The sequence below is a fragment of the Curtobacterium sp. 260 genome, from assembly GCF_030803485.1.
GTDB lineage: Bacteria > Actinomycetota > Actinomycetes > Actinomycetales > Microbacteriaceae > Curtobacterium.
Map to the genome: position 1 here is coordinate 57672 of NZ_JAURUY010000008.1, position 56539 is coordinate 114210.

At 71.5% G+C, this 56539-nt stretch carries 52 protein-coding genes (2 of these 52 only partly in view); 21 read left to right on the forward strand and 31 right to left on the reverse strand.

The window, feature by feature from the left end:
* Both J2X59_RS10860 and J2X59_RS10865 read left to right on the forward strand, forming a co-directional pair.
* A protein-coding gene (locus tag J2X59_RS10860) for an Ig-like domain-containing protein (RefSeq protein ID WP_326496677.1) crosses the window boundary here: on the forward strand, positions 1-49 show its 3' portion. Its footprint begins 2513 nt before the window's first position; the window shows 49 of its 2562 coding nt (coding positions 2514-2562); the start codon falls outside the window, past its left edge; the stop codon is at positions 47-49.
* A gap of 111 nt (positions 50-160) precedes the next feature.
* On the forward strand, positions 161-562 hold the full coding sequence (locus tag J2X59_RS10865) for a DUF3060 domain-containing protein (RefSeq protein WP_326496678.1): 402 nt from the start codon (positions 161-163) through the stop codon (positions 560-562).
* 310 nt (positions 563-872) lie between these two features.
* Here the strand turns inward: J2X59_RS10865 and J2X59_RS10870 are convergent, their stop codons facing one another.
* Genes J2X59_RS10870 through J2X59_RS10885 form a run of 4 tightly spaced genes read right to left on the reverse strand, consistent with a single transcriptional unit; the run spans position 873 to position 6020 of the window.
* Complete coding sequence (locus J2X59_RS10870; protein ID WP_326496679.1) at positions 873-2231, reverse strand: polysaccharide biosynthesis tyrosine autokinase; 1359 nt, start codon at positions 2229-2231, stop codon at positions 873-875.
* Positions 2232-2267: 36 nt separating this feature from the next.
* Complete coding sequence (locus tag J2X59_RS10875; RefSeq protein ID WP_326496718.1) at positions 2268-3191, reverse strand: glycosyltransferase family 4 protein; 924 nt, start codon at positions 3189-3191, stop codon at positions 2268-2270.
* Positions 3103-4683, reverse strand: coding sequence for a hypothetical protein (locus tag J2X59_RS10880; RefSeq protein ID WP_326496680.1), 1581 nt, complete (start codon positions 4681-4683; stop codon positions 3103-3105). Before J2X59_RS10880 ends, J2X59_RS10875 begins: the two co-directional genes overlap by 89 nt.
* A 41-nt stretch (positions 4684-4724) precedes the next feature.
* Positions 4725-6020, reverse strand: a complete 1296-nt coding sequence (locus tag J2X59_RS10885; RefSeq protein ID WP_326496681.1) for a hypothetical protein — start codon at positions 6018-6020, stop codon at positions 4725-4727.
* A gap of 22 nt (positions 6021-6042) precedes the next feature.
* On the opposite strand from J2X59_RS10885, the gene J2X59_RS10890 reads away from it, so the two are divergent.
* Together J2X59_RS10890 and J2X59_RS10895 are read left to right on the forward strand one after the other, a co-directional pair.
* On the forward strand, positions 6043-6861 hold the full coding sequence (locus tag J2X59_RS10890) for a glycosyltransferase (RefSeq protein ID WP_326496682.1): 819 nt from the start codon (positions 6043-6045) through the stop codon (positions 6859-6861).
* Between the two features lie 30 nt (positions 6862-6891).
* Complete coding sequence (locus J2X59_RS10895) at positions 6892-8079, forward strand: glycosyltransferase (RefSeq protein ID WP_326496683.1); 1188 nt, start codon at positions 6892-6894, stop codon at positions 8077-8079.
* Between the two features lie 91 nt (positions 8080-8170).
* Here the strand turns inward: J2X59_RS10895 and J2X59_RS10900 are convergent, their stop codons facing one another.
* Genes J2X59_RS10900 through J2X59_RS10910 form a run of 3 tightly spaced genes read right to left on the reverse strand, consistent with a single transcriptional unit; the run spans position 8171 to position 12092 of the window.
* A complete protein-coding gene (locus tag J2X59_RS10900; RefSeq protein WP_326496684.1) occupies positions 8171-8914 on the reverse strand; it encodes a sugar transferase in 744 nt (247 codons plus the stop codon).
* A 45-nt stretch (positions 8915-8959) separates the two neighbouring features.
* Positions 8960-10033 carry a UDP-glucose 4-epimerase GalE gene (galE, locus tag J2X59_RS10905; RefSeq protein ID WP_326496685.1) on the reverse strand — a complete coding sequence of 358 codons (1074 nt, stop codon included), beginning with the start codon at positions 10031-10033 and terminating at the stop codon, positions 8960-8962.
* A gap of 13 nt (positions 10034-10046) precedes the next feature.
* Positions 10047-12092 (reverse strand): acyltransferase family protein, encoded by a 2046-nt coding sequence (locus J2X59_RS10910; protein WP_326496686.1) that lies wholly within the window; start codon positions 12090-12092, stop codon positions 10047-10049.
* A gap of 52 nt (positions 12093-12144) precedes the next feature.
* On the opposite strand from J2X59_RS10910, the gene J2X59_RS10915 reads away from it, so the two are divergent.
* On the forward strand, positions 12145-13071 hold the full coding sequence (locus tag J2X59_RS10915; protein WP_326496687.1) for a hypothetical protein: 927 nt from the start codon (positions 12145-12147) through the stop codon (positions 13069-13071).
* A 76-nt stretch (positions 13072-13147) separates the two neighbouring features.
* Here the strand turns inward: J2X59_RS10915 and J2X59_RS10920 are convergent, their stop codons facing one another.
* From J2X59_RS10920 to J2X59_RS10950, 7 genes are all read right to left on the reverse strand, one after another.
* Entirely contained in the window at positions 13148-14344 is a 1197-nt protein-coding gene (locus J2X59_RS10920) for a glycoside hydrolase family 1 protein (RefSeq protein ID WP_400340618.1), read from the reverse strand.
* Positions 14345-14352: 8 nt separating this feature from the next.
* Entirely contained in the window at positions 14353-15240 is an 888-nt protein-coding gene (locus J2X59_RS10925; protein ID WP_326496688.1) for an alpha/beta fold hydrolase, read from the reverse strand.
* Entirely contained in the window at positions 15237-17000 is a 1764-nt protein-coding gene (locus J2X59_RS10930; RefSeq protein WP_326496689.1) for an ABC transporter ATP-binding protein, read from the reverse strand. Before J2X59_RS10930 ends, J2X59_RS10925 begins: the two co-directional genes overlap by 4 nt.
* Positions 16997-17956: an ABC transporter permease gene (locus tag J2X59_RS10935; RefSeq protein ID WP_326496690.1), complete on the reverse strand. Its 960-nt coding sequence runs from the start codon at positions 17954-17956 to the stop codon at positions 16997-16999. The genes J2X59_RS10930 and J2X59_RS10935 overlap by 4 nt, the downstream gene beginning before the upstream one ends.
* On the reverse strand, positions 17953-18933 hold the full coding sequence (locus tag J2X59_RS10940) for an ABC transporter permease (protein WP_066651916.1): 981 nt from the start codon (positions 18931-18933) through the stop codon (positions 17953-17955). The genes J2X59_RS10935 and J2X59_RS10940 overlap by 4 nt, the downstream gene beginning before the upstream one ends.
* The gene (locus J2X59_RS10945) at positions 18930-20711 is read right to left on the reverse strand and encodes an ABC transporter substrate-binding protein (RefSeq protein ID WP_326496691.1); all 1782 of its coding nucleotides are present in this window, start codon (positions 20709-20711) and stop codon (positions 18930-18932) included. Before J2X59_RS10945 ends, J2X59_RS10940 begins: the two co-directional genes overlap by 4 nt.
* A 105-nt stretch (positions 20712-20816) precedes the next feature.
* Positions 20817-21920 (reverse strand): LacI family DNA-binding transcriptional regulator, encoded by a 1104-nt coding sequence (locus J2X59_RS10950; protein ID WP_326496692.1) that lies wholly within the window; start codon positions 21918-21920, stop codon positions 20817-20819.
* A gap of 206 nt (positions 21921-22126) precedes the next feature.
* Here J2X59_RS10950 and J2X59_RS10955 point away from each other — a divergent pair, with 206 nt between their 5' ends.
* Positions 22127-22282, forward strand: coding sequence for a hypothetical protein (locus J2X59_RS10955; protein WP_326496693.1), 156 nt, complete (start codon positions 22127-22129; stop codon positions 22280-22282).
* 170 nt (positions 22283-22452) lie between these two features.
* Here J2X59_RS10955 and J2X59_RS10960 read toward each other — a convergent pair whose 3' ends face one another.
* Positions 22453-23193 (reverse strand): GntR family transcriptional regulator, encoded by a 741-nt coding sequence (locus tag J2X59_RS10960; RefSeq protein ID WP_326496694.1) that lies wholly within the window; start codon positions 23191-23193, stop codon positions 22453-22455.
* Positions 23194-23327: 134 nt separating this feature from the next.
* Here J2X59_RS10960 and J2X59_RS10965 point away from each other — a divergent pair, with 134 nt between their 5' ends.
* Positions 23328-24491: an MFS transporter gene (locus tag J2X59_RS10965; RefSeq protein WP_326496720.1), complete on the forward strand. Its 1164-nt coding sequence runs from the start codon at positions 23328-23330 to the stop codon at positions 24489-24491.
* Positions 24492-24617: 126 nt separating this feature from the next.
* Here the strand turns inward: J2X59_RS10965 and J2X59_RS10970 are convergent, their stop codons facing one another.
* Positions 24618-25784 carry a baeRF2 domain-containing protein gene (locus tag J2X59_RS10970; RefSeq protein WP_326496695.1) on the reverse strand — a complete coding sequence of 389 codons (1167 nt, stop codon included), beginning with the start codon at positions 25782-25784 and terminating at the stop codon, positions 24618-24620.
* Positions 25784-26059: a hypothetical protein gene (locus J2X59_RS10975; protein ID WP_251154157.1), complete on the reverse strand. Its 276-nt coding sequence runs from the start codon at positions 26057-26059 to the stop codon at positions 25784-25786. Before J2X59_RS10975 ends, J2X59_RS10970 begins: the two co-directional genes overlap by 1 nt.
* 363 nt (positions 26060-26422) lie before the next feature.
* On the opposite strand from J2X59_RS10975, the gene J2X59_RS10980 reads away from it, so the two are divergent.
* From J2X59_RS10980 to J2X59_RS10995, 4 genes are read left to right on the forward strand one after another with little or no spacing between them, the layout of a single operon-like run.
* Positions 26423-27787: an ABC transporter substrate-binding protein gene (locus J2X59_RS10980; RefSeq protein ID WP_326496696.1), complete on the forward strand. Its 1365-nt coding sequence runs from the start codon at positions 26423-26425 to the stop codon at positions 27785-27787.
* Positions 27784-28887: a carbohydrate ABC transporter permease gene (locus J2X59_RS10985; protein ID WP_326496697.1), complete on the forward strand. Its 1104-nt coding sequence runs from the start codon at positions 27784-27786 to the stop codon at positions 28885-28887. The genes J2X59_RS10980 and J2X59_RS10985 overlap by 4 nt, the downstream gene beginning before the upstream one ends.
* 23 nt (positions 28888-28910) lie before the next feature.
* Entirely contained in the window at positions 28911-29819 is a 909-nt protein-coding gene (locus tag J2X59_RS10990; protein WP_442781429.1) for a carbohydrate ABC transporter permease, read from the forward strand.
* 2 nt (positions 29820-29821) lie between these two features.
* Complete coding sequence (locus J2X59_RS10995) at positions 29822-32878, forward strand: glycoside hydrolase family 2 TIM barrel-domain containing protein (RefSeq protein WP_442781430.1); 3057 nt, start codon at positions 29822-29824, stop codon at positions 32876-32878.
* Between the two features lie 231 nt (positions 32879-33109).
* On the opposite strand, the gene J2X59_RS11000 is transcribed toward J2X59_RS10995, so the two are convergent.
* Positions 33110-33535: a DUF3151 domain-containing protein gene (locus J2X59_RS11000; protein ID WP_326496699.1), complete on the reverse strand. Its 426-nt coding sequence runs from the start codon at positions 33533-33535 to the stop codon at positions 33110-33112.
* Positions 33536-33846: 311 nt separating this feature from the next.
* Here J2X59_RS11000 and J2X59_RS11005 point away from each other — a divergent pair, with 311 nt between their 5' ends.
* A complete protein-coding gene (locus tag J2X59_RS11005) occupies positions 33847-35421 on the forward strand; it encodes an ABC-F family ATP-binding cassette domain-containing protein (RefSeq protein WP_326496700.1) in 1575 nt (524 codons plus the stop codon).
* A gap of 26 nt (positions 35422-35447) precedes the next feature.
* Here J2X59_RS11005 and J2X59_RS11010 read toward each other — a convergent pair whose 3' ends face one another.
* The 3 genes from J2X59_RS11010 to J2X59_RS11020 all read right to left on the reverse strand — a co-directional run bounded on the left by J2X59_RS11010 (position 35448) and on the right by J2X59_RS11020 (position 37826).
* Positions 35448-36146, reverse strand: coding sequence for an SDR family oxidoreductase (locus J2X59_RS11010; protein ID WP_326496701.1), 699 nt, complete (start codon positions 36144-36146; stop codon positions 35448-35450).
* A 93-nt stretch (positions 36147-36239) separates the two neighbouring features.
* On the reverse strand, positions 36240-37301 hold the full coding sequence (locus J2X59_RS11015; protein WP_066651884.1) for a YihY/virulence factor BrkB family protein: 1062 nt from the start codon (positions 37299-37301) through the stop codon (positions 36240-36242).
* A 3-nt stretch (positions 37302-37304) separates the two neighbouring features.
* The gene (locus J2X59_RS11020; RefSeq protein WP_326496702.1) at positions 37305-37826 is read right to left on the reverse strand and encodes a hypothetical protein; all 522 of its coding nucleotides are present in this window, start codon (positions 37824-37826) and stop codon (positions 37305-37307) included.
* Between the two features lie 63 nt (positions 37827-37889).
* On the opposite strand from J2X59_RS11020, the gene J2X59_RS11025 reads away from it, so the two are divergent.
* Positions 37890-38630 (forward strand): MBL fold metallo-hydrolase, encoded by a 741-nt coding sequence (locus J2X59_RS11025; protein WP_326496703.1) that lies wholly within the window; start codon positions 37890-37892, stop codon positions 38628-38630.
* Positions 38631-38901: 271 nt separating this feature from the next.
* On the opposite strand, the gene J2X59_RS11030 is transcribed toward J2X59_RS11025, so the two are convergent.
* The 7 genes from J2X59_RS11030 to J2X59_RS11060 form a co-directional block, all read right to left on the reverse strand.
* Positions 38902-39945 (reverse strand): Gfo/Idh/MocA family protein, encoded by a 1044-nt coding sequence (locus J2X59_RS11030; protein WP_326496704.1) that lies wholly within the window; start codon positions 39943-39945, stop codon positions 38902-38904.
* 114 nt (positions 39946-40059) lie between these two features.
* Complete coding sequence (locus J2X59_RS11035; RefSeq protein WP_144411207.1) at positions 40060-40986, reverse strand: prenyltransferase; 927 nt, start codon at positions 40984-40986, stop codon at positions 40060-40062.
* Positions 40983-41453, reverse strand: a complete 471-nt coding sequence (locus tag J2X59_RS11040; protein ID WP_326496705.1) for a lycopene cyclase domain-containing protein — start codon at positions 41451-41453, stop codon at positions 40983-40985. Before J2X59_RS11040 ends, J2X59_RS11035 begins: the two co-directional genes overlap by 4 nt.
* On the reverse strand, positions 41450-41812 hold the full coding sequence (locus tag J2X59_RS11045) for a lycopene cyclase domain-containing protein (RefSeq protein ID WP_209684182.1): 363 nt from the start codon (positions 41810-41812) through the stop codon (positions 41450-41452). Before J2X59_RS11045 ends, J2X59_RS11040 begins: the two co-directional genes overlap by 4 nt.
* The gene (gene crtI / locus J2X59_RS11050; protein ID WP_326496706.1) at positions 41812-43476 is read right to left on the reverse strand and encodes a phytoene desaturase family protein; all 1665 of its coding nucleotides are present in this window, start codon (positions 43474-43476) and stop codon (positions 41812-41814) included. Before crtI ends, J2X59_RS11045 begins: the two co-directional genes overlap by 1 nt.
* Positions 43473-44390 (reverse strand): phytoene/squalene synthase family protein, encoded by a 918-nt coding sequence (locus J2X59_RS11055; protein WP_066651869.1) that lies wholly within the window; start codon positions 44388-44390, stop codon positions 43473-43475. Before J2X59_RS11055 ends, crtI begins: the two co-directional genes overlap by 4 nt.
* Positions 44387-45445, reverse strand: a complete 1059-nt coding sequence (locus J2X59_RS11060; RefSeq protein WP_066651867.1) for a polyprenyl synthetase family protein — start codon at positions 45443-45445, stop codon at positions 44387-44389. The genes J2X59_RS11055 and J2X59_RS11060 overlap by 4 nt, the downstream gene beginning before the upstream one ends.
* Positions 45446-45466: 21 nt before the next feature.
* Here J2X59_RS11060 and idi point away from each other — a divergent pair, with 21 nt between their 5' ends.
* The 6 genes from idi to J2X59_RS11090 all read left to right on the forward strand — a co-directional run bounded on the left by idi (position 45467) and on the right by J2X59_RS11090 (position 52897).
* Positions 45467-46009, forward strand: a complete 543-nt coding sequence (gene idi / locus J2X59_RS11065) for an isopentenyl-diphosphate Delta-isomerase (protein WP_066651866.1) — start codon at positions 45467-45469, stop codon at positions 46007-46009.
* 257 nt (positions 46010-46266) lie between these two features.
* Positions 46267-47352 (forward strand): magnesium and cobalt transport protein CorA, encoded by a 1086-nt coding sequence (locus J2X59_RS11070; RefSeq protein ID WP_326496707.1) that lies wholly within the window; start codon positions 46267-46269, stop codon positions 47350-47352.
* A gap of 104 nt (positions 47353-47456) precedes the next feature.
* On the forward strand, positions 47457-48476 hold the full coding sequence (locus J2X59_RS11075; RefSeq protein WP_066651865.1) for a LacI family DNA-binding transcriptional regulator: 1020 nt from the start codon (positions 47457-47459) through the stop codon (positions 48474-48476).
* A gap of 407 nt (positions 48477-48883) precedes the next feature.
* Positions 48884-50407 carry a multiple monosaccharide ABC transporter ATP-binding protein gene (gene mmsA / locus J2X59_RS11080; RefSeq protein WP_209676583.1) on the forward strand — a complete coding sequence of 508 codons (1524 nt, stop codon included), beginning with the start codon at positions 48884-48886 and terminating at the stop codon, positions 50405-50407.
* Positions 50404-51696 carry a multiple monosaccharide ABC transporter permease gene (gene mmsB / locus J2X59_RS11085; protein WP_326496708.1) on the forward strand — a complete coding sequence of 431 codons (1293 nt, stop codon included), beginning with the start codon at positions 50404-50406 and terminating at the stop codon, positions 51694-51696. Before mmsA ends, mmsB begins: the two co-directional genes overlap by 4 nt.
* Before the next feature lie 85 nt (positions 51697-51781).
* Positions 51782-52897: a substrate-binding domain-containing protein gene (locus J2X59_RS11090; RefSeq protein WP_066651861.1), complete on the forward strand. Its 1116-nt coding sequence runs from the start codon at positions 51782-51784 to the stop codon at positions 52895-52897.
* Between the two features lie 269 nt (positions 52898-53166).
* Here J2X59_RS11090 and J2X59_RS11095 read toward each other — a convergent pair whose 3' ends face one another.
* The 3 genes from J2X59_RS11095 to dcd all read right to left on the reverse strand — a co-directional run bounded on the left by J2X59_RS11095 (position 53167) and on the right by dcd (position 54283).
* Entirely contained in the window at positions 53167-53304 is a 138-nt protein-coding gene (locus J2X59_RS11095) for a hypothetical protein (protein WP_326496709.1), read from the reverse strand.
* A gap of 20 nt (positions 53305-53324) precedes the next feature.
* Positions 53325-53579 (reverse strand): helix-turn-helix domain-containing protein, encoded by a 255-nt coding sequence (locus J2X59_RS11100; RefSeq protein WP_326496710.1) that lies wholly within the window; start codon positions 53577-53579, stop codon positions 53325-53327.
* A gap of 116 nt (positions 53580-53695) precedes the next feature.
* Complete coding sequence (gene dcd / locus J2X59_RS11105) at positions 53696-54283, reverse strand: dCTP deaminase (protein WP_326496711.1); 588 nt, start codon at positions 54281-54283, stop codon at positions 53696-53698.
* Between the two features lie 102 nt (positions 54284-54385).
* Between dcd and J2X59_RS11110 the strand changes: the two genes are divergently transcribed.
* Complete coding sequence (locus J2X59_RS11110; RefSeq protein ID WP_326496712.1) at positions 54386-55501, forward strand: GNAT family N-acetyltransferase; 1116 nt, start codon at positions 54386-54388, stop codon at positions 55499-55501.
* Positions 55502-55587: 86 nt separating this feature from the next.
* A protein-coding gene (locus J2X59_RS11115) for a cytochrome c oxidase assembly protein (protein WP_326496713.1) crosses the window boundary here: on the forward strand, positions 55588-56539 show its 5' end (the start). Its footprint extends 1094 nt past the window's final position; the window shows 952 of its 2046 coding nt (coding positions 1-952); it begins with the start codon at positions 55588-55590; its stop codon lies beyond the right edge, outside the window.

Below are 56539 nucleotides of genomic sequence, written 5' to 3' on the forward strand. Positions count from 1 at the left end.
CGGCGAGACCACCTCGCTCCCGCCGTTCACGATCACTCCAGCCGAGTGACATCCCCCAGCACTCTGTGAGTGCTGGGCCGGGCGGGCGGAGTACACGAGCACTCCGCCCGCCCCTGCGGCACCACCTCGACCAGGAACCAACTCGACACAGAAGGACCCCATGCGCACTCGGATGATCGTCAGCGCCCTCGCCGCCTCGGCACTCGTCTCACTCAACGCTTGCACGGCGAACACCCCCAGGCCGTCCCCGACTCCGACCGCCAGCGCCAGCGCCCCGGCGGCCGCCGAGTGTGTCGACGGCGTCGCGGCACTCCAGGCCGACGACCAGCAGAGCAAGCACGACGGCTGCGACGTGTTCGACGTCCTGGGGAACGGCAACACGCTCACCGTCGGTGACGTGAAGCAGCTCACCGTAGAAGGGGACCACAACACCATCACGGTGCACACCGTCGACACCGTCACGAGCAGCGGCACCGACAACACGATCTACTACGACGGTGACGAACCGGACTTCAACGAGCTCGGATCCGGCTCGAAGGTCCTTCCCTCCTCCGCTCGCTGAACCCGACTCACCCGCCGCACACCACGAGAGGGCGCCCGCTGACCGCGGGCGCCCTCTCGTGTTCCCAGTACCCAGCGGCGACGTCCGGCGCCCGCCGATGCGGACGGCGCTGCCGCCGATGCCCAGCCCGCCCGCGTCGACGACGCGAGCAGCGGTACCGACGCACCCGGTTCCTCCAGGCCGGACCGTCCACGGAACGCGCACCCTGTCCCGGTGCTGCGAGCAGCAGCACCAGCGCGCCGTCCAGGCTCGAACACGACGAGGGCGGGGAACCCCTGGTTCCCCGCCCTCGTCCGTCAGCGCGACGAGGTCAGCGCGGCGACCGGTAGGAGTAGTTCAGGGCGTACGGGTCGCGGGACGAGGCACGGGCCATCGTGATCACCGTCCCGAGCGGCTCGGACCCGGCATCCCGCAGCGCAGCGGCGGCCTGCGCGAAGTGCTTCCGGCTCGTCCTGCGCGTCGCTGCGGCCAGGAGCGCACCGCCCGCGATCCGTCCGAGGATCGCTGCGTCCGCCACCGGCAGGAGCGGCGGTGCGTCGATGACGACCACGTCGAAGCGCGCCTCGAGGTCGGCGAGGATCGCCGTCATGCCCGTGCTGCTGAGCATCTCCGCCGGGTTCGGGGGGACCTGTCCGGAGGGCAGGACCACCAGGCCACCTCGGCCCCACGGCTGCAGCGCGTCCTGGAGCTCGGCGCGGCCGATGAGGACGTCCGTCAGACCGACCGCGCCCTCGACGCCCATCAGCTCGGCGACCCTGGGTCGACGGAGATCGCCGTCGACAAGCACGACACGCTGGTCGTCCTCGGCGAGCGCGAGCGCCATGTTGACCGCGACGGTGCTCTTCCCCTCGGCCGGCAACGAGGACGTGACGACGAAGCTCTTCGAGTCGCGCCCGAGTTCGAGGAAGCGCAGGTTCGTGCGGAGTCGTCGGAACGCCTCGGAGCGTGGCGCGAGCGGGTCGCTGTGGACGGCGAGCGGCCGGTCACGGAAGTCGCGGTGGTACGGCACCTCGCCCAGCACCGGGGTGCTCCCGGCCTCCTCGACGTCGGCCCGCCCCTCGAGACGGGTGTCGAGGGCGACGCGCACCGCCGCAGCGGCGAGGCCGGCCAGGAGGCCCAGCGCGAGTCCGCCGACGAGGTTCGACACGATGCGTGGTGTCGCGGGCGCCTCCGGGACGAGCGCAGGTTGCACGGTCTCGATGCGGAACGGGCTCGTCCCGTCCGCGCTCGGCGTCTCGAGCGTCCCGGTGACGACGTCGGCGAGGCTTGCACCGATGGCGTTCGCGATGGCGCTCGCCCTGGTCGGTGAGCCGTCGGTGACCGTGATGTCGATGATGACGCTGTCGATCGGGGTCTGCGTCGCCACCTTCTCGGCGAGCTCGTTCGACGTCATCCGGAGCCCGAGTTCGTCGATGACCGGTTGGAGGACGCGAGCCCCGGTGGCCACCGCCGCGAAGGACTGCACCTTCTGCTCAGCGGCCGTGCCGCCCTGGGCGAGCTCGCTCGAGTTGGTGGAGCCGCCGACCGAGACGTACAGGCTCGTGGTCGCCTTGTACTCCGGCACGGCGGTGACGTTGACGACTGCGGCGCCGAGCAGGCCGAGGACGGCGCCGCCGAGGATGAGGAGCCACCCCTTGCGGAGGGCGCGGAGCAGGATCGAGAGGTCCATGGCGTTCCGTTCTGGTTCGGGTCGAGGTGGTGGAGGTCAGAGGAGGGATCGGTACAGCTGCACGTGCTCACGGACGGCGCGGTCGATCCCCAGGCGGTCCCGGACCGCCGCGGCGTTCTGCTCGAAGGCCGCCGCTGCTCCGGCGTAGTGGTCGACACGGTGCAGCGCGAGGTCGAACCACCGTTCGACGTCGTCCGGGTGCGGACGCTCCCACCCGGTCGGGACCTGCTCGTCAGCGCCGCTGACGTCGAAGAGCAGGACGGGCAGTGCCGTCAGCGCAGCCTCGCTCGTCACGGTCGAGAGGGCCTCGCGGTGTGACGGCAGGACCAGGAAGTGCGCCCTCGCCATCTCCGGACCGATCTCGTCGCGCGTGCGCGTTCCGAGGTACTCCACGGCGTCGGCGACCCCGAGACGACAGGCCTCGGCCTCGAGCTCGGGCCGCAGGGTCTCACGGTGGGACACGATCCGGAGCCGAGCGTGGCGGCCTGCTGCGCGCATCCGTCGGACGAGCTCGAGTGCCAGGTGCACCCGCTTGAAGGCGACCAGTTGCCCCACGTACAGCAGCTCCCACGGCTCGCCGGGAGCCGGGGCCCGGTGCGGCGCCGGAGCGAAGCGCTCGACGGCCAGTGCGCTCCTGATGACGGCGACCTTCTCGTCGCGCACGTGCCTCCCGAGCCGACGACGTTCGTCCGCGGTGAAGACGACGACGCGGTCGGCGCGGCGCTCGACGGCGTTCCGGACGAGGCGGTGGTGCCACGGCTTCCACCCGCTCGTGTGGTGCGTGAAGACGATGCGCTGCCGCGACGGCGCCAGCGCACGGAGGCACGCGTTCGTGAGGTGGTTCAGGTGGACGACGTCGTAGCCGCGCCAGTCACCGCGGAAGTGCGGTGGTGCGGTCGTCACGTCGACGCCGACCGCCGCCAGGCCGTCGGCCAACAGGCTGTCGGGGGTCTCGGCCATGTGCGTGGCGCGGTACTCCGCGGTCTGGCCGAAGATGCCGGAGAGCATGAGGATCTTCACGCTGTGGCCTTTCGTGGTTCGGTGAGGCACGTACCTCAGGAGGGGTGCCGACGAGCCCGAGGGCCATCGGCACGAGGACGAAGTAGATGACGTTCTGCTCGATGACCCCGAACGAGGTGACGCCGGCCTGGGCGCTCCAGAGCACCAGCAGCGCGCTCCCGTAAGCGGAGAGAACCGTGCTCGCCCGGAGACGGAGGGTGTCGCTCAGGCTCAGCAGGAGTGCCGCGGACGCACCGGCGAGCACCACCCCGACGAGGCCGAAGCAGAGGTAGCCCTCGAACCAGGTCGGTAGGAGCTGGTCCTTGCCGAGGAAGCTGTGGTAGACGACGTGGTTGTAGACGGCGGTGCTCGACTCGGTCCTCGCGACGTCCGGGGCGCCGGGGACGGGCGACAGCAGGGACAGGCCGAAGGTCCGGAGCCCGAACGGGTTCGACGCCTCGATCCACGGTAGCGCCGCCGCGAGCTGCATCGGGGTCCCGAAGTACGGGATCACGGACTGCAGCGCCGGGACGATCCCGATCGTCGGCGCATCGAGCGCCGTCCGACTGACCCAGAGCGTCGCCCGGAGCGTCCCGATACCGACGAAGAACGTGCCGAGCGCGGCCACCGCGGTGATCATCGGCACGATCTGCAGACGGCGCTCGGAGCGGTCGAGGAACACGAACACCGCTGCGAAGACCGCGTACGCCACCGTTGCACGGTTCAGGCCGTAGGACGCGAGCCCGAAGACGAGGACCAGCCCGAGCGGCAGGAGCAGCCAGGACCAGCGTCGGCCCTCCGAACGACGTCGACGGAGTTCGAGGACGAGGCCGACGAACAGCAGCGGGCGGAGCACCATGCCGATGAGCACGATCCCGCTGCTCCCGATCTGGTCGTTGCCCTGGAGCTGCTCGATCGCTCCGGACAGGAACCCGAGAACAGCGCCGGGGGTCGGGAACCGGATGACCATCCCGACGCTGCCGGCGACGATCAGGACCCACGTCGGGATGCGCGACGGTCGGAGTCGAGCGACCTGCCGTCCGACGCCACCGCGCGTCCGGCCACCGACCAGTCCGACGACGAGCCTGACGACGATCGCGCTCGCGAAGAAGGTGGACCCCAGGATCAGTACCGTCCGTGAGTCCTCCACGTTCCCGAGCCGGTAGTGGAACGCCGAGCCGTTCCCCACGTACTGGATGATCACCGGCGCGACGCACCCGCGGGCGGCCTCCCAGGCACTGAAGAGCGTCAGGCCGTCGAAGCGGACGCCGAGTGCGAGCAGCCGCGAGACCTCGAGGGCGAGGACGACGAGGACCGCGTGCACGGCGACGGGGACCGTGAAGGCGCGAGCGTCACCGTGCCCGGACACGAGGACGCCGAGGCTGAGCAGGACGGGGACCACCGCCGCCGCGCGCACGAGGTGGTGGACCGCTGCGCGACTGTCGTCGATCACTCGGGTCGTGCTCGTCGCCCGGGCCACCGTGCTCCTCGCGGTCACCGCGCGACCACCGATCCGCGCGCCGGGAGAGCGCCGAGGCCGCGGAGTCCCGCGAGCCGCACGGCGATGCCGGCGACGTGCCCCAGGCCGGACACGAGGACGACAGTGCTCAACCCGGCGCCGAGGGCAACGGACACCGCCACCGACGCGGTGGTCACACCGCACGCGACGAGGTCCGCGAAGAACCAGGTACGCCAGGCCCGGCGGGCGACGCAGACCTGGCCGACGCAGATCAGGACCGCCCGGACCGAGGTCACCAGCAGGACCGCGACCGTCACCGGCACGACTCCCGGGTACCGGTCGACCAGCTCGGGGAAGCCGAGCGCGAGGACCAGGAGCGACACCACCGAGCCGACCGCGCAGAGCACTCCCACGACCACGACGAACGACCGGGGGGTCCACCTTCCGGGGGCGTCCGTCCCCTCGACGAAGTGGCGCACGACGACCTTCCCGAGGTACACCGGTGCGACCGTGATGACGGACGCGAAACGCATCGCGACGCCGTACACGCCCATCGCGACAGGACCGCCCACCGAGCCGACCGCGGCGATGACCACCCAGACCGCGACCTGCCCGAGCACGTTCGCTGCGATCCCGACCGCAGCGCCCTCGCGTGCCCTCGGGTGCAGACCGACGGGCGTCCGGGGCCGACGGGTGGCGCCGACCAGGACCACGACGGCGATCACGACGTCGGGGACGACCAGTCCCGCGGCGGCCGCACCGCCGTCGGACAGCACCCCGACGAGGACGGCCGTTGCGGCGCCGCCGACCCCGCGGAGCGCGTCGAGCGCAGCGGCGACGCCGGGACGACCGGAGCCCGCGAGGACCCCGACGAGGACCTCCGCCACCGGGACGGCACCACCGAGCGCTCCGGCGACGACCGCCGGTACGAGCTCGCCGGGCGTCGCCGGGCGGGTGAGGACGACGAAACCGACGAGCACGACGAGGAAGGACGCGCACGCGTTGACGATGAGCACGCCCGCTCGCAGGCGGACCATGGCGCCGACGACCGCGAAGAGCCGCGGACCGCGAACACCCCGCTCGGCCGCAGCCGTGTTGGCGGTGATGCCGACGGTGCTCCCGACGACGCTCGCTGCTCCGACGACGAGCGTCTGCAGCACGGCGAACGCGCCGTACTGCTCCGGCCGGACGAGGGTGGCGAACCAGGCGAGCGCCAGGAACTGCACGCCCCGACCGGCGATGCCCGGGGCCGCTGCAGCGAGCAGCACGAACACCCGGAACCCGTTCCCCGGTGCGCGTCGGCCCGGGGACGGCTTCAGGATCGGGTGCATTGTCCTAGTATACAATATGCCTATGTCGAATGCTGCTCGACGCAGCGGGCTGCCGCTCGTCACCGTCGCCGTCCCCACGGTCCGTCTCGACGCACACCTCGACGCGGCCGTCGCATCCGTCCTCACACAGACCATCGAGGATCTCGAGGTGGTCGTGGCGCTGGACGGCGTACCGCTCGAGGGCGATCGTCCGTCCTGGATGGCCGACCCACGGGTCCGGGTCCTCAAGACCCCCTCCCGACAGGGCACGGCCGCGACCCTGAACACCGTCCTCGGCGCGACGCACACGCCGTTCTTCGCCAGGCTGGACGCGGACGACATCGCCGAACCACACCGCCTCGAGCGGCAGATCGCAGCGCTCGACGAGCACCCCGAGTGGGCCGGCGTCGGCTCGGCCGCCACGGTGATCGACCAGGACGGACGACCTCGGGGACACATCGACGTCCCGACGGAGGACACCGCTCGGCAGCTCCTCCGGCGGAACGTGTTCGTGCACTCGGCGATGGTGCTCCGGCGACCGCCGCTGGAACGGGTGGGCGGCTACGACCCGGGCTGCGTGCGGATGCAGGACTACGACCTGTGGCTGCGCCTCAGTGCGACGTGCACCCTCGGGAACGTCGGTGAGCGCCTGGTGCAGTACCGGGTGCACGACGGCATGCACAGCCGGAGGACCCGTGCCTTCTCGGCATCGGCACGGAGAGTGATCGCCTCGCGCCGCCGGCTCGCACGCAGCCTGGGTACACCCGTCGTCCTGCAGTCCGCACACGACCTCTGCTGGACCGCTGGACAAGCACTGCGGAACGCGGGGCTCCGGCGTCCGCGCTACCTCGTCACCACGTGACCGACCCCCACCACACCACCGGAGGCCCTGATGACCACACCCCGTTCCGGCACACTCGTCGTGAAGACGGTCGACGCGACCCTCGACGTCGTGATGCGAGACCAGCTGCGCCACCTCACCACGACCTCGCTGGCACCCGTCACGGTCGCTGCCGGCGACACCGGGCGACTCGATCGCGTCGCCGCGCGGGAGAGGGTGCCGGCTCACGCCCTCGCACTCGCCCGCGATCCGTCCCCCGCACGAGACCTCCGCGCGCTGCTCGAGCTCGTCGGGCTCATGCGTCGACTGCGCCCGGAGACCGTCGTGTACGGCACGCCGAAGGCCACGTTGCTCGCGGGCGTCGCCGCCCGGCTGACGGGGGTGCCGACCCGCGTGCAGGTCCTCCACGGCCTCCGCCTCGAGACTGCGACGGGGCTCGCACGGCGACTCCTCGTCGAGTCGGAACGACTGTCCGTGCTCATGTCGACACACACCCTCGCGGTGGGTCACGGACTCCGTCGCCGGTGCGGGGAGCTCGGCCTGCCGATCGACCGCATCGACGTCGTGGGAGCCGGTTCGGTGGTGGGGACCGACGTCGCTCGTGCGACGGCGATCGCCGACGACCCCGCGCTCCGAGCCTCAGTGCGTGGACGATGGGGGGTGGACGACGACGAGTTCGTGATCGGCTTCGTGGGTCGCGTCACGAGGGACAAGGGCGTCGAGACCCTCGTCCGTGCCGTCGCGGACGTCCGGGACGACGGGGTACCGGCCCGCCTCGTGCTCGTCGGACTCGACGAGGGCACCGAACTCCTCGACGAGGACGTCCAGGAGCTGCTGTGCGGTGACTGGGTGACGATGACCGGCAACGTGGACGACCCGGCCGAGGAGTACAGCGGGTTCGACGTCTTCTGCCTCCCCTCGCACCGCGAAGGGCTGCCGACCGTCGTCCTGGAGGCGTGGGCGACGCGCCTCCCCGTCGTGGTGAGCGACTGCACGGGCCTCGCCGACCTCGTGGCGCACGGCGCGACAGGGCTCGTCGTCCCCGTCGGTGACCGACGAGCGACGGGACGAGCACTCCGGGCGGTGGCGACCGACCCGACGCTCCGACGGACGATCGCCCACGGCGGACACCGCCGCGCCACTGAGGACTTCGACCGTCGCGTGGTCTGGGACGCCTTCACCCGGTACGTCGAGCGCGCCCGATCAGAACGCCGCCGGAGCCGGAGCAGCCGAGCATGACGCACGACGAAGGGGCGGTTCGACCGATGTCGAACCGCCCCTTCGTCGGCGGGATGCGAGCGGGCCGGGCAGCCCGGTCCGCTCTGTCACCTCACACGGAACTGCCGACCCCGACCTCGGCAAGGTGGCGTTCGGTCTCCCCGGCCCGGCCGTCGTGCGGGTCGGCCGCAGCACCGCCCCCCGCCCGCTCGGTCTCCCCGAGCACCGGCGCCTGTACCCCGGCCGCGGCGTCCGTCGCGCCGAGAGCGCAGGGCTCGGCACCGGAGGCGCCGCGTCGGGAGAGGACCTCCGGCACGGTGCGGAGCAGGACCACGAAGTCGAGGCCGAGCGAGCGACGTCGGACGTACTCGAGGTCGTACTCGAAGCGTCGGACGTACTCGAGGTCGTTCCGGCCGTTGACCTGCGCGAGCCCGGTGACCCCCGGCCGGACTGCGTGCCGGAGGCCGTGGCCGTCCCGGGCATGGTGCTCGATGAACATCGCGAGCATCGGTCGTGGGCCGACGATGCTCATCTCACCGCGGAGCACGTTGAGCAGGTTCGGGAGTTCGTCCAGGCTCGTCGCACGCAGGAACGCTCCGAGCGGCGTGACGCGGAGATGATCACTCGCGGTACCGGTGCCGTCGATGTCCGGCAGCATCGTCCGGAACTTGAGCATCGAGAAGGTCGTCCCGTGCAGCCCGGTCCGGCGCTGTCGGAAGAACACCGGCCGCCCCTGCACGAGGAGCAGTGCGATCGTCACGAGCAGCCACACGGGCGCAGAGAGGACGAGCAGGACCAGCGCCGCGATGACGTCGAGGACACGCTTGGTCCGGTCGTACGGATGGTTCGAGGACATCGGATTCCTTCCGGGATGAGGAGCGGGCACGGCGTCGGAACCGGCTCAACCAGCCGATCCGGCGGGGACGGCGACGGCGGGGACGGTCGGGCCGGCGGGGGCAGTCGGGACGGGCGAGTCGGCGGGATCGGCGGGATCGGCGGGGAGTGAGGCGGACCACGCGCTCCTGACCGCGTCGGCCACGCTGCGACGGGCCCGCCAGCCGAGGAGCCGGACGGCACGCGACGGGTCGGCCACGACGGTCACGGGGTCACCGGCGCGTGGCGGGAGGGCGTCGACGACCGCCGGGCGTGCCGCGCACGCCGAGACCGCCTGCACGATCTCCAGCACGGACGTGCCGCGCCCCGTTCCGAGGTTGACCGCGGTGTGTCCGGCATCCGCTCCGTGGAGGTGGTCGAGCGCGGCGACGTGGGCGTCGGCAAGGTCGGCGACGTGGATGTAGTCGCGGACGCAGGAGCCGTCCGCCGTCGGGTGGTCGGTCCCGAACACGGGCACCGGTCGTCCTGAACGGACCGCGCGGATGACGATCGGCACGAGGTTCGTCTCGGCTCGGTCGCGCAGCTCTGGCCACCCCGTACCCGCGACGTTGAAGTAGCGCAGGCTGATCCCCCGCAGGCCCCACGCACGGGCGGCGTTGGTCAGCATCCACTCCCCGACGAGCTTGGACTGCCCGTAGGGGTTGACCGGCACACAGGGGTGTTCCTCACGCACCTGCCCACCGGCGACGTCGCCGTACACCGCAGCCGACGACGAGAAGACCAGATCGCGGACGTCGCAGTCCTCCATCGCAGCCAGGAGGTTGGTCAGGCCGCCGATGTTGCGATCGAAGTACCAGGTGGGGCGATCGACGGACTCCCCCACCTGCTTCATCGCCGCGAGGTGCACGACACCGCCGACACCGTGAGCACGGATCGTGTCGCCGAGGCGGGCTCGTGCACGGACGGACGCGAGGTCGAGGTGCACGAAGGGGACACCGCCGATCCGGTGCAGCTCACCGGTGGAGAGGTCGTCGATCACGACGACGTCCCTGCCTGCTTCGACGAGGAGTCGGACCACGTGTGACCCGATGTAGCCCGCCCCACCTGTGACGAGGACGGTCGATCGATCGGAGGACGCCATGACGTACAACATATCACGGCCGGAATATCGCGGAAAGTCGGTGCCGGAGCGGCCCGCCGAGCTCGCGGGCGGCGGTGGCGGTGAGGTGGGACCGATCGCGGTACACGAGCACGTTCCACAGGACCGGGGAGCAGACGCGGTCGCACAGTGCCGACAGGGGGTCGATCACCGTCACCGGTGGTCCGAGGCCGCGGACCTCACGACGGACACCGGCGTCGAGCAGCTCCCCGCTCGGGCGCGCACACTGGTCCGCCGCCTCGAGGTGGCGCGCGAGACACTCGTTCGGGTCGAACGACCACGACGGCGTGTCCTGGAGGAAGACGACACGCGTCCCGGCGGGCAGGGCGGCGAGGGACCGCCGGATGCCGTCGCGCCACACGCGCTCGAAGGGAGCGTCGTCCACCTGGCGCCCCCGGTAGAGCGACGTTGCCTCTCCGACCACGACGACCTCCGGACGTTCAGCGCGGATGCTCGCGAACGTCGCTCGTCGCCACGCATCGCACTCGCGGTACTCGCGACCGAGTTGCGGGTTGACCACCCGGATGTCCGCGAACGGGCAGGCGGCTCGCCCGTGGACGGTCAGGCCGACTCGGGCGTCCTCCGCCGCACGTCGGACGACGTCCGCCCACTGCATCGCGTGGCTGTCCCCGAGCAGTGCGACACGACGGGTTCGTCCCGCGTCGGTCACGCACGGGTCGGGTGGCGGGTCGAGCAGTTCCGCCACGCAGTGTGCCGGGTACGGGAAGGGCAGGTCGCGGAGCACATCCGTGAGCCCCGGCGTGACGTTCGCGGGAACGACATCGGGGGCGCTCGGGCCGAGGGCTGCGCTCGTGGCGTCGGGGCCGGGGACCCGGACGTCCGAGGTCGTGCGCGCCGACACGGCGGCCACACTCGGGACGACGAGCGCGGCCGCCGCCGCCACGGCGAGCACCATCGTGGTCCGCGGACGGCAGCGTTCGAGCAGTCGACGTGCACGACGCTCCAGGACCGCGGCGCTGACCAGGCCGACGGCGACCGCCGCGGCGACGAGCAGGACGCGGAACGGCCACGGCGTGGGCGCTCCGCGCACGAGGACCGGGAGCGCGAGGAGCGGCCAGTGCCACAGGTAGATCGAGTACGAAGCGTCACCGAGCACCACCACGGGTCGCGTACTGAGCATGCGCCGTACCACGTCGGACCGCGCCGAGGTGCCCGGGAGCACGAGTGCCGCGGTACCGAGCACCGGGAGGAGCGTCAGCGGACCGGGTTGCTCGGTCTCCGGTCCGGCGAGGGCCACACCACCGGCGACCGCGAGCAGACCGGCTGCTCGCACCACCGCGGTGACGGCAGGGGTGAAGGCCACCGAGACGGCAACCGCGAGCAACGCTCCCAGCAGGAACTCCCATGCGCGGCTGGGCAGCATGAAGAAGGCGAAGGGTTCCGCCACCGCCCGGGCCAGCGGCACGCTCACGATCGACGCGACGATCCCGAACCCGGCGGCCCAGATCGCACCCCGCCGCCCCCCGGACCGCAGCGCCAGGATGAGCGCCACCGGCCAGACCGCGTAGAACTGCACCTCGAGCCCGAGCGACCAGAACTGCTGGAACGCACTCGCGGTGTCGTCCTGCAGGTAGTCGACACCTCGGAGCGCGAGCAGCACGTTCTCGTACCCGAGGACGGCCGCGGCCGCCTCGGCAGCGAGCCGCGGGTGCACCAACGGGGAGGTCATCAGGAGCGCGACGGCGAACGTCGAGAGGGCGACCACCACGGCGGTCGGCGCGAGGCGTCTGAACCGCGCGACGACGAAGGACAGCAGGTCGATCGAGCCGAGACGACGTCGCTCGGCGAGCAACACGTTGGTGACCACGTACCCGGAGAGCACGAGGAACACATCGACGCCGAGGAAGCCCCCGTCCAGACCCGGCACGCCTGCGTGGAAGGCGAGTACCACACCGGCCGCGACAGCTCGGACGCCCTGGAGTTCAGGACGGAGGCTCCGTCGGCGAGACGGCGTTCCGGAGGCGCGGAGGAGGAGCATCTGGTAATGATGTCGCATCTGGAACACCAGTACACGGAACATGAATTCCTGTGGAGAGCGCCGGTGATCCGAAGCGCTTGGTATGGTCCTTCCCGTGCGATGGAGTCGAGTCGGTTGGCCCGGTGTCGGGTACGTCTCCCTCGAGGACGTCGACGGCTACGCCGAGCACCTCGCCCGCCTGGTCACCGACGCACCCCCGTCCGTCGCAGCCCTCGCGTCCGTCACCTGGAACGAGGCCCGCATCGCCGAGTGGCAGGTCAGCGAGACCGGCGGGAACGACACCGCGGGCATCGACGCGACCCCCACCCGCACGGTCCGCGCGGTCGTCGTCGCCCGGACCGACGAGGTCCTCGACACCCCGGACGGCCTCTGGCGCCGCTGGAACCACGCCCGCGTGACGCTCGAGTTCCACCGCGCCGTCCTCGAGCCCGCGGACACCGTACCGCTCGCGGTCCTCGCCGGCGACGTCCAGGTCTCCCGCGGCGAGATCGCCCACGTCGACGCCGACGTCTGGGAGCTCCGCCTGCTGCTCTCCCCCACCGGCGAGCTCGCGGTGCACTTCCGCGACGTGGTGATCGAGGTCCGTCCCGTCGCCGAGTCGGCGTGGTCCGACCTGGAGGCGCGCCCCGCCCACGGCTGGCACGGCCCGGTGCCGGACGGCTGGCTCGAGTGGGCCGCTCCCGCGGTGCGCGCTGCGGGTCACGGGGACGTCGGCGGGCTCTCGCTCGAGCTCGACGGGGTCGGCGCGGACCCGACCGGGATCGACGAGGTCGACCCGCGCTGGGGCTTCGCCCCGCTGCACGCCGCCGCATGGTTCGACCGGCGCGGGACGACGGAGGCGCTCATCGAACGGGGCGCGGACGTCACGGTGCTCGACGCCGAGGACCGGACGGCGCTCGACATCGCCCGCGAGCGCGGGTCGCGCAAGGCGGAAGAGGTGCTGCTCGCCTGGTTCGACGCGCACGCCTTCGGCGAGGCCCACGTCGCCGACGATCCCTCGAGCGACGAGGCGACCCGCTGACCGCAGGGCGACCGGACGACGGACGGGAGGCCCGTGACGACCGGTCACGAGCCTCCAGACCGGAAGAGGGGTCGCGTCAGTCGCGACGCGTCTCGAGCGCGTTCGCCTGCGCGACCTTCCCGTACCAGCGCGCCGAGTCCTTCGGCGTCCGTGCGAAGGTCTCGCGGTCCCATGCGACGAGCCCGAAGGTCGGGCGGTAGCCGGAGGCCCACTCGTAGTTGTCCAGGAGGGACCAGTGCTGGTAGCCCAGGACCTCGATGCCGTCCTCGATGCAGCGGTGGATGCCCTCGAGGGCGCCCTGCGTGTACGCGACCCGGCGGGAGTCGTCGGCGGTGGCGATGCCGTTCTCGGTGATCATCAGCGGGACGTGGCCGGACAGCTCCCATGCGCTGCGGAGCCCGTCGGCCGAGGCCTCCGGCCAGAACTCCCACCCGGTGAGGGTCGTCTCGACGTCGTCCGCGACCGGCACCGGACCGGAGGCGCCGATGAACGTGCGGGTGTACGCCTGCACGCCGAGGAAGTCGTCGCCCGCGGCCTGCTCGAGGTACCAGTCGTCACGCGGGTAGCCGTACTCGCGGAGCATCTCCTCGGAGCCGGGCTCGCCGTTCGCGCGGAACGCCTGCGTGGCGATGGTCCAGCCGGACTGGAGCCCGGAGACCTGGGACAGGACCTCGCGGGACCGCTTGTGCGACGCGAGCAGCTGATCCGCCACGTGCAGGTCCGGGTTCGGCAGGCCGTAGGCGACCAGGTTGGCGGCGTCCTCTCCCCCGGCGAGCATCGCGGCGATGTTCGGCTCGTTGATCGTGCAGACGTAGCGGACGCCGTCCTGCACCACCGGGAGCGCGGCCTCGGTGTAGCGGGCGAACAGGTCGGCCGCGTCGTCGGCGCGCCAGAAGCCGTCGCGCTCGAACCAGCGCGGCACGGTGAAGTGCATGAGGGTGACGATCGGTTCGATGCCGGCCTCGTGGCAGGCCTCGACCATGCGGCGGTAGTGGTCGACCTCGGCGCGGGAGACGTGACCGCGCTCGGGCTCGATGCGCGCCCACTCGATGCTGAACCGGTAGGAGTTCAGCCCGAGGTCGGCGGCGATGCGGATGTCCTCGCGGTAGCGGTGGTAGCTGTCGGCGGCGTCGCCGGAGGGTTCGACGATGGTGGTGTCGGGCTCGTGCTCGTGCACCCACCAGTTGCTGTTGACGTTGTTGCCCTCGATCTGGTGGGCGGCGGTGGCGGCGCCCCAGAGGAAGCCGTCGGGGAACTGCAGCGTGGTGATGATGAGTCCTTTCAGTGCTGCGACGAGTCAGTGCTCGTCAAGAACGAGTCGAAGAGCGCGATGGTCGCGGTCGGGTTCTCGACGTGGGGGCCGTGGTAGCTCGTGGGGACGACCTCGTAGCGGGCGCCGGTGTCCTCCGCCATCTGCCGCTGCCACGGGATCGGCCAGGCTCCGTCCCACTCGCCGTGCGCCACGAGGACGGGGAGCCCGGTCGCGCGCAGCTCGGCGGACGAGTCGGTGTGGTCCTCGAGGATGTGTCCGCCGGCGACGACGCTCAACGGGCTCGTGGCGTCGAAGCGGTCGCGGACCATCCGCGCGTCGTCGGGGAGTTCCTCGTCGGGTCGGTACGCCCACAGCGGGTTCGTGGCGTCGAACAGCTGGCGGAGGTTGCCGCCGGTGTCGTGCAGGATCGTCAGCTCAGTGACCTTGCGGTAGGGCCAGCCGTACGGGCCGGAGCAGAACTGCACGAGGGACCGGAACGACTGCGGCGAGGCGATGGCGGCCTCGCGGGCGATGACCCCGCCGAGCGAGTGCCCGATCAGGTGCACGGGCGCGCCGTCGTCGAGCAGTGCCGCGACCCGGACGACGTCGGCCGCTTCCTCGTCCAAGGAGTAGTCGGACGGTGCGGTCGGTGCCGCCGAGTCGGCCTGCCCTCGGCGGCTGATCGCGACCGCGGTCCAGCCGGCGTCACGCAGGAGCGGCATGAAGGTGCGCCAGTCCTCCTTCGAGCCGGTGTACCCGGGGACGACGAGCACGACACCCTTCGAGGGTCCGGACGGGACCACCCGGTAGGCGGTGAGCCGCCCGACCGGCAGGTCGATGCCGACGACGTCGACGCCCTCGGGCGTGGGGAGGTGCCCGAAGGCCGGGACGGACGGGAACTCGTGCACCGTGGTCATGCGAGCAGTGTCCGCCGCGGGTTCGGCACCGCGTCCAGCAGCGCCACCGTGTAGTCGTCCTGCGGGTGCTGCAGCACCTCGGCCGTCCGGCCCCGCTCGACCACCGCGCCGTCGTGCAGCACCATGATGTCGTCGGTGATGAGCCGCGCGCTCAGCAGGTCGTGCGTGATGTAGAGGAGCGAGACGCCCCACTGCTCGCGCAGGTCCTCGAGCAGCGCGAGCACGCCGGCCCGCAGCGTCACGTCGAGCATCGAGACCGGCTCGTCGGCGATGATCACCTGCGGGTCGCTCGCGAGCGCCCGGGCGATGACGACGCGCTGCCGCTGCCCGCCGGAGAGCTGGTGCGGGAGCTTCTGCGCGAACTGCTCGACGGGGGTCAGGCCCACGGTCTCGAGGATCTCGAGCATCCGGCGACGGGCATCCCGCCCGCGGAGTCCGGTGTAGTTCGCGATCGGCCGGGACAGGATGTACTCCACCGTGTGCAGCGGGTTGAGCGCCGCGTACGGGTCCTGGAACACCATCTGCACCTCGGAGCGCAGGTCCTTGAGCCCCCGCCTCCCGAGCTTCGCCACGTCCGTGTCGCCGAAGCGCACCGTGCCCGAGGTCGGCTGTTCGACGCCGGTGAGCATCTTCGCGATGGTCGACTTGCCCGAGCCGGACTGGCCGACGAGGGCGAGCGACTGCCCGGGCTCGAGGGTGAACGACACGTCGCGGACGGCCTGCACGGGCTGCTCACCGCGGCGGGGCGCCGGGTACGTCTTCACGAGGTGGTCGACGACGATCGGGTTCTTCGCGGCACTGCGCTCACGCGACCCGACGGTGGCGAACGACGAGGTCGTCTCCTGGCGGGAGACCGACCGCTGCGACCGATCCGGGAAGCCCGGCAGCGACACGACCTCCGCGCGCGGGTCCGCGTAGTGCGACAGCAGCATCGTCGTGTACTCGTCCTGCGGGTCGCGGAGGACCTCGAGCGAGCGGCCGTCCTCGACGATCCGCCCCTCGTGCATGACGAGCACGCGTTCGGTGGCCTCGAGCACGATGCCGAGGTCGTGGCTGATGAGGATCGCCGTGAACCCCTCGGACCGCTGCAGCTCGATGATCGTGTCCATCACCGCGTGCTGCACGAGGACGTCGAGCGCCGTGGTCGGCTCGTCGAACACCATGAGCTGCGGCTCGAGCGACAGCGCGAGGGCGATCGACACGCGCTGCCGCATGCCACCGGAGAGCTCACCGGGGTAGCGCGCGAGCATCGTCTCGGGCAGCTTCACCTTGCCGATCAGTTCCCGCATCCGGGCGTCCCAGCGCTCGCGCGGCACGTGCCCGTGCGCCCGGAAGACGTCGACGAAGTGGTTGCGGATCGTGCGCACCGGGTTGAGCGCGTTCATGCCGGACTGCAGGACCATCGCGAAGCCGCCCTGGCGCTGCTGGCGGAGCGCTTCGTCGTCGAGGTCGCGGATGTCGGCGCCGCCGAAGACGATGCTGCCGCCGTTGGTGCGCGCCGGCGGCTTCTGCAGCCGGGTGAGCGCGTAGCCGAGGGTCGACTTGCCCGAGCCGGACTCGCCCACCAGACCGACGAACTCGCCCTTGCGCAGCTGGAAGGAGACGTGGTCGACGGCCTGGACGGCCGTCTGGCCGGCCGACTCGTAGACGACGGACAGGTCGCGGACGTCGAGCAGGACCTCGACCTGGGTGCCGTCGGACGGGAGGCGCGTGGCGGTGCCGCCACGGGCCTCCAGGCCGTCGCTGGTTGCGCCGCTCATGCGGTGACCTCCTTGCGCTTGCGGCGCGCGCCCTCGCGCAGCCGCGGGTTGGACACGGCGTCGACGCCGAAGTTGATCAGGGTGAGGCTCATCGCCAGCAGGGCGATGCAGAGACCGGGGGCGAACAGCAGGATCCACTGGCCGGTGAGCAGTGCGTTCGAGTTCTGCGCCCAGTAGAGGATCGTGCCCCAGCTGACGATCGACGAGTCGCCGAGTCCGAGGAACTCGAGCCCTGCCTCGGCGAGGATCGCGCTGGTCGCCGCGCCGAAGAAGCTGCCGACGATCAGGCTCGTCATGTTCGGCAGGATCTCGCGGAACACGATGCGCGTCGCACCGTCGCCGGAGAACTGCGCGGCGGTGACGAAGTCGCGGCTGCGCAGGGACTGCGTCTGGCTGCGCAGGACGCGCGCACCCCAGGCCCAGCCGGTGACGACGATCACGGCGATGATCACCGCGATGCCGCCGTTCTGCAGGTAGGCCGCGATGACGATCATGAGCGGCAGGCCCGGGATGACGAGGAACAGGTTCACGATGAACCCGATGACCTCGGCGACCCAGCCGCGGATGTAGCCCCAGCTCAGGCCGATCGCGACGGCGACGAGCGTGGACAGGAGGCCCGCGACCGCGCCGACGAGCACGGAGACCCGGGCGCCGTAGATCAGTTGGGAGAGGACGTCCTCGCCGGCGGCGGTGGTGCCCATCCAGTGCGCCCAGCTGGCGTCTGCGTTCCGCGCGAAGCCGTTCTGGCTGCCGCCGTAGGGGGCGAGGAGCGGGGCGGCGATCGCCACGAGGACGAAGAAGCCGAGGATGCACAGGCCGATGCGGGCCTTCGTGTTGCTCCAGACGACGCCGAACTGTCGTCCTGCCGATCGGAGCTTGGAGGGGGCCTGCTGCTCTTGCTGGGTGTCTTGGGTCCGGACGGCAACTGTTGCGTCGGGTGCCTTCGTGTTGGTCATCGGCGCGTCCTCGGGTCCAGGACGCCGTAGAGGACGTCCACGATGAAGTTGGCGATGAGCACCGACACGGTGATCATCAGGAAGAGGGCCTGCATGAGCGGGTAGTCCTGCCCGATCACGGCGTTGAAGAGCAGGTAGCCGATGCCCGGGTAGCCGAACACCTGCTCGACCAGCACCGAGCCGCCGACCACGCCACCGAGCGCCAGGCCGAAGCCGGTCAGGTTCGGCAGGATCGCGTTGCGCGCGGCGTACCGGACGGCGACCGTGCGACCGCGGAGGCCGTTGGCCTCGGCGAAGGTGACGTAGTCGTCGCCGAGGGTGTTGATCATCGCGTTGCGCATGCCGATGATCCAGCCGCCGAGGCTCGTCACGAGGATCGTCACGGCCGGCAGGACCGCGTGCCGCAGGACGTCACCGATGTAGGTGCCGTTCCAGCCCGGGACGCTCGTCGCGGACGACGCCCCGGTCGTCGGGAACCAGTGCAGGACGTAGCCGAGGAAGAACAGCAGCAGGAGCGCCGTCCAGAAGTACGGGAACGTCGACATGAAGCTGCCGGACAGGGTCGGGAGCGAGTCGAGCCACGTGCCGCGCTTCCACGCCGCAGCGACACCGATCAGCGTGCCGATGACGAACGCCAGGACCGTCACCGTGCCGACGAGCACGAGCGTGTACGGCAGTGCGCGGCCGACCAGGTCACCGACCGGCTGCGGGTAGAACGTGTAGCTCGTGCCGAAGTCGAGGGTGACGACCTGGTGCAGGTAGCTGACGTACTGGTCCCAGAGGTTGCCGCTGGGGACGCCGAGCTGGGCCTCGATGGCCTTCTTCGTGGCGTCGGTGACCGGACCGTTCTGGCTCAGCTTCGCGAGCGCGGCGTCGGACGGGCTGCCCGGCATGAGGCGCGGGAGCACGAAGTTCAGCGTGACCGCAGCCCAGAGGGTCAGGACGAAGAGGACGAGTTTCTGGAGGATGTACTTCACTTGCCCGCCTCCTTCTGCTGCGTCTTCTGCTCTTCGAGGATCTGCTTGCCTGCGGCGCTGTCACGGAGCCGGAGCTTCGTGAAGATGAGCAGCGGGGCCGAGTCGTAGTTCTGCGGTGCCATGTACGGGTCCTCCGCGCTCGGCCAGCCGACGAACTTGCCGGTGTTGAACAGGCCCCAGAGTCCGCCGTAGTACATGCCGATCACGGGCAGGTCGTCGTACACGATGGCCTGCAGCTGGTCCAGGATCCGCTGCTGCTCGGCACGGTCGGTCGTGCCGCGGTACTCGTCGAGCAGCTTCTGGGTGTCCGCGTTCTTGTACCGCTCGAAGTTGTTCACCGTCGACTTGCCGACCGGCTGGTAGAAGTCGCTCGACAGCAGCGAGTTGTACGCCTGGAAGACGTCACCGTTCCCCATGCCGCCCATCGCCATGTCGAACTTGCCGTTGTTGATGTTCTGCTGGTAGCCGGCGGGCTGCGGTGCCTGGATCTGCACCTTCACGCCGATCTTCCCGAGGTCACGCTGCACCTGCTGGGCGGCACGGAGCCAGTCCGAGTAGCCGTTCGCGGTCATCAGGTTGATCTCGAGCTGCTTGCCGTCCTTGACGAGCTTGCCGCCCTGCTGCTCGTAGCCGGACTTCGCGAACTCGGCGAGGGCGCGGTCGGTGTCCTGCGTGATCATCCCCTCGTCGGGGATCGACGGGTCGAGGTACTGCTCCTGGTTCGGCAGGATCAGGCCGGTCTGGCCCGCGGCGCTGAGGTTGCCCTCGGAGGCGGTCTCGGCGATGCCGTCGCGGTCGAGCGCGTAGGAGATGCCCTTGCGCACGTTGACGTCGTCGTACGGCGCCTTCGTCAGGTTCGGGATGAGACCGATCACGCCGCCGGCGGGGAACCACCACTGGTTCGTGTCGGACGCGGCCCCCCACGTGCCCTTGACGTCCGAGATGAACGAGTACGCCCAGTCGTAGCCCCGTGTGACGGTGTCGAGCTGCGTGTTCGTCGCGGGGAGCACGAGGTGCTTGATCGCGATCTTGTCGGCCTGCCAGTACGTCGGGTTCTTGTCCATCGAGTACTGCTGATCGGAGTAGTTGCCCAGGACGAACGGACCGGTGCCGACCGGGTTCGGGTCTCGCCAGGTGACCGGGTCCTTCACCTTCCCGTAGTGGTGTTCGGGGAGGATGTAGGTCGCGCCGATGATGTTGAGGCTCGGGACGTCCTCGCCGTTGAGGTGGAAGACCAGGTGGTCGCCGTCCCGATCGATGCGGTCGATGTGCTGCCAGGCACCCTTGACGTCCATCGCCGGGAACTTCTTGAGCAGGTCGAACGTGAAGAGGACGTCCTCGGGGGTGAACGGCGTGCCGTCGGACCACTCGACGCCCTTGCGGATCGTCATGTCGATCGTCCGCGCGTCGGGCAGCTCCCAGGAGCTCGCGAGCCACGGGGTGCCCTTGCCGTCGAGCGGGTTGATCTCGATGAGCGGCTCGTACATCCACTTGCTCGCGGTGCGGGCGTTCGGGATGTACGGGTTGAAGTTGCGGTCGAACAGTGGGTTGCCACGGTCCGCGTTGATGAGCATCGTGTCCTTGCCGATGCTCGGGTCCGGCTGGGAGCGGACCTGGATGCTGCAGCCGGTGGCCACGAGGGCCACGACCGCGAGTCCGGCGATGGCGGCGGCGATGCGGCCGCGGCGGCGGGCGGGGGTGTGCGGCGCCGGTGGCGTCGGCCGTCCGTCCGGGCGCGGGTCGCGGTGCCCGCGCGTGCGCTGTGGGGGAAGCGTCATTGCTCGGTCGACCTCCGTGTCGAGTGGGTGCTGCGCCCAATGTATGCGCTTACATCACCACGTGCAACCTCCGGGTTCCGTGCCGGGGCGGAACGTCGGCGCCGCTCAGAGCGCGGGCGGGCAGCTCTCGCGCAGCAGCACCTCGACCGGCAGCCGCACAGCGCGCGGGGGCCCCTCCCGCCGTTCGAACCGGTCGACGATCGCCCGGACGGCCGCACGACCGAGCTCCCCCATCGGCTGGTGCACCGTCGTCAGGGGCGGCGTCGAGAAGCGCCCGGCGTCGATGCCGTCGAAGCCGGTCACCACGACGTCCTCGGGGACGCGCAGCCCCCGCGCGCCGGCGGCGTCGAGCACGCCGAGCGCGGACTGGTCGTTCGAGCAGATCACGCCGCGGGGGACGTCGACCCCGTCGAACAGGGCCGACGCGAGCTCACGAGCCCGTGCGCGCCCGAAGTCGCCGTGCACCACCCGCACGTCGGACGCCGCCAGGTCGTTGTCGGCGAGCGCCTGGCGGAACCCCGCCGAACGCTCGATGTCGTCCGGAGAGTCGATCGGCCCCGCCAGGTAGGCCAGCGAGCGGATCCCGAGCCGACCGATCACGTGCGACGCGAGCGTGCGCATGCCCGCGGCGTTGTCGACGCTCACCGAGTCGAAGCCGTGCGAGCGCCGGTCGTCCGCGAGCACCACGACCGGGATGCGCCGGGCGACGTGCTCGAGCAGGTCGTCGGGCACCGTCTGCGCGAGCACCGCCAGGCCGTCGACGCGGCCCGCGACGTCGTTCACGATGACGTCCCGCGAGGACCCCCGCCCGGCCGCCACCATGAGGGCGAGCCCCCGCTGCCACGCCTCGGTCTCGGCACCGCGCAGGACCTCGTCGAAGTACAGGTTCGACGAGAACGGTTGCGTGACGTGGCGTCGGTCGTCGACCACCCGGACGCCACCGTCCGTGACGAGGTCGGGTCGCTCGTCCGGGACGACGTCGAACCCGGGCAGCAGCAGGCCGACCACGCCGGTCCGCTTGCCGGCCAGGGCACGTGCGTTGCCGGACGGCACGTAGCCGAGGCTCCGGATCGCCGCCTGCACGCGGTCGCGGGTGCCCTCACGGACGGCGTCCGGCGTGCGGAGCACGCGGGAGACGGTGGCGATGGACACGCCGGCCTGGGACGCGACGTCGTAGACCGTGGGAGGTGCGGTGCGCTGCGCGCTCATGCCGTGCCTCCCGTCCGACGTCCACCCGGCCGCTGCACCGGTGCGCGGCCGCACCATCCTAGGCACGGGCCCGACTCCGACTCCTCCACAGGCCGGCCGACACCCCTTGCGTTCCGCGGAGGGGCGGGCGCAGACTGTTGCGACCTCAGAACGTCCCGTGAGGAAGCGCACCACGACGGTGCCCACGCACACAGGAGGAACTCTCGATGTCCCAGCAGACGCGGTCCGGCAGCAAGCACGCCATCCGACTCACCACCGACGAGGCCGAGGTGCGCGACGCGCTCCTCGACCACACCGAGCACGGCGCGACGCTGTCCGTCCAGGAGATCGACGGGTCCGAGGAACCCACGACCAGGGCCTGACCAGCCGGGAGGCACGGGTCGGGTCCGCTTCGTCGGTCCGGCCGGTGCCTCCTGGCCGGTGCGCCCCGGTGCCTGTTGGCCGGTGCGCCCGGGTGGCGAGTGCGGCCGTTCGCTCCTGACCGGTGCGCCTGGGTGGTCAGTGGGCCCGGGTGGTCAGTGCGCCTGGGTGGTCAATGTGTCTGGGTGGCGGCCGGCTCGCCGTCGCCGAGCGTCTCCGGGCTGCCGACGATCGCCATGCCCGCACCGCGCAGGCGCCGTCGCTCCTGCGCGATGAACGCGAGCAGGCGGTCGTTGGTCCCCGCGACGTGCGCCGCCAGCAGCTCGGCCGCGCGGTCGGCCTCGCCGGCACGGACGGCCTCGAGGATCGCGCTGTGCTCGTCCCACGCGGCCTCGCGCGCCTCGGCGGTGCGGACCTCGATCCACCGCGTCCGCTCGAGCCGGGTGAGGGCGTCGGCGATCGCATCGGTGACGAAGCGGTTGCCACCGAGCGCGGCGAGGTCCAGGTGGAACGTCGAGCCCATGCGGATCCCGGCCTCGCGGTCGGGTGTGCTGCGGAGCTGGTCGAGGTGCGCACGGACCTCGTCGAGCTGCTCGGCGGAGGCACGCTCGACGGCGAGACGCGCCGCGGCGGGTTCGAGCACGCCGCGGAGCTCGGCGAGCGACGCGATCTCGTCGAGGTCGATCGGGGTGACCGTCCACGACCGCCCCTCGTGGAGGATGAGCCCCTCGCGCTCGAGCCGTGACAGCGCAGCGCGCACGGGGGTCCGCGAGGCGTGGAAGCGCCCCTCGAGTCCGCGCTCCGAGATCCGCTCTCCGGGGGCGATGTCGAGGGTCAGGATCGCCGCGCGCAGGTTGTCGTAGAGCTGGCTCGTCTGCGAGACGGGCGCGGCGGTCTCGGTCGTCTCGGTCACGGCGGACCAGCGTAGTGCAGATCGACGTGTGTTGGTATACCGTCCTGGTACACCAGCCGCTCCCCGATCGAGACGACGTGCCCGCGCAGACCACCACCGCCGCTCCGCCCGTCGTCCCCGCCAGGGCGTGGACGATGCTCGCGCTCGGCGTCGCAGCACAGGCTGCCGGGACCCTCGTCGTCTCCGCCCCGGCGCTGCTCATCCCGCACCTGCTGGCGCAGGGGATGCCCTTCGCGTCGGCGGGACTGTTCGCGGCCGCCCCGACGATCGGCCTCGTCCTCACCCTCATCGCCTGGGGCGCGGTGACCGACCGCGTCGGCGAACGGGCGGTGATCGCCGGCGGACTCGCGCTGACCACCCTGACCGTCGTCGCCGCGTGGGTCACGGCGGGCGACCCACTGCTGCTCGGCGTCGCGTTCCTGGCCGCGGGCATGACGAGCGCGTCGACGAACGCGGCGAGCGGACGGGTCGTGGTCGGGTGGTTCCCGAGGGAGCGGCGCGGTCTCGCCATGGGCATCCGGCAGATGTCGCAGCCGCTCGGCGTGACGCTCGCTGCCGTGACGGTGCCGCTGCTGACCGAGACGCACGGTGTCCGGACCGCACTCGTACTGCCGTTCGTGTTGTGTGCGGTGCTCACCGCGCTCTGCGCCGTGGGCGTCGTCGATCCCCCACGGCCTCGGCAGGCCCGGGCAGCGGTGACGACCGCGACGATCGACGCGGGCCCCGCGAACCCGTACCGGGCGTCCGGGTTCCTGTGGCGGGTGCACCTCGTGTCGGTGCTGCTCGTCGTGCCGCAGTTCACGCTCTCGACGTACGGGCTGGTCTGGCTGGTGGGCCTCGGGTGGTCGACGCCTGCGGCCGGACTGCTGGTCGGCGCCTCGCAGTTCGTGGGGGCCGTCGGGCGCATCCTGGTCGGTGCCTGGAGCGACCGCGTCGCTTCCCGGGTCGGGCCGTTGCGCGTCGTCGCGGTGGCCGCGGCGGCCGTGATGGGCGCACTCGCGCTCGTCGACGTGTCGCACTGGGCGCCCGCGGCGGTGTTCCTCGTCATCGCCACGAGCGTCACCGTGGCGGACAACGGGCTCGCCTACACGTCGGTGGCCGAGGCGGCGGGGCCCTCGTGGTCGGGCCGGGCGCTCGGTGCGCAGAACACGGGGCAGTTCCTGGCGGCGAGCGCCGTCGGTCCCGGTGTCGGCGCGCTCGTCGGGGTGCTCGGCTTCGCGGCGTCGTTCGCGATCGTGGCCGCGCTGCCCCTGCTCGCGCTGCCGGTCGTCCCGCGCGCCGACGTCTCCCACGACTGACGCCCAGCACCGCCCGCAACACGCAACGTCGGCGGTTGCTCGCAGGGGTGTACCGCTGCGAGCAACCGCCGACGTTGCGTCCCGCGGAAGGGGCGTCCGTGCGAGGGGCCTCCGCGGCGGACGGGGTCAGGCCGGGACGGCGGGACCGACCGGCCAGCGCAGGAGCGCGGACGCGGGGGCACCGCTCGGCAGCGACGCCGCGTTCACCAGGACGAGTTCGGCGTCGGTCAGGACGACTGCCCGGACGAGTGCGCACACCGCCGGGACCTGCCCCAGCACCGACGCCCCCGCGGCCTGCTCGGGAGCGGTGGCGACCCAGGGTGCGGCATCGAGCGCGTACAGCGTCCGGTCCCCGAGCGCACCGGCGTCGAGCGTGACGACGGCTGCCTGGGCCTGCTGCAGCGCGGACACGACGGCACCGATCCCGCTGACGCTCTCGTTGTCCCCGCGGCCCTCGTGCGTGCGGAGCAGGTCCTGCACGTCGTGCCGCCGCGACGCCAGGACGCGAGCGAGGGCGAGGTCGACGTGCTGCACGAGCGCCTTCTCGGAGGCGTCGTCGGCGCGCGGGTCGACCGCGACCTCGGTGACCAGCGCCCTGGTCGACGTCGAGAGCTCACCACGCAGGAGTTCGCGGGCACGGATGTCCCCAGCGAGCACGATCAGCCGGGGCGCGGTCGCCCGGACGGTCTCCTCGATCGCGGCCGCGACCTCGCCGGCGGTCTGCTTCCAGATCTCCTCGGCGTGCTGGTGCCAGTGCGGCTGCTTCCACCCGGCACCGGACTTCGCCTTGTGCAGCGTGTCGGTCCGGCCCTGCACGCGCTGCTCGTCCTCGGCGGCGCCGGTGGGGGCGTGCCCGAGTCGGTAGCTGCGGAAGCCGCCGCCCTCACGTCCGACGGTGACGACGAGGAACGGCAGGTCGAAGGGCCGGTGGGCGAGCAGGGGCAGCAGGTCGGGGACGGCGCCGGTGCCGATCGACTCCTGGCCGTGCAGGTGCCCGGGCAGCACCTCGCTGAGCACGAGTTCGTCGTCGCGGACGAGCACGTAGCGGGCGACGGGTGCGGGGACACCGGGCTGTTCGACGAGCTCCTCCTCGATGATCTGTGCGGCACGGTCGGAGCAGCCCTGCCCGGCGAGCGCATCGGAGACGGTCCGGCGCTGGAGCGCGGCGATGCGGCGCGGGTCCTCCCGGTTGCCCGAGGCGTCGACGTACGCCCACGTCCAGGTACCCGGCTTCTGGAGCGCCTGGACGATCTCGGGCTGCAGGGCGCTGGTCTCGCGGGTGGTCTGGGCCATCAGCGCTCGCCCTCCTCGTCGGTCTCGGTCGTGAAGACGGCGTCCGATCCCCCGCCGACGCCCGACCCGTCGTCCTGCAACGACCCCTCGAGCTCGCCGTCGTACCCGGAGGCCGTCACCGTCTCGGCGTCGTCGGTGTCGTCGGGCACCGGTTCGGACTGCCGGAACTCCTCGACGTGTGCGTTGCTGCCGTGCCCCTGGACGATGCTCTGCGCCTCGTGCGCGAGCTGGTCGTCGAGCTCGGGTCCGTGCGTGCTGTTGCCGCGATCGGTCATCGCCTGCCCCTTTGCGTCGGTGCCGCCGACGTCGCTGTCGGGCCGCCTGCGGCTTCGGTGTTGTGCGTGCTGACCACGGTGCGCGCTCGGCGCTGACCACGTTCGGAGGTCGGAGCGAACACGCAGCCAGCGCGGTGCGGGGCGGCGACGGCCCGCCCCGAGGCTCGCGTGAGCGGACGGATTCGCGTCGCCGCGACCGCGAACGTGTTCGCGGAACCGAGTCTCGCGCCGTCGCGCTCGCCCGGCGTCCCACCCGGCCACGGTTCGGTCACGACGTTCTGTGGATACTTCAGGAATGCACAGCCTCGCTCGGTTTTGTGCTTTGCTGGCTCCGACCCCGCTCAACGACGAACCGGAGCCGTGATGACACCCATCCCATCGAGAACCGTCCTGTCACGACGGAACCTGCTCGGACTCGGACTCGGAACAGCTGCGGCGGGGTTGCTCGCCGGGTGCGCCGTCCCGGGATCGACGAACGTCAACAAGGCTGCGCTGGTCCCCGCGGCCGCCGGTGGCGAGACCGTCCAGATCACCTACTGGGCGTGGCTCAAGGACCTCCAGAAGGTCTGCGACGTCTGGAACGCGAAGAACCCGCGCATCCAGGTCACCGCGAACTGGATCCCCGGGGGCAACGCGGGCGGGTACCAGAAGATGTACTCCGCGCTCGCGGCCGGCGGCGGTCCGGACATCGGGCAGGTCGAGTTCCGGCAGATCCCGGAGTTCATGCTCGCGAACGGCCTGGTCGACCTCGCCCGGTACGGCGCGAAGGACGTGCAGTCGAAGTACGACGAGGCCGCGTGGTCGCAGGTCGAGTTCGTCGACGGCGTCTACGGCATCCCGCAGGACACCGGCCCGATGGGCTTCTACTACCAGACCGCGATCCTCGAGCAGGCCGGCGGTCAGCCCCCGACGACGTGGGACGAGTGGCGCGACCTGGCCGACAAGGTGCGCGGCACGGGCAACGGCAACTACCTCGAGGTGTTCCCGGTCGCCGACGCCTCGCCCTTCGCCGCGTACGCGCAGCAGGCAGGGGCGCGCTGGTTCCGGACCGACGGGGACGCCTGGGTCGTCGACATGACCGACGACAAGACGATGATGGTCGCGGAGTTCTTCGACGGTGTCATCGACGACAAGCTCGTCGACACGAGCGCGGGGGCGTACTCCCCGGGCTGGTACGCCGCCGCCGCGAGCGGCAAGATCGCCGCGGTCACGAGCGCGAGCTGGGGCGACGCACTCATCCAGTCCGTGCAGGGCGGCGAGGGCAAGTGGAAGGTCGCCCCCATGCAGACGTGGGGCGACACCGGCTACGGCTCGAGCTCGATCGGCGGCTCGACGGCCGCCGTGCTGGCGAACGCGAAGCACCCGGCGGAAGCGCTCGAGTTCATCACGTGGATGACGACCTCGAAGGAGGGCGTCGACGCGATGATCAAGTACTGCGGCATCGGCTGGTCCCCGGCGAAGGACTACATCGGCAAGGCGCGCCAGCAGCCGTCCAAGTGGTTCTCCGGGCAGAACTACAACGAGGAGGTCTTCGTCCCCTCGGCCCAGGAGCAGAACCTGGAGTGGTCGTGGTCGCCCGTGACCCAGTCGGCCTTCACCAGCCTGCAGAACCAGTTCCGCCGCAAGCTCACCGGTGGGCTGAAGCTCACGGACGCGGTCGAGCTCGCCCAGCGGGAGATCGTCCAGTCCTTCAAGGACAAGGGCCTCAGCGTCAGGACCGCACGATGACCGCCACCCAGCCGGGATCCGGCTTCCGCACGAGCACCAAGGCCACGAGCGCCCAGAAGCGCGCCCCGTGGATCCTGCTCGCCCCGTTCCTCGCCCTGTTCGTGCTGACGTTCATCATCCCGATCATCAGCGCCCTCTTCCAGAGCTTCACCACCGTCGACCGCGAGGGCCTGTTCGGCGAGGACGGTGTCACCGGCCGCTTCGCCGGCTTCGACAACTACGTCACCGCGCTGAACGACGCCGGGTTCGTCGGCTCGATCTGGCGCATGCTCCTGTTCGGCATCGTGCAGGTACCGGTGATGATCGTCCTCTGCACGATCCTCGCGCTGCTGCTGGAGTCGGCGAGCGCCCGCTGGCCCGCCTTCTTCCGCGCGGTCTACTTCATGCCGTACGGCGTCCCCGGCGTCATCGCGACGATCCTCTGGTCGTTCCTCTACGTGCCCGGCCTGTCACCGATCGTGTCGCTGCTGCAGTCGATGGGGCTGCAGCCGGACTTCCTCGGCGCGAACAGCGTGCTGTGGTCGATCGCGAACATCGTCACGTGGACCTACACGGGCTACAACATGCTCATCATCGTGGCGCAGCTCAAGTCGATCCCCGGCGAGGTCTACGAGGCCGCGAAGATGGACGGCGCCGGCCCCTTCCAGGTCGCGTGGCGGATCCAGATCCCGCTCATCGCCCCGGCCCTGGTGCTCACGACGGTCTTCTCGATCATCGGCACGCTGCAGCTCTTCGCCGAGCCGCAGATCCTGTCGACGGTCGCGCCCGCCATCGACACCGAGTACACGCCGAACTACGCCGCGTACACGAACGCCTTCGCGTTCAACGAGTACGGCGTCGCGAGCGCGCAGGCCGTGATCATCGCGCTGGCCGCGTTCATCCTGTCGTTCGCGTTCCTCGCGCTGACGAACCGTGCGCCGAAGAACGAGCGCGACCAGAAGAAGCGGGCCAAGCGCGACGGCCTGGAGGCGCGGCGCGCGCTCCAGACGCGCGGCACGTCCGCCACCGGGTCGCGACCCGCCACCGGCGTCGCGGACCGCAGCACCACCGCCGGAGCCGCGCCGCGCCTCCAGGCCGACAGCAAGGGGGCGGAAGCATGACCAGTGAAGCCATCGAGGCGCCAGTGACCAAGCAGGCCGCCGAGCCCGTCGACACCACGTCGATCACGGCGCACCAGCGCCGCAAGCTCGACCGCTCCCCTCGCTCGCAGATCGTCGTGACGGCCATCCTCGTCATCGTCGCGGTCTACTTCCTCGTGCCGCTGTACTGGGTCGTCATCGCGGCGACGAAGACCACCGGCGCCCTGTTCGCGACGAACGGGTTCTGGTTCGGCGGCGAGTTCGCGCTGTTCAGCAACATCCAGCAGGTGTTCTCGTACGACGGCGGCATCTTCGTCCGCTGGATCGTGAACAGCGTCCTGTACTCCGGCGTCGGCGCGGTCCTGGCGACCTACTTCGCCGCGGCCGGCGGGTACGCGCTCGCGAAGTACGAGTTCCGCGGGCGGCAGCTGGTGTTCGGCACGATCCTCGGCGGTGTGCTCGTGCCGGGGACCGCGACGGCGCTGCCCCTGTTCCTGCTCTTCTCGACGATGGGCCTGACCGACACGTACTGGAGCGTGCTCATCCCGAGCCTCGTGTCGCCGTTCGGGCTGTTCCTGTGCCGGGTGTACGCGGCGGCCTCGGTCGACACCGCGCTGCTCGAGCAGGCACGCATCGACGGTGCCGGAGAGCTGCGGATCTTCCACACGATCGTGCTGCGCCAGATGACCCCGGCGCTCGTGACCGTGTTCCTGTTCCAGGTCGTCGGCATCTGGAACAACTTCTTCCTGCCGCTGATCATGCTGGCAGACCAGAAGCTCTACCCGATCACACTGGGACTCAACAACTGGCGGGCACAGGTCGATCGTCTGCCAGAGTTCTACCAGCTCACCACCGGCGGCGTGCTCGTCTCGGTGATCCCGCTGGTGATCGCGATCATCGTCCTGCAGCGCTTCTGGCGCGGGGGCCTCACGGAAGGATCGGTCAAGGGTTGACCATCGCTGCTCACTCGTCCTCCGCCAGCACCACGCCCGATGCGCTCGACGCGCTCGCCTCGACGGCACCGGGCTCGGACACCCGGCTCGCGCCGCGGGCCTGGTTGCACACCGACGCCCCGTCCCTGTCGCTCGACGGGGACTGGGACTTCCGGTGGTCGCCGGTCGCGGACGTCCCGCTCCCGGGGGTGGAGGACGGGTGGGGCAGCCTCCCCGTGCCGTCGCACTGGGTCCTGCACGGGCACGGCGCGCCGAGCTACACGAACCTGCAGTACCCGTTCCCGATCGATCCGCCGCACCCGCCGGAGGAGAACCCGACCGGCGACCACCGCCGCACGTTCGAGGTACCCGCGTCCTTCGACGCCGCGGCCCGGGTGCTGCTGCGCTTCGACGGTGTCGAGTCGCACTTCCGGGTGTGGCTGAACGGGTCCCTCGTGGGCTGGTCGACCGGATCCCGACTCGCGACCGAGTTCGACGTGACCTCGCTGCTCGTGCCCGGGTCGAACGAGCTGCTCGTCCGGGTGCACCAGTGGTCGGCGGCCTCGTACCTCGAGGATCAGGACCAGTGGTGGCTGCCCGGCATCTTCCGGAGCGTCACCCTGCTCGCCCGACCGACCGCGCCGATCGACGACGTGTTCGTGCGTGCCGGCTGGACCGCGACCCTCGGGAACGCCGCCACGGCCGGTACGGCTGCCTCCGGACGTCCGGAGACCGGCACGGGAACGATCGCGTTCCCGACCCTCGACGCCGCGTTCCCGGTGCGCTTCCGGGTGCCCGACCTCGGTGTCGACGTGACGTGGGCCTCGGCCGACGAGGTCGCACCGATCACGCTCGAGGGCGTCGAGCCGTGGAGCGCCGAGGTCCCGCAGCTGTACGACGCGACCGTCTCCACCGGCACGGACGCCGGCGGCCGCGCGGGCGGCGAGACCGTCGCACTGCGCCTCGGCTTCCGCACCGTGTCGATCGTCGGCGACCGGTTCCTGGTGAACGGCGAGCGCGTGGTGTTCCACGGGGTGAACCGGCACGAGACCCACCCCGTCCGCGGCCGCGTCTTCGACGAGGAGCACGCCCGCGCGGACATGGCGCTCATGAAGCGGAACAACGTCAACGCGATCCGCACCTCGCACTACCCGCCGCACCCCCGTGTGCTCGACCTGGCGGACGAGCTCGGGTTCTGGGTGGTCCTGGAGTGCGACCTCGAGACCCACGGCTTCCTCTTCACCGACTGGGTCGGGAACCCCTCGGACGACCCGGCCTGGCGCGACGCCTACCTCGACCGGATCGCCCGGACGGTCGAGCGCGACAAGAACCACGCGTCGATCGTCATGTGGTCGCTCGGCAACGAGTCGGGCACCGGCCGGAACCTCGCCGCGATGTCGCAGTGGGTGCACGACCGCGACGACGAGCGCCCGGTGCACTACGAGGGCGACTACACCGGCGCCTACACCGACGTGTACTCGCGGATGTACCCGACGCTGCAGGAGACCGAGTCGATCGGCGGTGGCCCGGAGACCCCGCTGCTCGGGTGCGGTCCGGCCGAGGCCGCGCGGCAGCGGACGAAGCCGTTCCTGCACTGCGAGTACGTCCACGCGATGGGCAACGGACCCGGCCAGATCCAGGAGTACGAGGACCTGGTCGACAGGTACCCGCGACTGCACGGCGGCTTCGTGTGGGAGTGGCGGGACCACGGACTCCTCGCGCAGACCGCGTCGGGTGAGGACTACTACGCGTACGGCGGCGACTTCGGCGAGGTCGTGCACGACGGCAACTTCGTGATGGACGGCCTCGTGCTGCCCGACGACTCCCCGACGCCGGGGCTGGCGGAGTTCGCGGCCGTCGTGGCCCCGATCCGGTTCTCGCTGTCGGACACCACCGTGCTCGTCGAGAACCGGTACCACTCCGCATCGACCGCGGGACTGCGCTTCCGCTGGACCCTGTCGCGGAACGGGGTCGAGGAGGCCAGTGGCCGCTTCACCCCCGGCGTCGTCGCGGCCCGGCAGTCGGCCACGGTCCCGGTGTCCGACGAGGTGCTCGCGGCAGCCGCGGACTCCAGGTCCCTGGCCCCCGGCGACGAGCTGTGGATCGACGTGACGGCGGAGCTGGCGGGGCCGACCGCGTGGGCGGACACCGGCCACGTCGTCGCACGCACGCAGCGGCTCGTGGCGAGCCGCGCGGCGGACGTGCCCCGGGCCTCCCGGCAGGGCTGGGACGGCGACCGTCTCGGCGAGGGGACCTTCACCGCCCGCGGTGACCTGGTGTCCTGGAAGGGGCACGAGGTCGCCGGGCCGCGGCTCGAGCTGTGGCGCGCACCGACGGACAACGACAGCCTGGCCTCGCAGGGCGGGTACGAGACGGCCGATCCGGTGCTGACGAAGGGCGTCGGCGACCCCACCGCTCCCGCGTCGGCGGTCCGGTGGCGTGCACGCGGGCTCGACCGGTTGACGCACCGGCTCGTGTCGGTGTCGCGGACCGACCACGGCCTCGAGCAGCGCGTCCGTGTGGCGGCGGCGAACAGCGGGTGGGGCGTCGACGTCACGCACCGCTGGACCCTGACCGACGACGGACTGCTGCTGCAGACCGACGCGGTGCCGTTCGGGGCGTGGGACGTCACCTGGCCGCGGATCGGCGTGCGGTTCGACCTGCCGGCGTCGCTGCTCGACGAGGACGCTTCGTGGTTCGGGACCGGACCGGCGGAGTCGTACGCAGACTCGTCGCGGGCTGCTCGCATCGGCCGGTTCAGTGCGCCGGTGCGGGCGCTGACCGTCGACTACTCGATGCCGCAGGAGACCGGACACCGGCCGGGGCTGCGGACGCTGTCGGTCGGGCCGTTCACGGTGTCGACCGTCGGGGCGCACCGGGCGGGCTTCACGCTCTCGCCGTGGACCGCGCAGGAGCTCGGGCGTGCGATGCACCCGTACGAGCTGCCGACGCCGGAGCACGCGTACCTGTACCTCGACGCGGCGCAGCACGGGCTGGGGTCGCGGGCGTGCGGGCTCGACGTGCTCCCGGAGCACCAGCTGTGGCCGCAGGCGTTCTCGTGGAGCGTGGTGCTCGGGTAGGGGCGGGGCGCCGCTGCGGCGGCTGCTGCTGCGGCTGCGCCTGCGCGCCGCGCACCGTGGCGCGCCTTGCTCGCGCACGACCGGAAGCACCTCGCGCCACGGGTTCCCGTGGCGCGAGGTGCTTCCGGTTGTGCGGCGGCGTCGCGCCGCCACCGCGGTGCGCGGCGCCGCACGGTCGGACTGCATCCGCAGCGGGCGGCAGCCGCGCAGCGGCGCCGCCACGGCCGCCCGCTACTCCCCCGCGGTGAGGGCGCGGAGCGCCTCGGGGTCCGACGCGTCGAGGAACTCCGTCAGGCGCTCGGGCTCGCCCGGCTCCTCGATCGCGGACGCCGCGCGGCGCAGGGCGAAGAGCGCCCGGAGCACGCCGCGGTTCGGCTCGTGCGACCACGGCACCGGCCCGGCACCGCGCCACCCCGCCTTCCGCAGGGCGTCGAGACCGCGGTGGTACCCGACGCGGGCGTAGGCGTAGGACTCGAGGGTCGCGCCGCGCGCCCAGGCCTCGTCGGCGAGGAGCGCCCACGCCAGGCTCGAGGACGGGTGCGACACGACGACGCTCGACACCGGGGCGTCGGCGGTGAGCGCGGCAGTCACCTCGGGCTCCTCCGGCAGCAGGGTCGCGGGGTTCGCGGTCGGGTTCGGCAGCAGGTTCTCCGGCATGCCCCCAGCCTGTCACCTCTTGCCGAGGAGCGGCGTCCGCCCTACGGTGGGTGACACCTCGTCGTCACGCGGGGCCGCCGGGGCGGGAGACCGACCGGCAGCACGGGTGGCGGACACGGGGGTCCCCGACGGAACGAGCAGCCTTGCAGTCGATCACCGGTACCGCGCAGTCCTCGCGCTGACACCGTGATCGTCGCGCCCCGTCGGGCGCCCTGGTCGTCGCGCCCCCTCGGGCGCTCCCGTGTGCCGACCCCTCCGGTCGCCGCGGGTCCGGTGTCGTGCGCCCAGCTCACGATCCGGGAGGCACCCCCATGCCCGCAACACCGTCCGTCGTCCTGCACGGCCTCACCTTCACCTGGCCCGACGGCACCGTCGCGCTCGACCACCTCACCGCCGCCTTCGGCCGCGGACGCACCGGCCTGGTCGGGAGGAACGGCGCCGGCAAGTCCACGCTGGTCCGGCTCGTCACGGGCCGGCTCCAGCCCACGTCCGGCTCGGTCAGCACGACCGGTCCGGTGGACCACCTGCCCCAGCGGCTGCACGCCCGCCCCGGGGACACTGTGGCGGACCTGCTCGGGATCCGCACGACGCTGACGGCGCTCCGAGCCGTCCTGGACGGCGACGCCTCGGCTGCACACCTCGACGCGGTCGGCGACGACTGGGACGTCGAGGAGCGTGCCGCCGCAGCGCTCGCGGACGTCCCCGGGCTCGACGGCAACGACCTCGACCGACCGGTCACGACCCTCGCGGGCGGGCAGGCGGTCCTGGCGGCCGTGGCCGGCATCCGCCTGCGGGGACGACCGATCGCACTGCTCGACGAGCCGACGAACAACCTCGACCGGCGGGCCCGCGCGGCCCTGCTCGACCTGGTCGACGGCTGGCGCGGCACCCTCGTCGTCGTCGGTCACGACCGGGAGCTGCTGGAGCACGTCGACGAGACCGTGGAGCTCCGCAGCGGCTCGGCGACGGTGTTCGGCGGGACGTTCAGCGCGTACGAGGAACACCTCGCGGTGCAGCAGGCGGCCGTCGCCCGCGAGGTCCGCGTCGCCGAGCAACGGCACCGCGCGGAGAAGCGGCAGCGCATCGAGGCCGAGACGACGATCGCGCGCCGGGCGAGGGCGGGCGAGAAGGCGGGCCGCTCGATGCCGAAGATCCTGGCGAACGAGCAGCGGAAGAAGGCGCAGGAGACCGCTGGTCGGCTCCGGACGGCGCACGGTTCGGCGGAGGCGCGGGCCCTGTCGGCGGTGCGGGACGCCGAACTGCGCCTGCGCGACGACGAGCCCCTGCACGTGGCACTGCCCGACCCGGACGTGCCGGCGTCACGGCGCATCGCCACGATCACCGTGCGCGGGCGGGACATCGTCGTGCAGGGCCCGGAACGCCTCGCCGTGACGGGCGACAACGGCGTCGGCAAGACGACGTTGCTCGACCAGCTCGTCGGGAGCCCCACCGCACGGGACCACCCGGTCCCGGACACCGCGGCGGTGCCGCACGTCGACCGGATCGGGTACCTCGCGCAGCGTCGGGACGGACTCGACGACGACGCCACGGTGCTCGAGAACGTCCGGCGGGACGCCCCGCACGTACCCGACGGGGAGCTCCGGAACCGGCTCGCGCGTCTGCTCGTCCGCGGCGACACGGTGGACCGGCCCGTCCGCTCGCTGTCGGGCGGGGAGCGCTTCCGGGTGGCGCTGGCCGCGCTGGTGCTCGCAGACCCGCCGCCGCAGCTCCTGGTGCTCGACGAGCCGACGAACGACCTCGACCTGACGAGCGTCGACCAGCTCGTGGCGGCGCTCCGGGCGTACCGCGGCGCCCTCGTCGTGACCAGTCACGACGAGACCTTCCTCGAGCGGCTCGACCTGACGGGTCGGATCGCGTTGCGGTAGCCCTTCCGCGCCGACCCGGCTGGCGGCTACCGCTTCCGGGTCGGCCGGATCGCGACCGACTCGATCGTGCCGCGCTCCGGCAGGTCGACGACGGTCCGGACGGCCGCGGCGACGTCCTCGGGCGCCAGGTAGTAGGCGGTGTCGTAGTCCTCGCCGAGCTTCTCGGTCAGGGCGCGCTGCATGTCGGAGTCGGTGCGGCCCGGGTGCACGCTCGACACCCGCACGCCGTTCGCCCGCTCCTCCTCGCGCAGCGCGTCCGCGAAGGCCCGGAGCGCGAACTTCGACGCCGCGTACACACCGCCGCCGGGACCTGCGGTGAACCCCGAGCCGCTGTTGATCGGCACGACGATGCCCCGCGCGGCCCGGAGCGCGGGGAGCGCCAGCCGGGTCAGTTCGGCGACCGCGAAGACGTTGGTGGCGAACACCTGCTCCCACACGTCGCGCGAGGTGTCCGCGATGCGGGTGCCCTGCTCGACCCCGGCGCTGTGCACCAGGACGTCGAGCGACGCCGGCAGGTCCGGCACGTCGCCCGCGCCGAGGTCGCCGACGAACGGTGACGCACTCGGCAGCTCGGCCACGAGCGCGGCGACCGCGTCGGCGGAGCGGCCGCCCACCAGGACGTGGTGGGTCCGCCCGAGGTCCAGCGCGATCGCGCGGCCGATGCCGCGGGTGGCCCCGGTGACGAGCGCGGTCGGGCGGGCGGTGGCGGGAGCGGTGTCGGTCATGCGTCCCACCCTACGGAGCGGGCGTGGCGGACCGGCACCGCGCCTCCCGGCTGTGGAGGGCGGTGCCGGCCGCAGCCGCTGTGCAGGAGCCGGTCAGTCCTTCGAGCGCCCGGCGCTCTCGCGGATCCTGATGCCCTCGAGCACGTCCTTGGCGTGCTGCTCGTCCTGCTTCTCGATCTGGCGGGTGTCGCGCTCGGGGAGCTGGATGTCCTCCTCGGCCCGGATGCCGGCCTGCAGCTGGCGGCCGCGCTCGAGCTCGGCGTCGAACTCCGCACCGAAGAGCAGCGCGTTGTTCGTGATCCAGATCCAGAGCAGGAAGACGATGACGCCACCGAGGGAGCCGTACGTCGCGTTGTAGTTCGAGAAGTTGCCGACGTAGAAGCCGAAGCCGACGCTCGCGATGATCCAGATCGTGATGCCGACCAGCGCCCCGCCGCTCACCCACTTGAACTTGGACTGGCGGATGTTCGGGGCCCAGTAGTACAGCACCGCGACGACGACGATCATGATCGCGAGCAGGATCGGCCACTGCACGATCGAGACCACGAGCGCTGCGGCGTCGCCGAGGCCGATGACGTCGCCGAACGCTCGGGCCAGCGGTCCGGAGACGAGCACGAGGAGCCCCAGCACGAGCAGCACGACGGTGAACACCGTGACGCCGAGCATGGTCGGTCGGAGCTTCCAGATCGGCCGGCCTTCACGGACGTTGTAGATGCGGTTCATCGCACGGCCGAAGGCACCGACGAAGCCCGACGCGGACCACAGGGCGCCGAGCACACCGACGATGAACGTGATCGGCGCCGCAGGCGAACGCACGAGGCCCTCGACCGGGTCGCGGAGGAGCTCGGCGACCTGCCCGCCACCGACGTTCGTGACGACGTCGAGCAGGGTGTCGATCGTGTCCCGCGGGTTCGAGACCAGGCCGAGGATCGACACGATCGCCAGCAGACCGGGGAAGAGCGCGAGCACCGTGTAGTAGGTCAGGCTCGCGGCCAGGTCGGTGCACTGGTCGCTGGTGAACTCGCGGAGCGTCTTCTTCAACGTGTACGTGAACGACGGCTTCGTGAGGTCCGTCGGGCTGTCCGGCTTCCGGGGGTCGTCCGGTGCCGGCTTGTGCTGCATCTCCTGCTGGAGGGTCTTGTCCTTGTGCGCCATGGTCTAGCACTTCGCCTTCGCGAGGGCCTTCGCCGCCGCCTTCGACCGCGCCGCGGCCTGCTTCCGGTTCTTCGTCGCGCGGCGCTGGACCGCGGCGATGCCGGCCCGCTGCTTCACGCGGTTCTTGTGCACCGGGTCGCGTTCGAGCGACTCCTCGGCCGCCTTGCGCCGGGCCTTCCGCCCCTTCCGTCCGCCGCGCGCCTGGTCGGCGTCGAGCTCACCGCGCGCGCCGAAGGGCAGGAGCGCGGTGAACGCGGTCGAGGCCGCCGGACGGTCGAGGTGCCCGGCGTCGGTCCGCCCGATGCGGGTGCCGAGGACGATCGCCGCGATGCCGGTCGCCGCGGTGACGCCCATCGCGATGAGCGGCGTCGGGTCGCGGTGCCAGCGCTGCCGGGCCTTCGCGAGCGCCAGCCGGGTGCGCGCGGGCACGTCGGAGCGCCGCCGGATCTCGCTGACGCTGTCCGTCAGGCGTTCGCGGGTCCGCACGTTCGCGAGCTCCAGCTCGGGGATGCTGTCCTTGGCCATGCTTCGTGCCTACCAGGCGGTCCCCGGCATGGCACCGAGCGACCGCGGTCTACGGTGCAGCCCATGCTCTTCCGGGACGTCGCCGAGGGGATCCACCGCCTCGAGATCGCACACACCAACACGTACCTCGTCGAGACGGGCGACCGCCTGCTCGTCGTCGATGCGGGGCTGCCCGCCGCGTGGCCGCACCTGCTGCTCGCCGTCCACGACCTCGGGTACACGCCCGCTCGGGTCGAGGCGCTGCTGCTCACGCACGGGCACTTCGACCACGTCGGCACCGCCGCCAGGATGCACCGCGAGTGGGCCACGCCCGTCTTCGTGCACCCGGGCGACCGCGACCTGGCGGCTCACCCGTACTCGTACCGGCCGCAGACGAACCGCTTCGGCTTCGTCGCGGTGCACCCCGGAGGACTCGCACCGCTCGGTCGGATGCTGCTCGCCGGTGCGGCGACGGTGGACGGCATCGCGGAGACGCGGCCTCTGGTGTCCCGCGCCGACGTCCCCGGCAACCCGTGGATCATCGAGACGCCCGGGCACACGGACGGGCACGTCGCGCTGCACTTCGCCGACCGCGACGCGCTGATCGTGGGCGACGCCCTGGTCACCTTCGACCCCTACACCGGTGGGATCGGGCCGCGGGTGGTCGCGCCGGCCGCGACGGCGGACGTCGACGAGGCCGTCGCGTCGCTCGGTCGACTCGAGGACACCGAGGCCCGGCACGTGCTGCCCGGGCACGGCCCCGCGTTCTCGCGGGGCGTGCGCGCCGCGGTCGCGCAGGCCAGGAGGGCAGCCGGCGCCGCGTAGCGCCGGGACCGCCGGGCCCGAGACCCGGGCCTGGCGACGGCCCTCGCACGCACGCGCACGAGGACCGTCGCGCAGCGCGAGTCCCGCGGCAGTGGTGCCGGGCGGACGTCGGACGGGAGGCGCGTGGCAGCCGCGCCACGCGCCTCCCGTCCGTCGTGACGTGCGTTCCGTCCCATCGCACGCGACCTGGGATGTCGTTCCGCTCGTCGGAGGCAGGAAGGAACGTCCGTCTACGCGCGGAACGGCCTCCTCCGCGCGGAACCCGAGCGCCCTACTCGGGCAGGACCACGTCCTCGGGGCGGCCGGAGGCTGCCGAGCGACCAGCGGCCTCCATCAGCGCCAGGCTCCGCAGGTTGTCCCGGCCGCTCGTCTCCGGAGCCGGGCCGCCCTCGACGGACCGGGCGAAGGCCTGCAGCCCACCCTGCCGGTCGGTGTGCTCGAGCGTCGGGAGGTCGACTGCCTCGGCCTCGGCGTCCTGGTCGGCCCGCAGCGTCACGCGGTCCCCGGCGATCTCGCTCGGCGACCCGTCGCGGCTCGTGAACCAGATCTCGCCGTCCTCGCCCTGGATGCTCCACTCCCCCGCCCACGCGGTCCGCGGAGCACGCGAGAGCCAGCTGCCGCGGTAGCTCACGACGAGGCCGTCCTCGAGCTCGATGATCATCGACGTGACGGCCTCGTCCTGGTACTTGCTGTGGCTCGGGTACGACGCGCGGGCGTACACGCGGACGGCCTCGAGCCCGGTGATCATCCGGAGCAGGTCGAAGTGGTGGATCGCCATGTCGTTGATCATCGGGTGCGGGAACCGGTAGTGCGGGTAGGTCTCGACGGGCTGGTCGTTGTCCCACTGCCGGAAGTCGATGCTGATCGCGGACAGCTCGCCGAGCTCCTTCGCCGCGAGCAGCTCCTTGACCGCCCGGGGTGCCGGGTACCAGCGGTAGTTCTGGCTGACCTGCATCACGAGCCCGAGCTCCTCGGCCCGACGGACCGCCGTGAGCGCCTCGTCGGTGGAGTTCGCGAACGGCTTCTCGACCAGGACGTGCTTGCCGGCCTCGAGGGCCTCGAGCGCGAGCGGCACGTGCGTCACGGCCGGTGCGGTGATGACGACGGCGTCGGCCTCGACCCCGGCGAGCGCCTCGGTGAGCGAGGCGAAGGCGGCGGATGCCGGCAGGTCGAGGTCCTCGCGCACGGCGTCCAGCGTCGCGGGGACCGGGTCGACGAGCCCGACCACCTCCACTTCGGTGACCTGCGGGATGGCGGTGCGGGCCCAGTTGCCGCCCCACCCTCCGAGACCGACGTGGATGATGCGGACCGTCATGCGTGCACTCCTTCGTGACCGGCGCGCCACGACTCCCGTGGCGCGTGCGTCCAGTCTGTCAGGCCGACGACGAGTGTCGTGCAGCCGCACCCACCGCCCGTGCAGCAGCCTGCGTCAGTGCGTCCAGGCGTAGCCGATGAGGGCCATCGTGACGATGAACCCCGCCAGGTAGTTGATCCAGAGGAACCGCTTCCACCCCGCGTTCGCCGCCTCGGCCCCGGCGTCGGTGATGTTCCACCACGGCAGGACGTTGAGCGCGTACGGCACGACGACGATCGCCGCGATCGGCCCCGGGAAGTCCGAGAACAGCAGGGCGACGCCGGCCACGAGGTACGCCACGAACGCCAGCCGGACCGTCGCCCGGGCGCCGATCACCGTCGCGACGGAGCCGATGCCGCCGGCCCGGTCGGCCAGCACGTCCTGCACGGCGCCGAACGCGTGCGAGGCCACGCCCCACAGGAAGAACGCGACGCAGACGGCGACGAGTGCCCCGGTCCAGTGCGGGCCGGCGAGCGCCAGCCCGTAGACCGCCGGTGAGACGAAGTGCGTCGACGACGTCAGCGAGTCGAGGAACGGCTTCTCCTTGAAGCGCAGCCCCGGTGCCGAGTACGCGATCACCGCGAAGACGCTGATCGCGAGCACGAGCCACGACCACGGCCCGTTGCCGCTCAGCGCGCCGAGCACCACGAGTGCGACGAGGAACGGGACGTTCGTGACGACGACCGCCCACAGCGTGGTGCGGTGGACGCTCTTGTCCAGCAGCGCGCCCTCGACCCCGCCCTTCCGCGGGTTCCGCAGGTCGGACTCGTAGTCGAAGACGTCGTTGATGCCGTACATGGCCAGGTTGTACGGCACGAGGAAGTACACGACCCCGACGAGGAACGCGACGAGCGAGAAGCCGCCGCCACCGTCGACGCCGACCCCGCTGCCGAGCAGGTACGCGGCGCCGAAGGGGTAGGCGGTGTTCACCCAGCTGATCGGTCGCGACGACACGAACAGGGCGCGCGCGGTCGACGGTCTGGAGGCACTGCTCACGGTCACGGGGTCTCCTCCGGTCGACGGGGTGGCTGGGTCGGCGTTCCGACCGTACCGGTCCCGCGTCCCGCCCCGCGGACGGTGGGGTGCGCGGACGACCGGGCCCGCGGCCGCTCGAGCAGGACCCAGCAGCTCGGCAGCAGCAGGGCGGCACCGAGCGAGTAGGCCAGGTCCTCGACCGGGAACAGCCCGACCCGGGCGCCGGAGACCAGCGCGTCGTCGTACGCGACGATGCCGAGCCCCACGATCACGTTGTTGAAGACGCCGGTCATCAGGAGCAGGACGACGCCGGCCGCCACGGCGCTGACGACACCGCCCGCACCGACCCACCGGCGACCGGCCCGCCCACGACCGGCCTGTCCGCGACCGGCTCCGCGGCGACGGGCCGACACGACTCCGGCCGCCACGGCGACGAGCGCGGCGAACGTCAGGAACGGCACCGCGAGCAGGGCGTACGTCGCCGTGCCGGTCACGAGCGTCGCTCCTCGTCGGGCCCGACCCGGGACCCGGCACGGTCGAGCCGCCGGGCCACGACCGGACGCAGGGCACCGAACAGGTCCATCGTCGTCCAGCAGAGCAGCACGAGGAAGAAGACCTCCTCGAGCGGGACCTCGGGCGCGAGCAGCACCCCGGTCAGCAGGTCGCCCTGCCCGATGAAGAAGATGCCGAGGTGCACGCCCGCGACGTCCCACACGAGGAAGAACACGAGCCCGATCACCATCACCGCCGCGGCACGCAGGGGGCTGCGCCAGAAGAACAGCCGGTACCGGGCGTCGAGCACCGCGATGCCGGCGATCGACACCACGAGTCCGGCGAGGTACGCCCCCGGCATCAGCCCACGGTCCGGGCGGACCCGGCCGTCGACGACCCGGCGGGCCCCGACGACGGTGCCGGCAGTGGCGTCGGCAACGGTTCGGTCGACGTGTCGCCGTGGATGCGCTTGAGCAGCACCTCGGCGCTGATCAGGCACATCGGCAGGCCGATGCCCGGGGTGGTCGAGGCGCCCGCGTAGTAGAGGCCGTCCACCTTGCGGGAGACGTTCGCCTCGCGGAAGAACGCGCTCTGCGCCAGCGTGTGCGCCGGCCCGAGCATCGAGCCGCTCCACGCGTTGTAGTCGTCGGCGAAGTCCTGCGGGCCGATCGTGCGGCGCACGCGGATGCGGTCGCGCAGGTCGGGCACGCCGGAGCGCTCCGCGATGACGTCGATCGCGCGGTCGGCGATGCGCTCGACCTCGGCGTCGCCGGCACCGTCGATGCCGCCCTTCCCGATGGACAGGTCGGCGGGCAGCGGCACCAGGACGAACAGGTTGCTCGACCCCTCGGGCGCGACGGTGTCGTCGGTGAGCGAGGGCACGCAGACGTAGATCGACGCCGGGTCCGGCACGTGCCGGTCCTTGCCGAAGATCGCGCCGAAGTTGGCCTCCCAGTCGGCGGTGAAGACCAGCGTGTGGTGCAGCAGCCCGGGCACGGGACCGTCGACGCCGAGGTAGACGAGGACGGCGCTCGGCCCCGGGTCGCGCTTCCGCCAGTGCGGCTCCGGGTACGTCCGGTGCTCCGCGTCGAGCAGGTGCAGCTCGGTGTGGTGCAGGTCAGCGGCGCTCACCACGAGGTCGGCGGGCACGGTGTGCTCCGCACCGGAGGCATCGCGGTGCACGACGCCCGTCACGTGCCCGTCCTCGACGACGATCCGGTCGACGGCCGCACCGGTGGTGATCTCGGCACCCTCGCGACGGGCGACGCGCTCGACCGCGGCGATGACCTCGGTGATGCCGCCCTTCGGGTAGAGCACCCCGTCGGCCAGGTCGAGGTGGCTCATCAGGTGGTACATGCTCGGCGCGGCGTACGGGCTCGTGCCGAGGAACACCGCCGGGTACCCGAGGACCTGCCAGAGCCGACGGTCCCGCACGGCCTTCGCGGCGAACGACGACAGCGGCTGCAGCAGGAGCCGGGCGAGCTTCGGCAGACGACGGAGCACGTCCGGGGCGGCGAGCTTCGTCAGGTCCTGGAAGGTCGTGTAGAGGAAGCGACGGACGGCCATCGCGTAGGTGTCCTCGGCGGAGTCGAGGTACTTCCGCAGCCGCGCACCGGCACCGGGCTCGATCGACTCGAAGAGCGCGATGTTCGCCTCGCGGTCCGCGCGCAGGTCGATCGGTTCGTCGTCGCCCTCGCTGTAGACGCGGTAGCCCGGGTCGAGCTGCACGAGGTCCATCTCGGCGTCGGCGGTGGTGCCGAGCAGCCGGAAGAAGTGGTCGAACACCTCGGGCATGAGGTACCAGGACGGCCCGGTGTCGAACCGGAAGCCGTCCCGCTCCCACGACCCGGCGCGGCCGCCGAGCTGGTCGCGCTGCTCGAGCACGGTGACGGCGTAGCCGTCGCGGGCGAGCAGTGCGGCGGACGCGAGTCCGCTGATGCCGCCGCCGACGATCACGGCACGTCGGGCCGGCACCGCACGCCGCGACGCGGGGGTGGACGGACGGGAGGCACGGGACGGGGTCATGCACGGCCTCCAGACCGGTGGTGGGCTGCGCGGGACGACAGCGGGGCGCGTCCGGCGAGCACGCGCGCGGCGAGCTGCGCCTTCACCGGGTTCGGCACGCGCACGCGCGTCGTCACCAGGCGGTGCGCCGGGCACGCGGCGATCCGGTCGTTGAGCTCCTGGAACAGCGCGTGCGCGAGGCCGACGGCCTTGCGTGCGTCGACGGGGAGCAGCGGCACCGTCAGCGCGGCACGGTCGAGGTCGGCCTGCACGTCGGCGACCAGGCGGTCCTTGGTGGCCTCGTCGAACGTGCGGACGTCGACCCCCGGGAAGTACGAGCGGCCGAGCACCTCGAAGTCGGCGTGCAGGTCGCGGAGGAAGTTCACCTTCTGGAAGGCCGCCCCGAGCGCGCGGGCACCGTCGACGAGCACGGCGTCGTCGAAGGTCGGCCGACCGGCCCGGTACACGAATGCGCGGAGGCACATCAGCCCGACGACCTCGGCGGAGCCGTACACGTACCGGTCGAACGACTCCTGGTCGTGCTCGGTCCGCTCGAGGTCCATGCGCATCGACGCGAAGAACGGCTTCGTGAGCTCCGGCCCGAAGCCCGTCGTGCGGGCGGTGCGGGCGAAGGCGTGCACGACCGGGTTCACCGAGAAGCCCAGTGCCATCGCACGCTCGGTGTCGGCCTCGAGCTCGTCGAGCACGGTGCGCGCCAGGTCGTGGTCGAGTCCGGCCTCGGTCGCGGGACCGTCGACGACCTCGTCGGCCACGCGGACCAGGGCGTACACGTTGCGGATGTGCTCGCGGGTGTCCCGGGTGAGGAGCCGGCTCGCCAGGCCGAACGAGGTCGAGTAGCGCTCGATGACGACCCCGGAGGCAGCCTCGGCCGTCGCGTCGTACAGGGGCAGACGCGGTGGTGCGGTCTGGGTCACCGCACGCGCTCCAGCAGTTCGGACACCAGGTGCTCCAGTCGTTCGGCGAGCTCGTAGGGCAGGGCCGCGAGCTCGGCTCGGGCGAGGGCGGCGTGCTCGGCGATCCGGGACTCGGCCGCCGCCTTCGCGCCGCAGGTCTCCAGGGTCGCACGGAGCTCGGCCGCGCGTTCCTCGCCGAGGTCGGGGTCGCCGAGGTAGGGCGCGATGTCGTCCCAGCAGTCGGTGGTCGCGGCGTAGGCGATGAGCATGGTGCGCTTGCCCTCGCGCAGGTCGCCGAGCACGGACTTGCCGGTCACGGTCTCGTCGCCGTAGACCCCGAGCAGGTCGTCGACGATCTGGTAGGCGATGCCGATCTCGCGACCGAAGGCACCGAGGGCGGCCACGACGGACTCGTCCGCGCCGGCGAGCACGGCACCGGACTGCAGCGGCGCCTCGAACGAGTAGACGCTCGTCTTCGCCCGCTCCATGGCCAGGACCTCGTCGACGGAGGGCATGACGCCCAGCGCGAGGTCGACGTCGGTCATCTCGCCCGCCGCACTCGCGAAGACCGCGTCGTCGAGGATCTCGAGCAGCCGGGCACGACGGTCGTCGACGACACCGGACGCCTCGACGAAGCGTGCGGCGGCGACGAGGGCGAGGTCCCCCGCGATGACGGCGGCGCTCACCCCCCGGTGCTCGGCGGTGGGCAGCGCGAGGCCACCGGTGGTGCCGGTGTCACGGAAGGACCCGGCGACGTTCGGCTCCCCGCGGCGCGACCAGTCGCGGTCGATGACGTCGTCGTGCACGACGAGCGCGGTGTGCAGCAGCTCGTACGCGGCGGCGACGTTCGCGGCGGCGTGGGCGTCCGTGCCGCCGAGCCCGGCGTACGCGGTGAGGACCATGCGGGGGCGGAAGCGCTTGCCGCCCATGCTCGCTCGACGGAGCACCCGCCAGAGTTCCTCGGACGGTCTGCCGAACCGACGCGCACGGGCCGACGACACCGCGAAGAAGCGTTCGATGCAGTCGTCGACCAGTGCGAGGTCGATCTGCGCCACGGTGGCCGCTTCCTCGCTCATTGGCCTAACCTATCGGGGCAGATGAACACTTTCCCGGAATCCGTCGTCCTGCTCGCCGAAGACCGCACTCCCATCGGCACCGCCGAGAAGTTCGCGGTGCACACCGAGGACACCCCGCTCCACCTCGCCTTCTCGTGCCACGTGCGGAACGCCGAGGGCAAGGTCCTCGTGACCCGTCGCGCCCTGTCGAAGAAGACCTGGCCGGGGGTGTGGACGAACACGTTCTGCGGGCACCCCGGACCGGACGAGGCGTTCGAGGACGCCGTCGCCCGCCGCGCCTCCCGCGAACTCGGCATCACCGTGCGCGACGTCGAGCTCGTGCTGCCCGACTTCCGGTACCGCGCGGTCGACGCCTCGGGCATCGTCGAGAACGAGGTCTGCCCGGTGTTCCGCGCCGTGACCGACGACGTCCCGGCCCCCGCGGACGACGAGGTCGCCGAGTACGCCTGGCTCTCCGAGGACGAACTGCGGGCATCGGTCGCCGCGGCACCGTTCGCCTGGAGCCCCTGGCTCGGGTGGCAGCTCACGGAGCTCGAGCAGCAGGGACTGCGCGTCACCCGCTGAGCGATCGCTCACTCGACGCGCGTCCACCCTCCGGGTAACGTGGCCTGCTGGTCGCGCCCTGGCGACCGCGGACGACGAGAAGGGCAGGTGAGGCGCGATGTCGGGTGACCATCCTCGATCGGGCCGGACGACCGCCCCGGTCGTCACCGTGCCCGTTCGCTGACGCACGCTCCGCACCGGCTCGACCGGTGCCCGTGCTCGCCCTGCTCCGTCGCGGAGCATCGCGCCTGCCTGCTCCCGAGCACGAGGAGCACGACATGGCACGCATCGACGACGCCGTCTACGTCGCAGGACGTCGCATCGGCGGTCCAGCGACCCTGCCCCGGGCCACGGACACCGACCCGGTCACCACCACGGCGACGACCGCGGACGGCACGCTCGCCTGGATCGGCCTGCTGCGCCCCGACGACGCCGAGCTCGAGGCCGTCGCCGCCGAGTTCGACCTGCACGAGAACGCCGTCGAGGACGCCCGCAAGGGACACCAGCGCGCCAAGCTCGAGCGGTACGGCGACACGCTCTTCCTGGTGCTCCGACCCGCCTGGCACCGCGCCGACACGAACGAGGTGGAGTTCGGCGAGGTGCACCTCTTCGTCGGTCGGCGGTTCGTGGTGACCGTGCGGCACGCCGAGGAGCCCGACCTCGCCGCCGTGCGCTGCCGGGTCGAGGCCGACCCGGAGTTCCTCGCCACGGGGTCCGAAGCCGTCACCGCCGCCGTGCTCGACGAGATCGTCGACGGCTACGCACCGGTCGTCGAGGTCATCCAGGACCAGGTCGACGCCATCGAGGACCAGCTGTTCGCGGGCCAGGTCGACCCCGGCGTCTCGAAGCGCATCTACCAGCTGCTCAGCGAGGTGCTCGGGTTCCAGCGCGCCACGGCCCCGGTGCCGGCGATGGTGCGCGGACTGCTCCGGGGCGCCGACAAGTACGGCGTCGACGACGAGGTGCAGCACCGCCTGCGCAACGTGCTCGACCACGCCCTCCGCGTGACGGAGCGGGTGGACTCGTTCCGGGCGCTGCTCGAGAACGCCCTCACGCTGCACTCGACCCTCGTGACGCAGGAGCAGAACGAGGCGATGCGGCGGATGACGAGCGCCTCCCTGGCGCAGGGCGAGGAGAGCCGGCAGCTCGCCCGGGCCGCGCACCGCCAGGGCGAGGAGGTCAAGAAGATCTCGTCCTGGGCGGCCATCCTCTTCGCCCCGGGGCTCATCGCCGGCGTCTACGGCATGAACTTCGACCACATGCCGGAGCTGCACTGGCGGTACGGCTACCCGGTCGCGATCGTGGCGATGCTCGCCCTGGCGGGGATCCTGTGGCTGGTGTTCCGGAAGCGCAACTGGCTCTGAGACGGGTACGGCTGGCGTGCAGCGCGGGGACGTGCATAATGATCTGGCTCGGAATGTGAACGTGCACATCGAGGTGCCACGGCCCCGAGCAGGAGAGAGCAACGATGGCGTCACCGCGGACACAGCAACCGCGCTCGCCCAGCATCCGTGACGTCGCGCGGGTCGCCGGCGTCTCGCACCAGACGGTGTCGCGCGTGCTCAACAACTCGGACGCCATCCGCGCCGAGACCAAGGACCGCGTGCTCGCCGCGATGGAGCAGCTGCAGTACCGGCCGAACCGCGCCGCGCGCGCCCTGGTCACCAGTCGGACGCACACCATCGGCGTGCTCACCGCGCAGCGCTCCCACTACGGACCGGCCGCGACGATGCAGGCGATCGAGGACGCCGCCGTCACGCGCGGCTACTCGGTGACGACCGCGAACATCGCGGCGGCCACCGACGAAGCGGTCCGGGACGGCCTCGGGCACCTGCTCGACCAGGACGTCGAGGGGATCATCGTCATCGCGCCGCAGCAGCGCGTGTTCGACCTCATCGAGGAGCTCGGGATGCGGACGCCCTACGTGGCGCTCCGCACGAGCGGCGGGGACGAGCGCTCGACGCTCTTCATCGACCAGATGGAGGGTGCCCGGCTGGCGACCGCGCACCTGCTCGACCTCGGCCACGAGTACGTCCGGCACATCGCCGGGCCGCAGGACTGGATCGAGGCCGAGGCCCGCATGCAGGGGTTCCTGCGCGAGATGTCCGACCGGGACATGCCCGTCGTGCCGCCGATCCTGGGCGACTGGACCGCGGACTTCGGCTACCACGCGGGCCGCGAGCTCCTGCGGTACCGGGACTGCACGGCGATCTTCTGCTCGAACGACGCGATGGCGCTCGGGGTCATGCACGCGGCGCGGTCGTACGGGCTGGACGTCCCGGGTGACCTGTCCGTGGTCGGCTACGACGACATCCCCGAGGCGAAGCACCTCTGGCCGCCGCTGACCACGGTGGAGGTCGACTTCCCCGAGCTCGGTCGGCGCTGCGTCGAACTGCTCCTGCCGTCCGAGGGGCACACGCTCCGCCCGGTCGACCTCGTGCCGCAGCTCGTGGTGCGCGGATCGACGGGCGCACCCCGGCGCCGCTGACGCGACCACGCGTCGGCCTGGAGGCCCGTGGCGGCCCCGCCCCGCGCCTCCCGTCCGCCCTGCGTGACGCCCGACCACCCCACCTCGGGGGGCGTCAGGACGCGGATTCCGCCGGATCACGCGGGCCGTTACGAAAACGCGACCGAACCGAATTGACAGCCGCGACGGGGCTGTGCGTAAATTACCTCCGTTCCGCCGATGTGAACGGTCACATGACCGTCACACCGAGCAGGACACCGGACGCGACAACGAGGTCCACGCAGGCACTCCTGCGCCCCCGATGCCGCACCTCACCACCCGAAGGACTGCCGCACCGCAGCGGCAGAAGGAGATGCACCGTGGCGTCAACCCCACAGGGACCGGACCTGGCCACCAGGTCCGTCACCAGCGCCGAGACCATCCTCGAGATGCGGTCGATCACCAAGGAGTTCCCTGGTGTCAAGGCGCTCTCGGACGTGTCGCTCAGCGTCCGCGCCGGCGAGATCCACGCGATCTGCGGCGAGAACGGCGCCGGCAAGTCCACCCTCATGAAGGTGCTCTCGGGCGTCTACCCGTACGGCACCTACAGCGGCGAGATCGTCTACGAGGGCGACGAGGTCCGCTTCAAGGACATCAAGCAGTCCGAGCAGGCCGGCATCGTCATCATCCACCAGGAGCTCGCGCTCATCCCCGAGCTGTCGATCACCGAGAACCTGTTCCTCGGCAACGAGCCCGGCCGCTTCGGTGTCATCGACTGGACCAGCGCCCAGCTCCGCGCCCAGGACCTGCTCGCCCGCGTCGGCCTCGACGAGGACCCGGACACGCAGATCAAGAACCTCGGTGTCGGCAAGCAGCAGCTCGTCGAGATCGCGAAGGCCCTGCACAAGGACGTCAAGCTCCTCATCCTCGACGAGCCGACCGCGGCCCTGAACGAGAACGACTCGCAGCACCTGCTCGACCTCATCGTCGGGCTGAAGTCCAAGGGCATCGCGAGCATCATCATCAGCCACAAGCTCAACGAGATCGAGCAGATCGCCGACGAGATCACGATCATCCGTGACGGCAAGGCGATCGAGACGCTCAACGTGAAGGGCGACGGCGTCAACGAGGACCGCATCATCCGCGGGATGGTCGGCCGCTCGCTCGAGAGCCGCTTCCCGGACCGCACGCCGAAGATCGGCGAGGTCTTCTTCGAGGTCAAGAACTGGACCGTCCAGCACCCGCAGGACGCCTCGCGCCTGGTCGCGAAGGGCTCGAACTTCCACGTCCGCCGCGGCGAGATCGTCGGCTTCGCGGGCCTGATGGGCGCCGGCCGCACCGAGCTCGCGATGAGCATCTTCGGCCGCTCGTACGGCAACTTCATCGACGGCCAGATCATCAAGGACGGCCGCGAGATCAAGATCGCGAACGTCCAGCAGGCGATCCAGAACGGCCTCGGCTACGTCTCCGAGGACCGCAAGGCCCTCGGTCTGAACCTGCTCGACACGGTGAAGCGCTCCACGGTCGCCGCCGACCTGCCGAAGATCTCGAAGGCCGGTGTCGTCGACTCCCTCGAGGAGTACGACGTCGCCGAGCGCTACCGCAAGATGCTCCGCACCAAGGTGCCGACCGTCGAGGAGAACGTCGGCAAGCTGTCCGGCGGGAACCAGCAGAAGGTCGTCCTGTCCAAGTGGATGTTCACCGACCCGGACCTGCTGATCCTCGACGAGCCCACCCGCGGCATCGACGTCGGCGCGAAGTTCGAGATCTACGGCATCATCCAGCAGCTCGCGGCACAGGGGAAGGGCATCATCCTCATCTCCTCCGAGCTCCCCGAACTCCTCGGCCTCTCCGACCGGATCTACACGATCTTCGAGGGCCAGATCACCGCCGACGTCCCCGCGGACCAGGCCGACCCCGAGACCCTCATGCGCAGCATGACCTCCGCGCGGAAGGGCGCACTGATCTCATGAAGAACCTGAAACTGCTGTTCGGCAAGGGCAACAGCATCGGCCAGTACGGCATGATCATCGCGCTCATCGCGATCCTGATCCTGTTCTCGATCCTGACGAACGGGCTCATCCTCGAGCCGACGAACATCATCAACGTGTTCCTGCAGTACTCCTACATCCTCATCCTGGCGCTGGGGATGGTCATGGTGATCATCGCGGGACACATCGACCTGTCGGTCGGTTCCGTCGCCGCGTTCACCGGCATCATCGTCGCCCAGTCGATGGCGCAGTGGAACTTCCCGGCGTGGGCCGCGATCATCCTCGGCCTCGCCGTGGGTGCAGCCGTCGGTGCCTGGCAGGGCTTCTGGGTCGCGTTCGTGAAGGTCCCGGCCTTCATCGTGACCCTGGCCGGCCAGCTCATCTTCCGCGGTGCGAACCAGATCATCGGCAACTCGACGTCGCAGCCGGTGCCGGACGACTACGCGAAGATCGGCTCGGGCTTCCTGCCCGACTTCGGCCCGGACTTCGGGTTCTCGAACGGCACGCTCATCCTCGGCATCGTCACCTGCCTCGTGCTCGTCTTCCTCGAGTTCCGCGGCCGTCAGCGTCGCAAGAAGATGCACGCCGAGCTCGTCCCGCTCTGGGTCTCGATCGTCCGCACGGGCATCCTCGTCGCCGTCACCCTCGTCGCGACCTACCTGTTCGCCGCCGGCCCGGCCGGCACGTCGATCCCGATCGTCGCGATCATCCTCGGTGTCCTGACCATCGTCTACGGCTTCCTGACCAAGAACACGATCTTCGGCCGCCAGGTCTACGCGGTCGGTGGCAACGCGAACGCCGCCGTCCTGTCCGGCGTCAGCGCCCGCAAGGTCAACTTCTTCGTCATGATGAACATGTCCGTCCTGGCCGCCGTCGCCGGCATGGTCTTCGTCGGCTACTCGGGTGCCTCGGGCCCCGCCGACGGCACCGGCTGGGAGCTCGACGCGATCGCCGCCGTGTTCGTCGGTGGCGCAGCGGTCGCCGGTGGCATCGGCACGATCTCCGGATCGATCATCGGTGGTCTCGTCATGGCCCTGCTGTCCAACGGTCTGTCGCTGGTGGGCCTCGAGTCCAACCGCGTCCAGATCATCCGCGGTCTCGTCCTGCTCGTCGCCGTCGCCTTCGACGTCTACTCGAAGTCGCAGGGTCGTCCGTCCCTGATCGGCGGGATGTTGAAGCAGTTCCAACGCAAGGACACCGAACAGAACACGGTGGCCGCGCAGCAGCCGCGGAGCATCGAGGACCAGCCCGAGAAGGTCAACGTCCAGTAACACGTGGCGGGCGGCCGCTCCGGTGGCCGCCCGCACGATCCCCGCACCACACAGCACCACTCCTCAACGAAGAGAAAGCAATCTCATGCGCAAGAAGCTCATCGCCGGCATCGGCCTGGCACTCGTCGCGGGTCTGGCCCTCAGCGGCTGCTCGGCCCGCGGCAACTCGGACGCCGGCTCGGACTCGTCGGGCGGCGCCTCGAACGTCCAGATCAAGAAGGGCGACCTGATCGGCGTCGCGCTCCCCGCCAAGACCTCGCAGAACTGGGTCCTCGCGGGTGCCGCGTTCGAGAAGTCGATCGAGGACGCCGGCTTCAAGGCCGACATCCAGTACGCCAACGCCGGCAACCCGGTCCCGGACCAGCAGGGCCAGATCCAGTCGATGGTCACCAAGGGCGCGAAGGCGATCATCATCGGTGCCGCCGACGGTTCGCAGCTCGGCACGCAGGTCGCCGCCGCCAAGAAGTCCGGCGCCGTCGTCATCGCCTGGGACCGCAACATCCTGAACACCGACGACGTCGACTACTACGTCGCGTTCAACAACTTCAAGGTCGGCCAGCTGCAGGGCCAGGCCCTGCTCGACGGCATGAAGGCCAAGAAGTCGAGCGGCCCGTACAACATCGAGCTCTTCTCCGGCTCGCCCGACGACGCCAACGCGAAGGTCTTCTTCAACGGCGCCATGGACGTGCTCCAGCCGAAGATCGACGACGGCACCCTCAAGGTCGTCTCGGGTCAGACCTCGTTCTCGAAGACGAACACCCAGGGCTGGCTCGCGCAGAACGCCCAGTCGCGCATGACCGACATCCTGACGAAGTCGTACACGAACACCGAGCTCGACGGCGTCCTGTCGCCGAACGACACCCTGGCCCGCGCCATCCTGACCGCCACCAAGGCGGCCGGCAAGCCGAACCCGGTCGTCACCGGTCAGGACTCCGAGACCGCCTCGATCCCGCTGATCATGCAGGGCGAGCAGTACTCGACCATCTACAAGAACACCACCGAAGAGGCGCAGGCCGCGATCGACCTGGTCTCCGACCTGGCCGACGGCAAGACCCCGAAGACCACCGAGGACAAGAACAACGACAACGGCAAGAAGGTCGTGCCGGCCGTCGAGCTGACCCCGGTCCTGGTCACCAAGGAGAACGCGGTCGAGGCCTACAAGGGCAACGACACCCTCGAGGAGCTCGCCAAGAAGGGCTGATCCCCTCCACGGCAGCACCACAGCACCACAGCACGAGGAAGGCCCTGTCTCGCTCCGGCGAGACGGGGCCGTTCCGCATTGCCGGGAGTTCCGCGTCGCGCTCGTTCCGCACGTCGCTGCACGCCTTGAGCGGGGCGAGACGCCGCCGGTTCCGGCGGCGTCTCGCCGTTCCGGGGGCGTCCCCCGGAGACACGCCCGTCTCGGTGTCGGGGGGGGGGGGGCAGGCGGACGGGAGGCCCGTGGCGGTGCCGCCACGCGCCTCCCGTCCGTCAGTCGGCCCGCTGGGCGCGGTGCGCGCGCAACCGCTCGACCGCCTCGCGGAGCCGCGGCACGTCCGTCCGGGCCGTCTCGAGCAGGACGGCCGCCGAGGGCACCGCGCCACCGCCCGTCAGCCGGTCGCCGATCACCGATCGCGGAAGACTGAGCTCTAGAAGAGAAGCGGCACCGCCGTGACTTTCGGAAGGAGGGTGACCGCCATCTCGAAGTCTGCTGCTCGGACGAGCCTCTGCAGCATCGCGAGTGAAGGTTCCCGGCGACCATTTTCGTACGTGCTTACCGCGCTCTGCGTGACCCCGGCGCGCGCCGCGAGCTGGACCTGCGTCAGGCCGGCGCGCAGCCGGGCATCGCGGATGATCTCTGACGCCACCACCGGCTGCGGCGCTCGGACGGGAGCTTCGGCCATGGCGCCACGATACACAGAACACGAAATTTCACACGTACGCGATACATTACGGCGGTGCGCGCGGCGCCTCGGTCGCGGCGCGCGCGAGCGGCGCAGGGGCGGCGCTCGCCTGGGGCTCAGTCGCGCCGCGAGACGTCCGCCCGGTGGAAGTTCTGCGCCGAGCGCGACGGCGTCGGACCACGCTGGCCCTGGTAGCGCGACTGGTACTCGGCAGAGCCGTACGGCTTCTCCGCCGGGCTCGAGAGCTGGAAGAAGCAGAGCTGCCCGATCTTCATGCCCGGCCAGAGCTTGATCGGCAGCGTCGCGACGTTCGACAGCTCGAGCGTGACGTGGCCCGAGAAGCCCGGGTCGATGAAGCCCGCCGTCGAGTGCGTCAGGAGGCCGAGGCGACCGAGCGAGCTCTTGCCCTCGAGGCGTGCGGCGATGTCGTCCGGCAGCGTCACGACCTCGAACGTCGAACCGAGGACGAACTCGCCCGGGTGCAGCACGAACGCCTCGTCCGGGTCGGTCTCGACGAGACGGGTGAGCTCGGGCTGGTCCTCTGCCGGGTCGATGTGCGGGTACTTGTGGTTGTCGAACAGCCGGAAGTACTTGTCGAGGCGGACGTCGATGCTCGACGGCTGCACGAGCGAGGAGTCGTACGGGTCGAGGCCGATCCGCCCCTCGGCGAGCTGGGCGGTGATGTCGCGGTCGGAGAGCAGCACGCAGCAACCCTAGCGGCAGGGTCCGGCCACCGGTATGCTGCGAGGCTGCCCTGCCGGGCGGCGGACGACGGCCGTCCGACCGGCCGACCGCAGGGGGCAACGATGGCCGACCACACCGACACGGTCGACGGGCAGCTCGTCGTCGAGGAACTCGTCGTGCCGGCGACGATGGACGACGACCCGGAGCTGGTGCGGGCGTTCTCGGACTGGCTCGCGGTGTCCGACGCCGCCGAGGTCGCGGTGCACGGGCTGCCCGAACTGGCGTGGACGCCCGCCGAGGCACTGCCGATGTGCCGCGAGCCCGACGCACCGAGCCGCCTGTTCGTCGTGCGCGACGGCGACGGCGAGGTCGTGGCATCGGGGGCGTACGACTCGAAGACGGAGCCGGGCACGACGAACTGCTGGTTGTCGGTGGGTGTCCGCCCCGACCGACAGCGCCGCGGCATCGGCACGCTGCTCGCCGACCACCTCGAGGGCGTCGCCCGCGCCGAGGGACGCACCCAGTGGAAGACCCACGCGGTCTCGCGGCAGGTCGGTCCCGGTGACGGGCCCGGGTACCGCCAGGCGCCGACGGGCTCCGGCGCCGTCCCCGAGGACGAGGCAGCGGTGCGCTTCCTGACCGGACGCGGCTGGCGGTTCGGACAGGTGAACCGTGTCAGCCGACTCACGCTCCCCGCCGATGCCTCCATCGTCCGGGAGCTGCACGACCGCGCGACGACGGCGGCCGGTCCCGGCTACCGGGTGCACTCGTGGACCGGAGCCACCCCTGAACGGTGGCTCGACGACCTCGCGCTGCTGCACACCCGGATGAGCACCGACGCGCCGGAGGGCGACATGCCGGAGCCCGAGGACGTCTGGACCGCCGCCCGCGTCCGGGAGTCCGAGGAGCAGCTCGCGAGCGGGCCGCACACCATGCTGACCGTCGCCGTCGAACACGTCGAGAGCACCACCCTGGCCGGTTTCAGCCAGATCAAGATACCGGCGGATCCCGCTCGAGCCGTGATGCAGTGGGACACGCTCGTGCTCCGCGAGCACCGCGGGCACCGGCTCGGACGGCTCCTCAAGGTGGTCGGGATCGAGACCGTCGAGCGGGACTTCCCGGGGCGGCCGTCGATCGTCACCTCCAACGCCGAGGAGAACCGGCCGATGCTCGACGTCAACGAGGCGGTCGGGTTCGTCGGGGTCGGCAGCGAGGGCATCTGGGAGCACCGCGACTGACGGCCGATCGGGCGTCCGGAGTCGGGAGCGGGGCGGTCCCGGACTGGGACCGGGGTGTCAGGCGGGCGACCTACCATTGGACGGTCATGACCGTCACGTCAGCCGCCACGCAGCCCGGGGACACGGCACCCGACCCCGCCCCCACCACCGCGCGATCCACCACCGTCGCGACGGTCCTGGTCATCGCGATCCCCCTCGCCGTGGCGTGCGCCGTGCTCGGCATGACCGTGACCGGCGCCTTCACCGCGTCGCAGCAGCTCGTCTCCGCCGGTGACCTGGTCGAGTACGGTCTGCCGGTCGCCCGCGTGGTGCACGACACGACCGCCGCCCTGACCATCGGCCTGCTCGTCGTCGCCGCGTTCGCGCTGCCCGCGAAGAAGGCCGACCACGGCACGATGTCGAGCGTGCAGCACCGAGCCGCCCGGTGGGGTGCCGCAGCCGGTGCCGTGTGGTTCCTGGCGGCCGTCGTCGGCATCGTGCTGACCGGCGCCAACACCCTGGGCGTCCCGCTCACCAGCCCGGTGTTCGCCCGCAACTTCCTGCTCTTCGCGTTCCAGGTCGAGATCGGCCAGTCACTCGTCGTCTCCGCCGCGGCGATCTTCGTCGCGACGCTCGTCGCCGCGTTCGCCACCCGGGTCACCACGCTCGCGGTCGCCACCGTCGCCGCGCTCTTCGCGCTGCTGCCCCTCGCACTCTCCGGGCACGCCGCGGGCGCCCTCGAGCACGCGAACGCGGTGAACTCGCTCGCCGTGCACCTGGTCGCCGTGTGCGTCTGGGCGGGCGGTCTCGTCGCCGTGCTGCTGCTCCGCACCCGGACGAAGGGTGCCACCGGCCGGGTCGTCGCCCGCTACTCGACGCTCGCGGGCTGGGCCTTCGCCGCGGTGGCCTTCTCGGGCATCGTCAACGCCTCACTCCGCCTGACCGGCCCCGCCGACCTCGTCACGACGACGTACGGCTGGCTCATCACGGTCAAGGCCGTCATCCTCGTGCTGCTCGGGCTCGCCGGGGTCGCCCAGCGCCGGAAGCTCGTGCCGGGTC

What these genes read in the sequence shown, in the direction of transcription:
- J2X59_RS10865 (WP_326496678.1), top strand. Translation starts at nt 161, where the DNA reads ATGCGCACTCGGATGATCGTCAGCGCCCTCGCCGCCTCGGCACTCGTC.
- J2X59_RS10870 (WP_326496679.1), bottom strand. Translation starts at nt 2,231, where the DNA reads ATGGACCTCTCGATCCTGCTCCGCGCCCTCCGCAAGGGGTGGCTCCTC.
- J2X59_RS10875 (WP_326496718.1), bottom strand. Translation starts at nt 3,191, where the DNA reads ATGGCCGAGACCCCCGACAGCCTGTTGGCCGACGGCCTGGCGGCGGTC.
- J2X59_RS10885 (WP_326496681.1), bottom strand. Translation starts at nt 6,020, where the DNA reads ATGCACCCGATCCTGAAGCCGTCCCCGGGCCGACGCGCACCGGGGAAC.
- J2X59_RS10890 (WP_326496682.1), top strand. Translation starts at nt 6,043, where the DNA reads ATGTCGAATGCTGCTCGACGCAGCGGGCTGCCGCTCGTCACCGTCGCC.
- J2X59_RS10895 (WP_326496683.1), top strand. Translation starts at nt 6,892, where the DNA reads ATGACCACACCCCGTTCCGGCACACTCGTCGTGAAGACGGTCGACGCG.
- J2X59_RS10900 (WP_326496684.1), bottom strand. Translation starts at nt 8,914, where the DNA reads ATGTCCTCGAACCATCCGTACGACCGGACCAAGCGTGTCCTCGACGTC.
- galE (WP_326496685.1), bottom strand. Translation starts at nt 10,033, where the DNA reads ATGGCGTCCTCCGATCGATCGACCGTCCTCGTCACAGGTGGGGCGGGC.
- J2X59_RS10910 (WP_326496686.1), bottom strand. Translation starts at nt 12,092, where the DNA reads ATGTTCCGTGTACTGGTGTTCCAGATGCGACATCATTACCAGATGCTC.
- J2X59_RS10925 (WP_326496688.1), bottom strand. Translation starts at nt 15,240, where the DNA reads ATGACCACGGTGCACGAGTTCCCGTCCGTCCCGGCCTTCGGGCACCTC.
- J2X59_RS10930 (WP_326496689.1), bottom strand. Translation starts at nt 17,000, where the DNA reads ATGAGCGGCGCAACCAGCGACGGCCTGGAGGCCCGTGGCGGCACCGCC.
- J2X59_RS10935 (WP_326496690.1), bottom strand. Translation starts at nt 17,956, where the DNA reads ATGACCAACACGAAGGCACCCGACGCAACAGTTGCCGTCCGGACCCAA.
- J2X59_RS10945 (WP_326496691.1), bottom strand. Translation starts at nt 20,711, where the DNA reads ATGACGCTTCCCCCACAGCGCACGCGCGGGCACCGCGACCCGCGCCCG.
- J2X59_RS10950 (WP_326496692.1), bottom strand. Translation starts at nt 21,920, where the DNA reads ATGAGCGCGCAGCGCACCGCACCTCCCACGGTCTACGACGTCGCGTCC.
- J2X59_RS10955 (WP_326496693.1), top strand. Translation starts at nt 22,127, where the DNA reads ATGTCCCAGCAGACGCGGTCCGGCAGCAAGCACGCCATCCGACTCACC.
- J2X59_RS10965 (WP_326496720.1), top strand. Translation starts at nt 23,328, where the DNA reads ATGCTCGCGCTCGGCGTCGCAGCACAGGCTGCCGGGACCCTCGTCGTC.
- J2X59_RS10970 (WP_326496695.1), bottom strand. Translation starts at nt 25,784, where the DNA reads ATGGCCCAGACCACCCGCGAGACCAGCGCCCTGCAGCCCGAGATCGTC.
- J2X59_RS10975 (WP_251154157.1), bottom strand. Translation starts at nt 26,059, where the DNA reads ATGACCGATCGCGGCAACAGCACGCACGGACCCGAGCTCGACGACCAG.
- J2X59_RS10980 (WP_326496696.1), top strand. Translation starts at nt 26,423, where the DNA reads ATGACACCCATCCCATCGAGAACCGTCCTGTCACGACGGAACCTGCTC.
- J2X59_RS10985 (WP_326496697.1), top strand. Translation starts at nt 27,784, where the DNA reads ATGACCGCCACCCAGCCGGGATCCGGCTTCCGCACGAGCACCAAGGCC.
- J2X59_RS11000 (WP_326496699.1), bottom strand. Translation starts at nt 33,535, where the DNA reads ATGCCGGAGAACCTGCTGCCGAACCCGACCGCGAACCCCGCGACCCTG.
- J2X59_RS11005 (WP_326496700.1), top strand. Translation starts at nt 33,847, where the DNA reads ATGCCCGCAACACCGTCCGTCGTCCTGCACGGCCTCACCTTCACCTGG.
- J2X59_RS11010 (WP_326496701.1), bottom strand. Translation starts at nt 36,146, where the DNA reads ATGACCGACACCGCTCCCGCCACCGCCCGCCCGACCGCGCTCGTCACC.
- J2X59_RS11015 (WP_066651884.1), bottom strand. Translation starts at nt 37,301, where the DNA reads ATGGCGCACAAGGACAAGACCCTCCAGCAGGAGATGCAGCACAAGCCG.
- J2X59_RS11020 (WP_326496702.1), bottom strand. Translation starts at nt 37,826, where the DNA reads ATGGCCAAGGACAGCATCCCCGAGCTGGAGCTCGCGAACGTGCGGACC.
- J2X59_RS11025 (WP_326496703.1), top strand. Translation starts at nt 37,890, where the DNA reads ATGCTCTTCCGGGACGTCGCCGAGGGGATCCACCGCCTCGAGATCGCA.
- J2X59_RS11030 (WP_326496704.1), bottom strand. Translation starts at nt 39,945, where the DNA reads ATGACGGTCCGCATCATCCACGTCGGTCTCGGAGGGTGGGGCGGCAAC.
- J2X59_RS11045 (WP_209684182.1), bottom strand. Translation starts at nt 41,812, where the DNA reads ATGCCGGGGGCGTACCTCGCCGGACTCGTGGTGTCGATCGCCGGCATC.
- crtI (WP_326496706.1), bottom strand. Translation starts at nt 43,476, where the DNA reads ATGACCCCGTCCCGTGCCTCCCGTCCGTCCACCCCCGCGTCGCGGCGT.
- J2X59_RS11060 (WP_066651867.1), bottom strand. Translation starts at nt 45,445, where the DNA reads ATGAGCGAGGAAGCGGCCACCGTGGCGCAGATCGACCTCGCACTGGTC.
- idi (WP_066651866.1), top strand. Translation starts at nt 45,467, where the DNA reads ATGAACACTTTCCCGGAATCCGTCGTCCTGCTCGCCGAAGACCGCACT.
- J2X59_RS11070 (WP_326496707.1), top strand. Translation starts at nt 46,267, where the DNA reads ATGGCACGCATCGACGACGCCGTCTACGTCGCAGGACGTCGCATCGGC.
- J2X59_RS11075 (WP_066651865.1), top strand. Translation starts at nt 47,457, where the DNA reads ATGGCGTCACCGCGGACACAGCAACCGCGCTCGCCCAGCATCCGTGAC.
- mmsA (WP_209676583.1), top strand. Translation starts at nt 48,884, where the DNA reads ATGCGGTCGATCACCAAGGAGTTCCCTGGTGTCAAGGCGCTCTCGGAC.
- mmsB (WP_326496708.1), top strand. Translation starts at nt 50,404, where the DNA reads ATGAAGAACCTGAAACTGCTGTTCGGCAAGGGCAACAGCATCGGCCAG.
- J2X59_RS11090 (WP_066651861.1), top strand. Translation starts at nt 51,782, where the DNA reads ATGCGCAAGAAGCTCATCGCCGGCATCGGCCTGGCACTCGTCGCGGGT.
- J2X59_RS11100 (WP_326496710.1), bottom strand. Translation starts at nt 53,579, where the DNA reads ATGGCCGAAGCTCCCGTCCGAGCGCCGCAGCCGGTGGTGGCGTCAGAG.
- J2X59_RS11110 (WP_326496712.1), top strand. Translation starts at nt 54,386, where the DNA reads ATGGCCGACCACACCGACACGGTCGACGGGCAGCTCGTCGTCGAGGAA.